This window comes from Castellaniella denitrificans, from assembly GCF_027214045.1.
In the GTDB taxonomy this organism is placed as follows: Bacteria; Pseudomonadota; Gammaproteobacteria; order Burkholderiales; family Burkholderiaceae_B; genus Castellaniella; species Castellaniella denitrificans_A.
The window spans coordinates 279,461-330,863 of sequence record NZ_JAPWHE010000001.1 but is presented as its reverse complement, the minus strand read 5'-3'; the positions used below and the strand labels follow the sequence as shown (position 1 = coordinate 330,863).

The following is a 51,403-nucleotide window of genomic DNA, read 5'->3' as shown; positions in this document are numbered from 1 at the left end:
TCCCGTGCCGCTGCCCACGCGCATCCGTCGTTACGATGTGCTGCGTTCGCCGCACGTCAACAAGACCTCGCGCGATCAGTTCGAGATGCGCACGCACCAGCGCCTGATGGACATCGTCGATCCCACCGACAAGACTGTGGACGCCCTGATGCGTCTGGATCTGCCGGCCGGCGTGGACGTCGAGATCGCCCTGCAGTAATCCCCGCCCGGGCCAACGTATGCGGCCCGTTCGGACGAAAGCGCCCTGTCATCTAGGCAGGGCGCTTTTTTCATGTTAAGATTTAGGGCTTCGTCGTCCATCTTGCTTGGTCAAGGGCGGGCGACGGGTATCACAGCCCCGGCCAATCGCAGTCGGGATCGAAAACTGTGGGGAAACACCCCCCGGAGAAAACAATGTCGAATTCGACACCTACGCCCGCCGCCTGGCGGCTCGGGCTCGTGGGGCGCAAGGTTGGCATGACCCGCATCTTCACCGAGGAAGGCGAGTCCGTCCCGGTCACGGTGCTGGACGTGTCCAACAACCGCGTCGCCCAGGTCAAGACGCCTGAAATCGACGGCTATGCGGCGGTCCAGCTTGCCTACGGCGAGCGTCGCGCCTCCCGCGTGGCCAAGGCCCAGGCCGGCCACTACGCCAAGGCCGGCATCGAAGCCGGTTCCATCCTGAAAGAATTCCGCCTGGATCCCGCCCGCGCCGCCGAATTCACGGCCGGCGCCGTGGTCGCCGTGGAATCCGTGTTCGAGGCCGGCCAGCAGGTCGACGTCACCGGCACCACCATCGGCAAGGGCTTCGCGGGCACGATCAAGCGCCACCACTTTGGTTCGCAGCGCGCTTCGCACGGCAACTCGCGTTCGCACCGCGTGCCGGGCTCCATCGGCCAGGCCCAGGATCCGGGCCGCATCTTCCCCGGCAAGAAAATGTCGGGCCACCTGGGTGATGTCACCCGCACCGTCCAGAATCTGGACATCGTGCGTGTGGACGCCGAGCGCGGCCTGCTGCTGGTGAAGGGCGCCGTCCCCGGCCACAAGAACGCCGACATCGTCGTGCGCCCCGCCGTCAAGGCGACGCCCAAGAAAGGAGCCTAATCATGGAACTCAAGCTCCTGAATGATCAGGGCCAGTCCTCGGCCACCGTGGCCGCCGCCGACGAAATCTTCGGCCGCGACTTCAACGAAGCCCTGGTGCACCAGATCGTCGTGGCCTACCAGGCCAATGCGCGCATGGGCAACCGTGCCCAGAAGAATCGCGAGACGGTCAAGCACTCCACCAAGAAGCCCTGGCGCCAGAAAGGCACCGGCCGCGCCCGTTCCGGGATGACTTCCTCGCCGATCTGGCGTGGGGGTGGCCGCGCCTTCCCGAACTCGCCGGATGAGAACTTCAGCCACAAGGTCAACAAGAAGATGTACCGCGCCGGTCTGCGCGCGATCTTCTCGCAGCTGGTCCGCGAGGACCGCCTGGCCGTGGTCGAAAGCTTCACCCTCGACGCCCCGAAGACCAAGCTGGCCGCGACCAAGCTCAAGGATCTGGGCATTGCCGAACCCGTCCTGATCATCACCGATGCCCTGGACGAAAACGTCTATCTCGCGACGCGCAACCTGCCCCACGTGGCGGTCATCGAAACGCGCTACGCCGATCCGCTGTCCCTGGTCCACTACAAGAAAGTGCTGATCACCAAGCCGGCGATCGCCCAACTCGAGGAGTTGCTGGGATGAATGCCGAACGTCTGATGCAAGTCATTCTGGCGCCCGTCGTGACCGAAAAGTCCACGATGATCGCCGAAAAGAACAACCAGGTCGCTTTCCGCGTCGTCGCCGACGCCACCAAGCCGGAAATCAAGGCCGCCATCGAACTGCTGTTCAAGGTCGAGGTCGAATCCGTGCAGGTTGCCAATCGCAAGGGCAAGGAAAAGCGCTTCGGCCGCTTCATGGGTCGTCGCCGCAACGAACGCAAGGCCTATGTCTCGCTCAAGGCCGGGCAGGAAATCGACTTTACGGAGGTGAACTAAATGCCGCTGGTAAAAGTCAAACCCACGTCCGCCGGTCGCCGTGGCATGATCAAGGTCGTGCACCCTGAACTGCACAAGGGTCCGGGCTACGCCCCCCTGCTGGAACCGCAATCGCGCAATTCCGGCCGCAACAACAATGGCCACATCACCGTGCGCCATCGTGGCGGCGGTCACAAGCAGCACTATCGCGTCGTCGATTTCCGTCGCAACAAGGACGGCATCGTCGCCCGCGTCGAGCGCCTGGAATACGACCCGAACCGCACGGCGCACATCGCCCTGCTGTGTTACGCCGACGGCGAGCGTCGCTACATCATCGCCCCGCGCGGCCTGGAAGTCGGCGCCACGGTCGTTTCCGGCCTGGAAGCGCCGATCCGCGCCGGCAACACGCTGCCCATCCGCGCCATTCCGGTGGGTTCCACCATCCACTGCATCGAAATGCAGCCGGGCAAGGGCGCGCAACTGGCCCGCTCGGCCGGCGCGTCCGCCGTGCTGATGGCCCGCGAAGGCGTCTACGCCCAGGTCCGCCTGCGTTCCGGCGAAGTCCGCCGCGTCCACATCGACTGCCGCGCCACCATCGGTGAAGTCGGCAACGGCGACCACAGCCTGCGCCAGATCGGCAAGGCCGGCGCGGTGCGCTGGCGCGGTGTGCGCCCGACGGTCCGTGGCGTCGCCATGAACCCGGTGGATCACCCGCATGGCGGCGGTGAAGGCCGCACCGGCGAAGGCCGCGAACCCGTCAGCCCGTGGGGTACTCCCGCCAAGGGCTACCGGACCCGTCGTAACAAGCGGACGGACAATATGATTGTCTCTCGCCGCAAGCGCAAATAAGGGGCGAACACTATGTCACGTTCGATCAAGAAAGGCCCGTTCGTCGATGCGCATCTGATCAAGAAGGTCGATGCCGCCGTCGGGGGCAAAGAAAAGAAGCCGATCAAGACCTGGTCGCGCCGATCCACCATTCTGCCCGAATTCATCGGGCTGACGATTGCCGTGCACAACGGCCACCAGCACGTTCCCGTCTACATCAACGAGAACATGGTCGGCCACAAGCTCGGTGAATTCGCCCTGACGCGCACCTTCAAGGGGCACGCGGCGGACAAGAAGTCCAAGAGGTAAGCCATGGAAACTACCGCAGTCATCCGCGGCGTCCATATTTCCGCGCAGAAGACCCGCCTGGTGGCGGACCTGATCCGTGGGAAGTCCGTGGCGCACGCCCTCAACATCCTGACGTTCAGCCCCAAGAAGGCCGCCGGCATCCTGAAAAAGGCGCTGGAATCGGCCATCGCCAATGCCGAACACAATGATGGCGCCGACATCGACGAACTGAAGGTCACCACGATCTTCGTCGACAAGGCCCAATCGATGAAGCGGTTCTCCGCGCGCGCCAAGGGCCGCGGCAACCGCATCGAAAAGCAGACCTGCCACATCGTGGTCAAGGTCGGGGCGTAAGGAGTCGCAATGGGACAGAAAATTCACCCGATTGGGTTCCGCCTCGCGGTCAACCACAACTGGACTTCTCGCTGGTATGCGAACGACAAGGTCTACGGCGGCATGCTCGCCGAGGACATCCGCGTGCGCGAATACCTGAAGAAGAAACTCAAATCCGCTTCCGTGGGCCGCGTCATCATCGAACGCCCCGCCAAGAACGCCCGCATCACCGTGTACTCGGCCCGTCCGGGCGTGGTGATCGGTCGTCGCGGCGAGGACATCGAAACGCTGAAGGCCGACCTGCAGCGCCTGATGGGCGTGCCCGTGCACGTCAACATCGAGGAAATCCGCAAGCCGGAAACCGACGCGCAACTGATCGCCGACTCGATCACTCAGCAGCTCGAAAAGCGCATCATGTTCCGCCGCGCCATGAAGCGCGCCATGCAGAACGCCATGCGCCTGGGCGCCCAGGGCATCAAGATCATGTCCTCGGGCCGTCTGAACGGCATCGAGATCGCCCGCACCGAATGGTACCGCGAAGGCCGTGTGCCCCTGCACACCCTGCGCGCGAACATCGACTACGGCTTCTCGGAAGCGCAGACGACCTACGGGATCATCGGCGTCAAGGTCTGGGTCTACAAGGGCGACATGCTGCCCAACGGCGAAATGCCCCCGGAAACCGCCGCCCCGCGTGACGAAGAGCGTCGTCCGCGCCGCGCGCCGCGTGGCGATCGTCCCGGCCGTCCCGGCGACAACCGCGGCCGTGGCCGTGGCCCGCGCCGCGATGCGGCTTCGGCCGCTCCGGCGTCTGAAGGAGAATAAAACATGCTGTCACCCTCTCGCAGGAAGTACCGCAAGGAACAGAAGGGCCGCAACACCGGCCTGGCCACGCGCGGCGCCCAGGTTTCCTTCGGCGAGTTCGGTCTGAAGGCCACCGGTCGTGGCCGCCTGACCGCCCGCCAGATCGAGGCCGCCCGTCGTGCCATCAACCGTCACATCAAGCGCGGCGGCCGTATCTGGATCCGGATCTTTCCGGACAAGCCCATCTCGCAGAAGCCCGCCGAAGTCCGGATGGGTAACGGCAAGGGCAACCCGGAATACTGGGTCGCGGAAATTCAACCCGGCAAGGTGCTGTACGAAATGGAAGGCGTGAGCGAAGAACTCGCCCGTGAAGCCTTCCGCCTGGCCGCCGCCAAGCTGCCCATCAGCACGACCTTCGTGTCGCGCCGCGTGGGCGCCTAGGAGAGATCAGGATATGAAAGCCAGTGAACTGCGCGCCAAGGACGCCGCCGGGCTCCAGACCGAGCTCGAGAGCCTGCTGAAGGCACACTTCAACCTGCGTATGCAGCGTGCCACCCAGCAGCTTTCCAACACCAGCCAGTTGGGCAAGGTGCGTCGCGACATCGCGCGCATCCGCACCATCATGACTGAGAACGCAGGAAAGTAACATGACCACCGAAACCCAGAAAGACACCGCCAAGCGTCAGCGTACGCTGGTCGGCAAGGTCGTCAGCAACAAGATGGACAAGTCCGTCGTCGTCAGCGTCCAGACCCGTGTCAAGCACCCCGTGCTGGGCAAATTCGTCAACCGCACCGCGAAGTACAAGGCGCATGACGAATCCAACCAGTACAACGAAGGCGACACCGTCGAAATCGCCGAAGGCCGCCCCATCTCCAAGACCAAGTCCTGGACGGTGGTGCGCCTGGTCGAGGCCGTGCGCATCATCTGATGCCGCGCCCGGCGGCGGATTCGTCCTCCGCCGGCCATCGATCCCGCATGGTTGCCGCCATGCGCCCCGGACCCCGCCTTCGCGCGGGGTCCGTTCATTTCCGCGGCGGCCGGACGACGTCCGCGCCAGGAAGACTCGCGGATTCCTGTAGCATGATGGCTTTCGCTAAGTAGGGCCTCCGTCATGGACATCACCTGTTTCGACGATCTCCTGCAGGCGGCGCGCCTGCAACCCGAACCGCAGCGCCTGCTGTTCGTCTTTGCCGCCAGCACCGTGCCCGATGACGCCACGCCTGAACAGAAGGCCAGCCATGCCCGGGGCGAAGGCGGTGAACTCACGCCGATCCTGTGCGTGGACAAGACGCCTGGCGAACTGGGGTCGTTCGATGCGCTGGCCGAGGAATCGCGCCGCACCGGCCAGGACTGGCACGTCGTGTTCGTGGCCGCCATGGCCGACCAGTCGGCCTATCTGCCGGACAACAAGGACGTCGACCAGGCTTTTCAGCGCATGACGCAGATGATCAAGTACGGCACCATCGGCGCACTGCTGGCCTTCGATCGTGCCGGCGAACCGATCGTATTCGGCGCCGCCTGATGCGTTCCGTCATGAAACCATTCCGTGTGCGCTGGTTCGGCCTGGTCCTGGCCGGCCTGCTGGCCGCCTGCTCCACCCCCCAGCGGTCCGGCCCGTCCGTGGCGCCGGCGGCGCCCGTCACCCGCGCGGCCGCCGCGGCTTACAACGCCGGCCTGGATATCTTCCATCCTGTGGCCGCACGTCACGGGATGGTGGTCTCGGAACAGGCACTGGCCTCGCGCGCCGGCCTGGAGATGCTGCGGGCCGGCGGCAACGCTGTCGACGCGGCGGTGGCGGTGGGTTTCGCCTTGGCGGTGACGTTGCCCAACGCGGGCAACCTGGGCGGTGGCGGGTTCATGATGGTGCACGAGGCGCACGGCGGCCGCGATCATGCGCTGGACTTCCGCGAGACGGCACCCATGGGGGCGGCGCGCGACATGTATCTGGACGCGCGCGGCGAGGTCGTGGACGGACGATCGCTGTACACGCACCAGGCGGTGGGCGTGCCGGGAACCGTGGCCGGCCTGACGCACGCGCTGGAGCGCTGGGGTTCGCTGCCCCTGTCCCAGGTCATGGCCCCCGCGATCCGGCTGGCTGAACAAGGCTATCCGGTCAGTCCCACCCTGGCTGGCGCCCTGGCACGGAGCGCTGGGCCCATGGGCCGCTGGCCGGCGACGCGCGCGATTTTCTGGCGCGACGGGCGTCCGCTGCGGGCGGGCGAGCACCTGGTCCAGCGCGATCTGGCGCGTTCCCTGCGCCTGATCGCACACCATGGGGCCGATGCGTTCTATCGGGGGCCGATCGGGGCTGGCCTCGCCGCCGAAATGGCGCGTCACGACGGGCTGATCACTGCGCGCGACCTGGAGGCCTACCGTGCCGTCGAACGCCCGCCCATTGTGGCTGAATATCGTGGTTACCGGATCGTGACCATGCCGCCGCCCAGCTCCGGGGGCGTGCATCTGGCGCAGATCCTGAACATGATCGAACCCTGGCCCCTCGCGCAATGGGGGGCGGGCGGCGCGCAGACGATGCACCACATGGCCGAGGCCATGAAGCTGGCCTACGCCGATCGCGCGCAATACCTGGGGGATACGGATTTCGTGGATGTGCCCGTGGCCGGCCTGGTTTCCAAGGCCTACGCACGGCACCTGGCCGCCGGTATCGCGCCGGATCGCGCACGGCCGGCCACCGACATCCGGCCAGGACGCCCGCAGCCCTATGAAAGCGATCAGACCACGCATTTTTCCGTGGCGGACGCGGCGGGCAATGCGGTGGCCGTCACCTATACGCTGAACACGAATTTCGGCAGCGGGATCGTGGCCGCCGGCACCGGGATCCTGCTGAACAACGAAATGGACGATTTCTCCGCCAAGCCGGGCGTGGCCAATGTCTACGGGCTGATCGGCGCCGAGGCCAACGCCATCCAGCCCGGCAAGCGGCCGCTGTCGTCCATGACGCCCACGATCGTGCTGCGCGATGGCCAGCCCTGGCTGGTGACTGGCAGCCCGGGCGGCGCGCGCATCATCACCACGGTGCTCGAGACCGTCGTCGACGCGATCGACTTCGGCATGAATCCGGCCGAAGCGGCCGCGCAGCCGCGTTTCCATCATCAGTGGCAACCCGATGAGCTCCGGGTGGAAAAGGGCTTCAGTCCCGACACACTGGCGCTGTTGCGCCGCTACGGACACCACGTCGTGGTCAAGCCGACGATGGGCAAGACACAGACCATCCTCATCCGTGACGGCATGCTGTACGGCGCCTCGGACCCGCGCAACCCGGACGGTGCCGCCCTGGGCTACTGAGGCAACCGCCGTCAGGCGGGTTGCTTGTCCTCTTCGCGGCGCAGTTCCTTGCGCAGGATCTTGCCTACATTGCTGCGCGGCAGGTCCTCGCGGAATTCCACGAACTTCGGCACCTTGTAGCCCGTCAGCAGCTTGCGGCAATGGGCGATCACATCGGCCTCGGTCAGGTTGGGGTCCTTGCGGATCACGTAGAGCTTGACGACCTCGCCGGAAGCGCCGCCGGGCACGCCGATGGCGGCGGCCTCCAGGATGCCGGGGTGCTCGATGGCGGCTGCCTCGACTTCGTTCGGGTAGACGTTGAAGCCCGACACCAGGATCATGTCCTTTTTGCGGTCCAGCAGGAACACGAAGCCCTTGTCGTTCATGTAGCCGATGTCGCCCGTCAGCAGCCAGCCGTCCGCGTCAAAAACCTTGGCGGTTTCCTCGGGACGGTTCCAGTAGCCGGCCGTCACCTGCGGACCCTTGACGCAGATCTCGCCCGATTCGCCGATCGCCATGGCGCGGTTGTCGTTGCGAACGGAGACGTCCGTGGACGGCACCGGCAGGCCGATCGAACCGTTGAAGTCGACCTTGTCGAGCGGATTGATGGTGACGGCGGGCGAGGTTTCCGTCAGGCCGTAGGCCTGGGCGATGGGCTTGCCCGTGGTCTTCAGCCAGCGTGCCGCGATGGCCTCCTGGACGGCCATGCCTCCACCCAGCGTGATGTTCAGCCCGCTGAAGTCCAGCTTGGCGAAATCGGGATTGTTCAGCAGGGCGTTGAAGAGCGTGTTCACCCCCGTCAGGGCGGTGAACCGGGTTTTGCCCAGTTCCTTGACAAAGCCGGGGATGTCGCGCGGATTGACGATCAGCAGGTTGCTGGCGCCCAGCCGCATGAAGGTCAGGCAGTTCGCCGTCAAGGCGAAGATATGGTAGAGGGGGAGCGCCGTCACGATGCATTCGCGGTCGCCCTGGCAGTAGGGCCGCACCCAGGCATAGGCCTGGCAGACGTTGGACACCAGGTTGCCGTGGCTCAGCATGGCGCCCTTGGCCACGCCCGTGGTGCCGCCGGTGTATTGCAGCGCCGCCAGGTCGGCATGCGTCAGCGTGGGACGGTGATAGGGCGCGCGGGCGCCTTCGGCCAGCGCGTCGCCCAGACGCACGGCGCCCGGGATGTGCCAGGCGGGCACCATTTTTTTGACGTGGCGAACCACCAGGTCGGTGATCAGACCCTTGGGAAAGCCCAGCAGTTCGCCCAGCGAGGTGACCACCACGCGTTTCACCTGAGTGTCCTGCATCGCCTCTTGCAGCGTATGGGCGAAGTTTTCCGCCACCACCACCGTGGAAGCACCGGAATCGCTCAGTTGGTGGTGCAGTTCGTGCGCCGTGTAGAGCGGGTTGGTGTTGACCACCACCGCGCCCGCCATCAGCGTGCCGAACAGGCAGATCGGGTATTGCAGCAGATTGGGCATCATCAGCGCGACGCGGTCGCCCTTGGCAACCCCCTGGGACTGCAGCCAGGCCGCGAAGGCCCGGGCCTTGTCCAGCGTCTGCGCGTAAGTCAGGGACGCACCCATGCTGATGTAGGCCGTGTTGCCGGCATACCGCTCGCAGCTCTGCTCGAACAGGTCGGCCAGCGAAGCATAGGCGGCGGCCTGATCGGTGATGTCAGCCGGCACGCCTTCGGGGTAGTGTTCCAGCCAGATGCGTTCCATGATGCGGTTCCTTTATGTCAGATCAGTTGCTTTTGGATTCCTGGCCCAGCAGGGCCGCTTTCAGGGATTCCTGGGCCGGGTGGGCGCCCAGCCAGACTTTCAGGAGCGCGGTGGCGAAACGGGGATCCTTCACTTCCCCCAGTGCCTTGCCCTTGAATGATACCGAGACGGTTCCCTGATTGAAAATCATGTCCACCCGATCGCCCGAGGCGCCCTCGCCGCCGGTCTTCATGAAGGCTTCGAAATGGTCGATGGTGGCGGCCATGTCCTTCAGTTCGGCTTCCGTGCAATTGGCCTTCAGGCCATCGTTCAGCGCGTCGGTCAGCGCCTTGCTGCTGATGTCGCGCAGCAGGGTCAGGCGCAGCATCTGCGGCTCCGGGCTGGTCAGGATTTCTTCGGCGTCCCCGGAGGCTTTCGGGCGGTACAGGGCGGCGACGTAGACATGGAAGACGAAGCGCTGGCGCAGTCCGGCACCGTTCAGGGTCAGATCACGCCCGGCGACCGACTGCTGCCCGGGCACATCCACATTGGCGATGGTCAGGGCCAGGGCGGGGGTCGCCGCGCACAGGCCGACGGTGGCCAGGGCCAGGGCGGCGGCTGTGTGCCGCAGCAGGGTTCGGACGGAGCCGAAGGCGGTGTTCGGATGGATCATGATGCGTCTCCCGCCGCGTCCGGGCGCGGCTTGCGTTGTTTGTAGTAGGCCTTGTCGGCCAGGTAGATGGTGCGCCGGACTTCCGTGTGCACCATGCCGTCGGCGTCCTTCAGGTCCACCTGGTAGATCCGTTCGGTTTCGTGATCGCGGTCCAGATCCTCGCGGATGCCCCGCAACTCGTCCTCCGACAGGACGAAATCGGCGTACAGCGTGCGGAATGCCGGCTTGCGGTAGCGGATCTCGGCGGCCTTGTCCCAGATGATGGCGTCCCGCCCCAGGCGGGCCATCAGCATGCCCACGTGCACGCCGTCGGTGACGGCGAACAGCGAGCCGCCGAAGATCGAGCCCACGATGTTGCGCGTGCGCCGTGTGAGCGCCAGGCGCACGCGCACGTGCAACAGGTCGTGGGACACATATTCCACCCGGCCTCCCGTTGCGCGGAAGGCCGGGTGCAGGTTGAAGCCCGTGCGCATGGCGCGCGCCCGCCACCGCGGCGGCAGGCGGTTCAACTGCGACAACTTCATGCCAGGCTCACGGTCACCGCGCTCAGAACTGGTGCGAGAACTGGACGCCGATGATGTCCGCGCTGCTCTTGTAATCGCCCTTCAGCACGCCCGCGCCCTTGGGGTCGGAGGTATTGTTCACCGAGGTGTTCTTCACGAACAGGTGGGCGTAGCCGACGTCGACCTTGGTGTTCTTGTTGAAGCGGTATTGCGCGCCCAGGGACACCCAGTAGCGGTCGTTGTCCGGCAGGGACGCGGGGCGGAAGGCGTCGTCGCGCACCGGCGACTGATCCCAGGCCACGCCACCCTTGAAGGTCCAGCTGTCGCTGTAGCGGTAATGAGCACCCAGGGCCACGCGCCAGGCGTCCTTGAAGCGCAGGTCGAGCTTGGCGTCCGGAATGCCGGTGTTCTGGATCTTCAGCTCCGGAATGCTGCTCCAGCCGGTCCACGACACGTCGCCCAGCAGGGTCCAGCGATCGTTCAACTGGTGGACCACGCTGAGGATGGCGGTGTCGGGCAGTTCGACCGAGGTCTCGGCGTCATGGGGGCCGATGAGTCCGCCGAGTTGAGGGGCGGCAAGGAAAGCGGGGTTGACAGAACGGTTCGAGACACGGGTCGTCCCATCCGCGTCGATCTTGACCTTGGAGCGGTAGGACAGGCCGAAGCGGGTGTCCGGTGTGGCTTGCCACAAGACACCGGCGTTCCAGCCCCAGGCATCACCCTTCGCTTTGACCCTGGCCTGGAAGTCGCCAAGATAAGCGCCCGTTCCCGGGTTATGAATGGCTTGTGCCTTGCGGTAGTCGGCGTCGAGTTGCATCCAGTTCACACCCAGGCCGAAGGACAAGGTGTCGGTGGCCTTGAAGGCGATCGACGGATTGATGTTGATGCTTTCGATGGAGAATTTTTCCGAGTGATAACGGCCGGCCCAGCCTTGCTCGTATTCGGTCATCAGGCCGAAAGGCGCGCCCACGCCCAGCCCCAGCCAGACGCGCGGATTCACTTCCCAGGTGAAATAGGCGTTGGGCACGGCGGCCCAGGAGCCCGCGTCCCCGCCGTCGCCACCGCCGGTTGGCCGGCCACCGAACGGACCAAGCGGAACGCCTCCGAATGCGGTCGGGCCGGTCGTGCCACCGTCCGAGAACTTGAAGCTCGGCTTGATCGCCACCGCGCCCGCGCTGACGTTCATGCCCGGCAGCATCGTCATGCCGGCGGGGTTGAAGTAGACGGTGCTGGCGTCCTCCGCGATGGCGGCGGAACCTGCATAGGCGCTTCCTATGCCGCTGGCGTTCTGTTCCAGCAGCTGGAAGCCGGCAGCGTGGGCGACGCCCGCGGCACCGAGGCCCAGGATCAGGGCCGACAGGGTCTTGAGCGTGTATTGCGTTTTCATCGTGTCTCCTCTGGATTGATGAATGAAAGTCGTCTTTGTGCGCAGGCGTGCCTGCGGTTGGGGTACTGCCCGATCAGCGGTATCGGGCTTGAGATCGAACGGCAGGGACGAACATTCCCAGGCTGCGCGTCGGATGCGAGCAGCCTCTCAAATCGGATCGGTAAGACCCCGTCGCGGGGTGTCGTCCATGAGGGCGACGGGGGGCCGGCATCAGGCCGGTGTCAAAGGGCGATCAACTGTCGTCGATTGGCATCGGTCCCCCCGTATAAGGTGCGTAGCCCGTTCCGAAGATCACGCCCGCATTCGCGAGTTCGGAATCGGTGACGACGCCAGCCGCCAGCTGGCGGCGGGTGGCGTCGATCAAGGGTTGCAAAAGACGGCTCGCCAGCCCGGCCGGGGCCGCGCCCGCTTCGGCGCGGACGGGCTTGCCCTCGCGCCAGCGGTAGAAGCCCTGGCCGGACTTGCGGCCCAGTTCGTTGCGATCCAGATGCCGCGCCAGGCAGGCGGGCGGCTCAGCGCCGCCGGTCAATTGCGCGCCTGCGTCGCGGGCGATGTCCAGGCCCACGGTGTCGATGAGTTCGATCGGCCCCATGGGCATGCCGAAGGCCTTCATCGCGGTATCGATGGTCTCGGGGCGCAAGCCTTCGTCCACGCAGCGCATGGCTTCCAGCATGTAAGGCGCCAGCACGGCGTTGACCAGGAAGCCGGGCACGCTCTTGACGGGCAAAGGCAGCTTGCCGATGCGGCCGACGAAGGCGCAGGCGGCGGCCTGGGCCTGCGGATCGGTGGCCTCGGCGGCGACGACTTCGACCAGGGGCATCTTCGCCACGGGGTTGAAGAAATGGATCCCCACCAGGCGTTCCGGCCGCGCCAGGTCGCGTCCCAGGTCCTGCAGCGACAGGCTGGATGTGTTGGTCGCCAGCAGCGCGCCGTCCTTCAGGCGCGGTTCCAGGGCGGCGTACAGGCCGCGCTTGGCGTCCAGGTTTTCGCTGATGGCCTCGATGACCAGGTCGGCGCGGGCGGCGCCCTGGCCGTCCGGGTCGGGAATCAGGCGGTCCGCCGTCAGCCGCGCCTCGCGGGCGGCCCGGATCTTGCGGGCGTACAGTGCCTGGGCGCGGCCGATGGCCTGGGCGATGCGCGCGCGATCCGTGTCCTGCAGGGTGACGGTCAGGCCCTTGAGCGCGCACCAGGCGGCGATGTCGCCGCCCATCACGCCCGCGCCCACCACGTGGACATGCCGCACGGGGGCCCGGTCGCCGGCCTTGCCGAAGGATTTGAGGCGTTCCTGCATGCGGAACACGCGCAGCAGGTTGCGGGCGGTGTCGGACCGGACGATGCCGTCAATCAGTCCGGGCGCGTCCAGCGCGTTGCCGCCGTGATGCGCCCAGATCTCCAGGATGGCGCGCGGGGCCGGGTAGTGGCCTTGCGGGTCGCGTTTTTCGAGGGTCTTGCGGGCCTGGCGCAGCAGCAGCGGCCGCAGGACCGGGTGGCTGAGCCAGGCGTCCTTGCCTCGAGGTCCGCGCACCGGCTGATTCGACAGGACGTGGCACGCGGCGGAGCGCTCCGCCAGCCGGGGCGGCACGCACAGATCGGCCAGACCGGCCTGCGCGGCGCGGCGCGCGTTCAGCGCGCGGCCCGTCAGCATCATGTCCAGGGCCAGGGGGGCGCCCACGCGCCGGGGCAGGCGCAGCATGCCGCCCCAGCCGGGGAAGATGCCCAGCATGACTTCGGGCAGCGACAGGCGCGTGTCGGGCTGATCCACGACGATCCGGTAGCGGCAGGCCAGGGCCAGTTCCAGGCCGCCGCCCATGCAATGGCCCTGGATCAGGGCCAGGGTCGGCCAGGATACCGCCGCGAGGCGGTTGAAGGCGGTCCAGCCGCGCTCGACGAAGCGGCTCGCCGTGGCGGCGTCGTTCAGTTGGGAAAATTCGTCGATGTCGGCGCCCGCAATGAAACCGGCGGCCTTGCCCGAGCGGATCACCATCGCGGCTGGCGGGGCGGACTGGAAATGATCCAGGACGCGGTTCAGTTCCGCCAGCGCCTCGCCCGACAGGCGGTTGACGGCGCTGTCGGCGCAGTCGAGGGTCACCCAGGCGATGCCTTGCGGGTCGGTCGCACAGTGGAAATGACGCAGGCCCAGGGATTCGAAGGTCATGTCAGGCCTCCTGGTCGCAGCGTTCGATCAGCATGGCGCCGCCCTGGCCGCCGCCGATGCAGATGGCGGCCATGCCCCGGCGCAGCCCGCGGGCCTGCAGGGCGCGCACCAGATGCAGCACGATGCGCGCGCCCGAGGCTCCCACCGGATGGCCCTGCGCGATAGCGCCGCCGTCCACGTTCAGTCGGTCCATGTCCAGGTCTCCCAGCGCGCCGCGCCCCAGGTGCTCCCGGCACCACGATTCGTCGCGCCAGGCTGCGAGACAGCCCAGCACCTGGGCGGCGAAGGCCTCGTTGATTTCCCACAAGTCCGGATCGTTCAGCTCCAGACCATGGCGCGCGAGTATAGCCGAAGCCGCGTGCACGGGCCCCAGGCCCATGACGGCGGGGTCCAGAGCGGCCCACTGGGCGTCGACGATGCGGGCGACGGGCCGCAGGCCGCGTTCGCGCACGGCGCGCTCCGAGGCCAGCAGCAGGAGTGCCGCGCCGTCGGTGACCTGGGAGCTGTTGCCCGCCGTGATGTTGCCGTAGGGCTTGTCGAAGACGGGCTTGAGCCTGGCGAGCTTTTCCGGGGTGGAATCCGCGCGTACGCCGTCGTCATCCGCGTACAGCGCGCCCTTGGCGTCGACCAGGGGCACGATTTCGTCGAAGGCGCCCCGGCCGCGCGCGGCCAGGGCGCGGGCGTGGCTTTGCGCCGAATAGGCATCGAGCTGTTCGCGCGTCAGGCCGAAGCGGTGGACCAGGTTTTCGGCGGTCTGGCCCATGGACAGGCCGATCACCGGATCGCTGAGGCCCTTCAGTAGACCGATCACCGGCTTGAAGTATGCGGGGCGGAAGCGCCGCAGCAGCGGCAGCCGTTGCGCCAGGGTGCGGGCCTGGTTCCATTGGGCCAGCCAGTGGACCATCTCGTCGGGAAACAGCAGCGGCGCGCGCGACAGCGCATCCACGCCGCCGGCCAGGACCAGGCCGTGGCGGCCGGTCTGCAGGCCCATGGCGGCGGAATCCAGGGCTTGCATGCCGGAGGCGCAGTTGCGCATCACCGTCCAGCCGGGCACGCGGTCGCCGCAGCCCAGGCGCAGGGCGATCACCCGGCCGATGTTGGTTTCGTCGGCCGAGGGCGCCGCGCAGCCGATCACGACCTCGTCCAGTTCGGTGGGCGCGAAGGACTGGCGCAGCAGCAGTTCGCGGCCCGTTTGCACGGCCAGGTCGGAAGCGGAGAAGGGGCCCGGCGCGTTGCGGGCCTTGAGAAAGGGGCTGCGCGCCCCGTCGATGATGTAGATGGGTTCGAAGTCCATCAGGATCGGACTCCCTCGGATTCGATCCGCGACGGGTTCTGGAGATCCGCGTCGAAGTCGTCGACGGCGATCACGCGGTCGCGCAGCGCGTTGCGCGCGCGGATGCGGTCCAGTTCGTCGTCGGTGATGCCGCCGGCCGCATGGATGGCCTCGGCCATGTCGCGCACGTTGGCGCGCGGATCGGCGGCGGGCACGCGGCCGGCCTTCTCGAATTCGCGCATGCGGGACTCGATGGCCTGGGTGTCCAGCGTGGCGGCGAAGGCGGCCTCGATGGCGCCGACGGGTTCGGCCGGGTCCCGAGGGATGTAGGCGCCCTGCGTCAGACGGTCGCGCGCGCCGCCGGGCTGGCTGATCGCATCGGCCACGGCCATGGCGAGCGCGTCGGAAGGCGCGGCGAATGGCCGCCCCCAGGGGAACAGCAGCGCGCGCAGGATCCAGGCCAGGGGGCGGTTGGGGAAGTTGGCCAGCACACCGGCGAAAGCGTCCTGGGCGCGGCAGAACGCATCCTGGAGCGCCCAGTGTGCCAGCGGTGCGTCTGCGGTCTGGCGGCCCTCGTCCTGGTAGCGTTTCAGCGTGGCGGAGATCAGATAGAGCTGCGACAGGATGTCGCCCAGGCGGGCCGAGATTGATTCGCGCCGCTTCAGCGCGCCGCCCAGCGTCAGCATGGAGACGTCGGCCAGGGTCGCGAAGGCCGCCGAGAAGCGCGTCAGTTGCCGATAGTAGCGCGCCATTTCAGGGGCGACGGCCGTGTCGGGGCGTGCCAGCAGTGCATTCGTGAAGCCGTGGCCGATGGCGCGCAGCGCATTGACCGTGGTGTGGCGCACGTGGCCCCAGAAGGCGCGATCGAAATCCCGCAGGCCCTGTTCCGGGTCCGCAGCCTGGGCCGCACGCATTTCGTCCAACACGTGGGGATGGCAGCGGATCGCGCCCTGGCCGAAGATGATCAGGCTGCGGGTCAGGATGTTGGCGCCCTCGACCGTGATGCCCACCGGGATCTGCTGGTAGGCGCGGCCCAGGAAGTTCTGCGGCCCCAGGCAGATGCCTTTGCCGCCGATGATGTCCATGCCGTCGTTGACCACGGTGCGGCCGCGTTCGGTGACGTGATATTTGACGATGGCCGAGACCACGGCGGGCTTTTCGCCCAGGTCCACGGCGCCGGCCGTCATGACGCGGGCCGCGTCCATCAGGTAGGTGTGACCGCCGATGCGCGCCAGGGCTTCGGCGATGCCCTCGAACTTGTGGATGCGGGTGCGGAACTGGTCGCGCACCACGGTATAGGCCCCTACGGCGCGCGCGGTGAGCTTGGCCATGCCGGTATAGGACGAGGGCAGCGAGATCGAACGCCCCGCCGCCAGGCATTCCATCAGCATGCGCCAGCCCTGGCCGGCCATGGCCGGACCGCCGATGATGAAGTCCAGCGGCATGAACACGTCCTGTCCGCGCGTGGGGCCGTTCATGAACATCGCATCCAGCGGGAAATGGCGGCGGCCGGTTTCCACGCCGGGGTGGTCGGCCGGCACCAGGGCGCAGGTGATGCCCAGGTCGGGTGTGTCGCCCAGCAGGCCGTCGGGATCGTACAGCCGGAAAGCCAGACCCAGGATGGTGCACACCGGCCCCAGGGTGATGTAGCGCTTGTCCCAGGTGACGCGCATGCCCAGGACTTCGCGACCTTGCCATTCGCCTCGGCACACGATGCCGTGGTCGGGGATCGCGGCGGCGTCCGAGCCGGCCCAGGGGCTGGTCAGTGCGAAAGCCGGGATTTCCTCGCCGCGTGCCAGGCGCGGCAGGTAGTGGTTCTTCTGTTCTTCGGTACCGTAATGCAGCAGCAGTTCGGCCGGACCCAGGGAATTGGGCACCATGACGGTGACCGACAGCGCGGAACAGCGGGTGGACAGCTTGGCGACCACGGCGGAGTGCGCCAGTGCGGAGAAACCCAGGCCGCCGTATTCCTGCGGGATGATCATGCCGAAGAAGCGGTGGGTCTTGATGTATTCCCAGGCGTCGGCGGGGATGTCCAGGTCCTGGCGGGTGACACGCCAGTCGTCGACCATCGCGCAGACGGTCTCGACTTCGTGGTCCAGGAAGGATTGCTCGGCCTCGGTCAGGCGCGGGGCGGGGATGGCATGCAGGGCGCTGGCGCTGGGGCGGCCCCGGAAAAGCTCGCCTTCCCACCAGACGGTGCCCGCTTCCAGGGCTTCGCGCTCGGTGTCCGACATGCGTGGCAGGATCCGGCGGAAGGTCCGGTACAGGGGACGGCTGAGGTGCCGGATGCGCAGGTCGTGACTGGTCAGCACGAAGGCGGCGGCGGCCAGCAGCAGGACGAAAAGAATCAGCAGGAACGTCATGTCGGGGCTCCAGGTGGTGTCGTGCCGGTCGACAGCGGGGCACGCAGGCCGCCCAGCAGGAAGGCCATCAGGCGATTGAGCAGCGCCTGGGCGTCGATGCTGGCTTCACCCGGCAGATTCATGGCCCGGCTGGAGCTCTCGGCGCCCATGATGGCGTAGGCCGTGGCGCCGAGCATGAAATGAAAGCGCCAGACGATCTCGGCTTCCGGCACGCAGGGCAGCGAGGTCAGCAGGGCGCGGGTGAACCGGTGCGCGACCACCGAGCGCTGGGCCGCGAACAGGGCGCTGATGGCGCCGTTCGGGTCGGACATGGCGATGGATTGCAGCGGCATGAAGGCGCGCCGTTCGGCGCCGGCGCTGCAGGCGTGGCGCACCAGGGGGCCGAAGTAGGCTTCGACGATCGCGGAGGGTTTGAGCGGCTGGCCACCGGCTTTGGCCTCCAGGTCGTCCAGGATACGCAGGCGTTCGTCGTTCAGGGCGTCCAGGCGGCGCTGAAACACGGCGCCGACCAGGGCGTCCTTCGAGCCGAAGTGGTAGTTCACGGCGGACAGGTTAACCTGCGCTGCCTGGGTGATCTGGCGCATGGACGTGTTGTCGTGGCCATGCTCGGCGAACAGGCGTTCGGCGGCATCGAGGATGGCATCGCGAGTATGAGTCGAGCGGGAGGTGGCCATGTGATAATTCAAACGTTTGTTTTAAAACTATACACAATCCGCCTGGATTGAGTATCCGTGTTACCCCCTAGGCATGCGGGAAAGGCAGCCGTGCGCCGATGGTCGTTCCTTGGATTGATTCTTGGGGAAATGCTGTGTCCAGGATACACTTTCAAGGATTCGTTTCTTTTGTTTCTCATGCTTCTAGAGGGTGCGCGATGGCTTCCGTGCGACAGCTGCTGGTGATTTCGTCCCTGGTCATCGCCTGCATTCTCGTGGGCATGCTGGCGATGGGCACCAGCTTGATGGAACGTCGGCTCGATGCCCAGTTGCAGACCGATGGCGAGAACGCCGCCGCCACGCTGGCGCTGCTGGTCAGTGCCCAGCCCGACGCCGCAGCCCGCGCGCGGGTGCTGGACGCGGCCTTCCAGCAGGGGCGCTTCTCCGATCTGACCTTGACGCCGGACGACGCGGCGGACTCCGTCTTCCAGTCCCGCGTTCCGGGACACTCCGCCGGGGATGCGCCGGGATGGTTCATCGCGCTGGCGGACATCCAGCCTCACCAGGCCTCCAGGCGGCTGACTGGCATCGGACTGCTGCGGCTGACTCTGGATCCGGGGCCCGCGCGCGACGCACTCTGGACGCATGTGATGCAATGGACATGGCTCGCACTGGGACTGGCTGCCTTTTGGGCGCTGTTCGTCGTCGCGCTGTCGAACCGGGTTCGAAAGGCTTTGTCCGCCGCCCCGGCCGATGCGCCCGAAATCAAGATCAAGCGCACCGAGCCGGTCGAGGACGCCGAGCTCATGGACGACGTCCGGGAACGCATCGCGCCCACGATGGACGAGCAGATGGCGCGCATCGAGCGGCTGGAAATCGAACTCAACCGCGATCCCGTCACCGGCCTGGCCAATCGCAGCTATTTCCTCAATGAGCTCAAGCGCATGCTGCGGGACGACTCGCGCCAGGGCGCGGTCAGCGGCTACGTGCTGCTGGTGCGCAGCCGGGACATGGCGCGTCTGCAGAACCAGACGGAACGCCAGGAGCTCGACGATTGGCTGCGGTTGCTGGGGCGGCGCATCATCGAATTGCTGAACGAGGCACCGCAGGCCCGGGCATTGCCCGCACGGCTGACCGGCAGCGATTTCGTGGTGCTCTTTCCCGTGGGCGGCGGACCCGAAGTCATGCGGCCGGTGCAGAAATTGCGCGAACTGCTGGAAACCCTGCGGGTCAAGCTCGACAGCCACAATCTGTCGCGCTGGGCCTATGCCTTGACGGACTACACGGTCCAATGCACGACCAAGGAAGTCCTCACGCGTCTCGATCAGGCCCTGATGTGCGCCGAGAGCGCCGGCCACGAGGAAATCGAATTCCTGTCCTATGCCGACCACGAGGACGGCGTGCTGTTGATGGGGGAGGCCTCCTGGCGAACCTTGATCTCGCAGGCGCTGGATCACGACCGCCTGTCGCTGGATGTGCGGCGCGTCCAGTACGAGGGAGACGACATCGACGACCGCCACGAGGCCGCCCTGGCGCTCCAGGAGGACGATCCGGACCAGCCGGTCATGTCGGGGTTCCTGTTCATGCCGGCCGCCGCGCGTCTGGGCTTGTCACCGGCTTGCGACATGCGTGCGCTGTGCCTGGCGCTGAATTGGCTGGGGGAGCATGACGGCATTCTGGTCATCCGCATGTCGATCGCCTCGATCCTTGATGCGCAGTACCTGGAGGAAATACGCCAGATCTGCGACAACGCCGATCCGGAACTGCTGCGGCGCCTGGTGGTGGAACTGGATGCCTACGGACTGAGCCGTCATCTCGAGGCCTTCCGGGCCTTCGGCCGGGGGGTTATCGAGGCAGGGATACATGTGGGGTTGCGCGGCCTGGACCAGCAGCCCGACGCCTTGCGCCAGATCCATGAGGTCGATTTCGCCTATGTGAAGCTGGGCGGAAACTTCGTGCGCGAACTGCTGGCCAGCCCCGGCGGTGTGCAAATGATGGTTGCCGTCACTGAAACCGCCATCGGCATGGGCATGCGTGTCTACGTGGACGATGCGGACGACGCGGCCACCCGGCGCATGGTGATCGAATACGGGGCGTTGCCGCGTGTCGCTTGACCGGCGCGCGATCTTTCGGCGATTTTTCGCACAAAGGGCTTGCAAGACCTGCGGCGTCATCTTATAATTGCTGTCTTGCCCTATGGTGCGTGGCAAAACATGCGTCTCATGATGCGTGGAACGCGCGCCGGGCAGTGGAAGTTCTCGAATTTCAACCCAGGGCGTACTTGGCTGATCAACCGGCTGCCTGCGTTGGCTACCCAAGCGACTAGCCAAGTGTGCCTGACGGGACCAAAACTGGCTGCGTAGCCGGGGATTCATGCCCTGGGCTTCGTTGTTAAGTTGGAACAGGAAAAATCATGATCCAAATGCAGACCACGCTGGACGTGGCCGACAACACGGGTGCGCGTTCTGTGATGTGCATCAAGGTGTTGGGCGGTTCCAAGCGCCGTTATGCCGCCATTGGCGACGTCATCAAGGTGTCCGTCAAGGAAGCGGCCCCCCGCGGCCGCGTCAAAAAGGGCGAAATCTACAACGCCGTGGTGGTGCGTACCGCCAAGGGCGTCCGCCGCAAGGACGGCTCGTTGATCCGCTTCGGCGGCAACGCGGCCGTGTTGCTCAACGCCAAGCTCGAGCCCATCGGCACGCGCATCTTCGGACCGGTCACGCGCGAACTGCGCACCGAAAAGTTCATGAAGATCGTGTCCCTGGCGCCTGAAGTGCTGTAAGGAGCAGATCATGCAAAACATTCGCAAAGGCGACGAAGTCATCGTGCTGTCCGGCCGCGATCGCAGCCGCCGCGGCACCGTGGTGGCCCGCGTTGATGACGACCACGTGCTGGTCGAGGGCATCAATGTCGTGAAGAAACACGCCAAGGGCAACCCCATGGCGGGCACGCCCGGCGGCATCGTCGACAAGACCCTGCCCATCCATATCTCGAACGTGGCGATCTACAACCCCGAAACCGGCAAGGGCGACCGCGTCGGCGTCAAGGTCGTGGACGGCGCCAAGGTTCGCATTTTCCGCTCCAACGGCGCCGTCGTTGGCGCGAAGGCATAAGGGGCGCGCATAAAATGGCTCGTTTACAAGATTTCTATCGCACGAAGGTCGCCGCAGACCTGCAGGCGAAATTCGGCTACCAGTCGGTGATGCAGGTTCCCCGCATCACCAAGATCACCCTGAACATGGGCGTGTCCGAAGCCGTCGCCGACAAGAAGGTCATCGAGAACGCCGTGGGCGACATGACCAAGATCGCCGGCCAGAAACCCGTGATCACCAAGACCCGCAAGGCCATCGCCGGCTTCAAGATCCGCGAGGACTATCCGATCGGGTGCATGGTCACACTGCGCGGCCAGCGCATGTACGAATTCCTGGACCGTCTGATCTCGGTCGCCCTGCCCCGCGTGCGTGACTTCCGCGGCGTGTCGGGTCGCGCCTTCGACGGCCGCGGCAATTACAACATCGGTGTGAAAGAACAGATCATCTTCCCGGAAATCGAATACGACAAGATCGATGCCGTGCGCGGGATGAACATCAGCATCACCACTACCGCAAAGACCGACGAGGAAGCCAAGGCGCTGTTGAGCGCATTCAGCTTCCCCTTCCGCAACTAAGGGGCTGACGTGGCAAAACTTTCCCTCATCAATCGCGACATCAAGCGCGCAAAGCTGGCCGAGAAATTCGCCGCCAAGCGCGCCGCGCTCAAGGCGATCATCGCCGATCAGTCGAAGTCCGACGAAGAACGTTATCAGGCTCGCCTGGCGCTGCAACAGCTGCCGCGCAATGCCAACCCCACCCGCCAGCGCAACCGTTGCGTGGTGACGGGCCGCCCCCGCGGCGTGTTCAGCAAGTTCGGGCTGACCCGTCACAAACTGCGTGAAATGGCCATGCGCGGCGAAGTGCCCGGCATGACCAAGGCCAGCTGGTAGGAGAAACACACATGAGCATGAGCGATCCCATCGCCGATATGCTGACCCGCGTGCGCAATGCGCAACAGGTCAACAAGACGTCGGTTTCCATGCCCTCCTCCAAGCTGAAGGCGGCCATTGCCGCCGTGCTGAAGGACGAAGGCTACATCGAGGATTTCCGCATCGGCGGCGAACAAGCCAAGCCGGAACTGGAAATCACCCTGAAATACTATGCCGGCCGTCCGGTGATCGAGCGCATCGACCGCGTCTCGCGTCCCGGCCTGCGTATTTACAAGAGCAGCACCGCCATTCCCCAGGTCATGAACGGCCTGGGCGTGGCGATCGTCTCGACCCCCCGTGGCGTCATGACGGACCGCAAGGCCCGTGCCAACGGCGTCGGTGGCGAAGTGCTCTGCTACGTGGCATAAGGAGCTGAACCATGTCACGTATCGCCAAATATCCCGTCGCGTTGCCGAAAGGCGTCGAAGCCACCATCAGCGCCGGGCAAATCGTCGTCAAGGGTCCGTTGGGCACCTTGACCCAGTCCCTGGACGGCAACGTCCGGATCTCCCAGGAAGACGGCCAGCTCACCTTCGCCGTCGCCAACGATTCCCGCCAGGCCAAGGCCATGTCGGGCACCGTGCGCGCGCTGGTGAACAATATGGTCACGGGTGTCAGCGCCGGTTTCGAACGGCGGCTGAACCTGGTGGGCGTGGGTTTCCGCGCCCAGCTCCAGGGCAACGCCCTGAAGCTTCAACTGGGTTTCTCGCACGACATCCTGCACGACATCCCCGACGGGATCAAGATCGAGTGCCCTTCCCAGACCGAAATCGTGGTCAAGGGTGCCAACAAGCAGGTCGTCGGCCAGGTCGCCGCTGAAATCCGCGCCTATCGCCAACCCGAACCCTACAAGGGCAAGGGCGTGCGCTACGCGGACGAGCGTGTGATCCTGAAAGAAACCAAGAAGAAATAAGCGCGCAGGCAAGGACGAATCATGGACAAGAAAACTTCCCGTTTGCGTCGTGCCGCGGCCACCCGCCGCAAGATTCACGAGTTGCGCGTGCATCGCCTGGCGGTGCATCGCACGAATCTGCACATCTACGCCAACATCATTTCGCCGGAAGGCGACCGCGTGCTGGTCAGCGCCTCGACGCTCGAGCCCGAAGTGCGCAAGGAACTCGCCAGCCAGAAGGCCTCCGGCGGCAACGCTTCCGCCGCCAGTCTGATCGGCAAGCGTGTGGCCGAGAAGGCCAAGGCTGCCGGCATCGAACTCGTCGCCTTCGACCGTTCGGGCTTCCGTTACCATGGCCGCGTCAAGGCGCTGGCCGAAGCCGCGCGTGAAGCCGGCTTGAAGTTCTAAGGGAATCACATGGCTAAAGCACAAGGCAAGCACGCCCCGGAGCAGGAACGCGACGACGGCATGCGTGAAAAGATGATCGCGGTCAACCGCGTCAGCAAGGTCGTCAAGGGCGGCCGCACGATGAGCTTCGCCGCGCTGACCGTGGTCGGCGACGGCGATGGCCGCATCGGCATGGGCAAGGGCAAGGCCCGCGAAGTGCCCGTCGCCGTTCAGAAAGCCATGGAACAGGCCCGTCGCGGTCTGCTCAAGGTGGCCCTGAAGAACGGCACGCTGCACCACACCGTGGTCGGCAAGCACGGCGCCTCGACGGTGCTGATTTCGCCCGCCGCCGAAGGGACCGGCGTGATCGCCGGTGGTCCGATGCGCGCGATCTTCGAAGTGATGGGCGTGCGCAACGTCGTGGCCAAGAGCCTCGGCTCGAGCAACCCGTACAACATGGTCCGTGCGACCCTCAACGGCCTGCGCGCCTGCTCCACGCCTGCGGAAATCGCGGCCAAGCGCGGCAAGTCGGTCGAAGAGATCCTGGGGTAAGACATGGCACAGAAGCAAATCAAAGTCACGCTCGTGCGCTCTGTCATCGGCACGCACAAGTCCCACCGCGCCACCGTGCGCGGCCTGGGTCTGGGCAAGGTCAACAGCAGCCGCGTCCTGGTCGATACCCCCGAGGTGCGTGGGATGATCCGCAAGGTGGATTACCTGGTCACCGTCTCGGAAGCCTAAAGGAATTCAGATGTCCGTCACTCAACTGAACACGCTCGCCCCCGCCGAAGGTGCCAAGCACCCCCGCCGCCGTGTAGGCCGCGGTATCGGTTCCGGCCTGGGCAAGACCGCCGGCCGTGGCCACAAGGGCCAGAAGTCCCGTGCGGGCGGCTTTCACAAAGTCGGTTTCGAAGGCGGTCAGATGCCGCTGCAGCGCCGTCTGCCCAAGCGCGGCTTCACGCCGATGGGTCGCCATCTGTTCGCCGAGATCCGCTTGTCGGACCTCCAGGCCCTGCCGGTCGACGAGATCGACCTGCAGGTTCTGAAGGCTGCCGGGCTGGTCGGCGAGCTGGTCCGCACCGTCAAGGTCATCAAGACCGGCGACCTGTCCCGCAAGGTCACCCTGCGCGGCATCAATGCGACGGCCGGCGCGCGCGCCGCGATCGAAGCCGCCGGCGGTTCGCTGGCGTAAGGGGCGGCTGTGGCCAAAGCTCAGGCAAATAAGCCCAGTGCGGGATACGGCGACCTCAAGCGCCGTATCCTGTTCCTCGTGCTCGCCCTGATCGTCTACCGCCTGGGGACTCACATCCCCGTGCCCGGCATCAATCCGGACGCGTTGGCCGACCTGTTCCAGCAGAACCAGGGCGGTATCCTGGGACTGTTCAACATGTTCTCCGGCGGCGCGCTGGAGCGTTTCTCCGTGCTGGCGCTGGGGATCATGCCGTACATCTCGGCGTCGATCATCATGCAGCTCCTGGCGGTGGTGGTGCCCTCGCTGGAAGCCATCAAAAAAGAAGGCCAGTCCGGCCAGCGCAAGATCACCCAGTACACCCGCTATGGCACGGTGTTCCTGGCGACCTTCCAGGCGATCGGCATTTCGGTGGCGCTGGAATCCCAGCCCGGTCTGGTCATCGATCCGGGGCTGCTGTTCCGCTTCACCACGATCGTGACGCTGGTCACCGGCAGCATGTTCATCATGTGGCTGGGTGAGCAGATCACCGAGCGCGGCCTGGGCAACGGCATCTCGCTGCTCATCTTCGCCGGGATCGTCGCCGGCCTGCCCGGCGCGCTGGGCGGCATGCTGGACCTGGTGCGCACGGACTCGATGTCCATCCTGTCGGTGCTGTTCATCCTGGCCCTGGTGGTGGGGGTGACCTACTTCGTGGTTTTCGTCGAACGCGGCCAGCGCCGCATCACGGTGAACTACGCCAAGCGCCAGGTGGGCAACAAGCTCTATGGCGGCCAGTCCTCGCACCTGCCGCTCAAGCTGAACATGTCCGGCGTGATTCCGCCGATCTTCGCCTCGTCCATCATCCTGCTGCCCGCGACGGTCACCAGCTGGTTCTCCAGCAACCCGAACATGCGCTGGCTGGGCGACCTGGCGGCTGCCCTGTCACCGCAGCAACCGCTGTACGTGACCCTGTATTCCGGCCTGATCATCTTCTTCTGTTTCTTCTATACCGCGCTGGTGTTCAACAGCCGCGAGACGGCGGACAATCTGAAGAAGAGCGGCGCCTTCGTGCCCGGCATCCGTCCCGGCGAGCAGACCGCGCGCTACATCGACAAGATCCTGATGCGGCTGACGCTGTCGGGCGCGATCTACGTCACGCTGGTCTGCCTGCTGCCGGAACTGATGCAAATGCGCTGGAACGTGCCTTTCTATTTCGGTGGCACGTCCCTGCTGATCATTGTCGTCGTCGCGATGGATTTCATGGCGCAGGCGCAGGCTTACATGATGTCCCAACAGTATGACTCGCTGCTCCGGAAGGCGAACTTCAAGGGCGCTGCGGGATTACCCATGCGCTGAACGAACATGTCCAAGGACGACGTCATCCAGATGCAAGGGGAGGTCATCGAAAACCTTCCCAACGCAACGTTCCGCGTCAAGCTGGAAAATGGCCACATGGTATTGGGCCACATTTCGGGCAAGATGCGTATGCACTACATCCGGATCCTTCCGGGTGACAAGGTCACAGTGGAGCTCACGCCCTATGACTTGTCGCGCGCCAGGATTGTTTTCCGCTCCAAGTAGGTAGCGGCCGGTCAAGAACCAGGAGATCACCATGAAGGTAATGGCATCGGTAAAGCGGATCTGCCGCAACTGCAAAATCATCAAACGTCACGGCGTGGTGCGCGTCATCTGCACCGACCCGCGTCACAAGCAACGCCAAGGCTAAGGCCGGGCATCACGGAATTCACGAGGAACAGTCATGGCCCGTATTGCTGGCATCAATATTCCGCCGCACCAACACGCCGAGATCGGTCTGACGGCCATCTTTGGCATCGGCCGCACCCGCGCCCGCAAGATCTGCGAAGCGACCGGCATCGAATACTCGAAGAAGATCAAGGATCTGACCGACGAGGAACTGGAAAAGATCCGTGAACAGATCAACGGCTACACGATCGAAGGCGACCTGCGCCGCGAAGTGCAGCTGTCGATCAAGCGCCTGATCGACCTGGGCACGTACCGTGGCATGCGCCACAAGCGTGGCCTGCCGGTGCGCGGCCAGCGCACCCGCACCAACGCGCGCACCCGCAAGGGTCCGCGTCGTGCCGCGGCGTCCCTGAAGAAATAACCTGAGGAAAGAACATGGCGAAAGCTCAGAGCGGTGCCTCGCGCGTCCGCAAGAAAGTCAAGAAGAACGTGTCCGACGGGATCGCCCACGTGCACGCGTCCTTCAACAACACCATCATCACGATCACCGATCGCCAGGGCAATGCGCTGTCGTGGGCGACGTCCGGCGGCGCCGGCTTCAAGGGCTCGCGCAAGTCGACGCCTTTCGCCGCCCAGGTGGCCGCCGAGTCCGCCGGCCGCGTGGCCCAGGAATATGGCATCAAGACGCTGGAAGTTCGCATCAAGGGCCCCGGCCCTGGCCGCGAATCCTCGGTGCGTGCCCTGAATGCCCTGGGGATCAAGATCTCCAGCATTTCGGACATCACGCCGGTGCCGCACAACGGCTGCCGTCCGCCCAAGCGTCGTCGTATCTAAGGGGAACATCTTGGCTCGTTACACTGGACCCAAATGCAAGCTTTCGCGTCGCGAAGGCACCGATCTGTTCCTGAAGAGCGCCCGCCGTTCGCTGGACTCCAAGTGCAAGCTCGAATCCAAGCCCGGCCAGCACGGCCGCATCTCGGGTTCGCGCACGTCGGATTTCGGCCTGCAGCTGCGTGAAAAGCAAAAGCTCAAGCGCATGTACGGCGTGCTGGAAAAGCAGTTCCGCAAGTACTTCGCCGAGGCCGAGCGCCGCCGCGGCAACACCGGCGAAACGCTGATCCAGTTGCTCGAATCGCGCCTGGACAACGTCGTCTATCGCATGGGCTTCGGCTCCACCCGCGCCGAAGCGCGCCAGCTGGTGAACCACCGCGCCATCGAGCTGAACGGCCATACCGCCGACATCGCCTCGATGCTGGTCAAGGCCGGCGACGTGGTCGCCGTGCGTGAAAAGGCGAAGAGCCAGAGCCGCATCAAGGAATCCCTGGAACTGGCGACCGGCAACGGCCTGCCCCAGTGGGTCGAAGTCGACGCCGCCAAGCTGTCGGGCGTGTTCAAGCAGGCCCCGGATCGCCAGGATGTCGCCCACGACGTTAACGAATCCATGGTCGTGGAACTGTATTCCCGCTGATCGCGCGCGATCGGCGGCATGCGCCGCCCGCCGTCCTTCGGGGCGGCGGTTGCCGGAACCGGCCTTCGGGCCGGGGCGTCCGGCGGTTTTCCTGGAAGGGACATGCGTCCCTTCCTTCTTGTTTTCCGTCAGCCTTATCGGTGTAACGAGCCGAGGGTATTGAAAAGGAACATCCATGTCCGCACAAGGTTTTCTGAAGCCCCGCACCATCTCCGTCGAAACCCTGGGCGCGCATCACGCCAAGGTCGTGATGGAGCCCTTCGAGCGCGGGTACGGCCACACGCTGGGCAACGCCCTGCGCCGCATCCTGCTGTCTTCCATGGCGGGCTACGCGCCCACCGAGGTCCAGATCAGCGGGGTCGTGCACGAATATTCCACGATCGCCGGTGTGCGCGAAGACGTGGTCGACATCCTCCTGAACCTCAAGGGTGTGGTGTTCAAGCTCCACAATCGCGATGAAGTCACGCTGCAACTGAACAAGCAAGGTCCCGGGGAAGTCCGCGCCCGCGACATCGAGTTGCCGCACGACGTCGAGATCATCAACCCGGATCACCTGATCGCCACCCTGACGGACAACGGCCGCCTGGAAATGCAGGTCAAGGTCGAGCAGGGCCGCGGCTATGTGCCGGGCAACGTGCGCGCCCTGGTGGACGACCGTTCGGCCACCATCGGCCAGATCGTGCTGGATGCTTCCTTCAGCCCCGTGCGCCGCGTCAGCTACGCCGTGGAAAACGCCCGTGTCGAGCAGCGCACCGACCTGGACAAGCTGGTGCTGGACGTGCAGACCAACGGCGTCATCAGCCCGGAAGAAGCCGTGCGCCAGTCGGCCCGCATCCTGATGGACCAGATTTCCGTGTTCGTGTCGCTGGCCGACAAGGATGCCGGCCAGTTGACCACCAGCATGCCGGTGGGCGGCCAGTCGGCCCCGATCGATCCGGTGCTGCTGCGCCCGGTCGACGACCTGGAACTGACGGTGCGTTCGGCCAACTGCCTGAAGGCCGAGAACATCTACTACATCGGCGATCTGATCCAGCGCACGGAAAACGAGCTGCTCAAGACCCCGAACCTGGGTCGCAAGTCGCTCAACGAGATCAAGGAAGTCCTGGCCGCACGCGGCCTGACCCTGGGCATGAAGCTCGAAAACTGGCCGCCCGTCGGCCTCGAGCGCCCCTGATCGCAGTACCGGCATGGGACGGGGCTTGTGTTCCGTCCCATGCTAAAATCGCGCGTTTGCTCAAATTTGGGGCGGACGCTGTCAACCCACCCGGGCCGCGCCTTGTGCGATAGAAGATCCGGGTTTCAGATTCAATAAGGAAATCATCATGCGTCATCGTAGCGGTCTTCGCAAACTGAACCGTACCAGCAGCCATCGTCTCGCCATGTTCCGCAACATGGCGGTGTCCCTGCTGACCCACGAAGCGATCAAGACCACGTTGCCCAAGGCCAAGGAACTGCGCCGCGTGGTCGAACCCCTGATCACCCTGGGCAAGAACCCCACGCTGGCCAACCGCCGCCTGGCCTTCGCCCGTCTGCGCGATCGCGACGTCGTCACCAAGCTGTTCAACGACATCGGCCCGCGCTTCGCCGCCCGTAACGGCGGTTACACCCGCGTGCTGAAGATGGGTTTCCGCCAGGGCGACAATGCGCCCATGGCCTACATGGAACTGGTGGACCGTCCGGAAGCCGAAACGCCCGCCGGCGAATAAGCGCTCCGCCCGCCGCCTTTCAGGCGGCACGCGATGCCACGAAACGGACCCCCAGGGGTCCGTTTTTTCGTCAGGCCGTACCCGGACAAGGCGGGGCCAGCCGAAAGCGCGGCGCGAGGGCGCCTTTTGTTCTGGGTCATGATGTTCCGGGGTTTGCCCGGGTACAATGCAAAAATAATCACCTTGCTCGAAAATCATGACGGATCAGACACTTGGCGGGGACGCCACGCCGGTCGTGCGCCAGGCAGGCGCGCCTACCGACACCGTCGTGGTGCTCACCACGGCGCCCGACGAACTCCTGGCCAAGCGCATCGCGCATTTGCTGGTCGAGGAATCGTTGGCGGCTTGCGCGCAGGTGGGTCCGACCATCGTGTCCATGTACCTGTGGCAAGGCGAACTCGAAGGCACGGACGAGGTCCAGCTCGCCTTCAAGACCACGGCGGACGCGCTGCCCGCCCTGCATGCGCGCTTGCGCGAACTCCATCCCTACGAGATCCCCGAATTCCTGGTGCTGGGTGTGCCGGCGGGCAGTCGCGATTATCTGGACTGGGTCGCCCAGGCCACCCGCCCAGCCGTCCAGGGCGCCACCCGTGACGCCTGACGGAAAGCATCCGTCGCTGTCCCCGAGGAATTCCTCCATGTTGCATCCGCTGGCCTTTTTCCGATGGCCGTTGTCTGGCTCGTCCACGGCCGGGCGCGCGCCTTTGCGCCGTCTGGCGGCCTTGACGGGCATTCTGCTGCTGACGCTGTGCGGTCTGCTGGCCACGGGCGCGGCCCGGGCGGCGGATGATTTCCTGGATCCGGAAGCGGCCTTCGCCGAATCGGCGGCCATGGTCGACCCCTTGACTCTGGACATGCACTGGCGGATCGCGCCGGGTTATTACATGTACCAGGACCGTTTCGAGGTGCGCATCGAGGATGCCCGAGGCGGATTGCTGCTGTTCCGGCGATCGGACCTGACACCGGCCGATGCCGAGAGCCGGACGCCGGCCTGGGCGGACGCCTTGAGGCTGCCGCGCGGGCGGATCAAGTACGACCCCACGTTCGAGAAGGACATGGAGGTCTTCCACGGCGGCGTGACGCTGAGGGCGGCGCTGCGGCCCGGCGCCGTGGGGCCTTTGCGGGTCTCCGTCACCGGCCAGGGTTGCGCCGACGAGGGCTTGTGCTACCCGCCCATGACGAAGACCTTCACCCTGCAGGCCGATGGCAATGGCTATCGGGCGGTCGGCGAGCAGGTCCGTGACCAAGTGCCGCCGCCTCGGGACGAGACGCCTGCCGCCGTTTCCGCCGGCCAGGCCCCCGCTGCCGGCCTGTCGGCAGCGCTGCGCGGCGGCGCCGGATCCGGGGTCGCACCCGCAGGCGAGTCCGCGTCTTCATCGGCGCCCGTGCCCGTCAGCGCGGACGGCGGATCCTTGCTCGATCTGGGCGATGTCGGCATGGCGGCCTGGCTGCACCAGGCGCCGCTGTGGCAGATCCTGGCGCTGAGCCTGGCGCTGGGTGCCCTGCTGTCGCTGACGCCTTGCGTGCTGCCCATGGTGCCCATCCTCCTGGCCGTGATTTCCGGCGGCGGGGGCGCGGTCGGACGGGGGCGCGGCCTGGGGCTGGCGGCCGTCTATGTACTGGGCATGTCCCTGGTGTATACCGCGCTGGGCGTGGCGGCCGGCCTGCTGGGCGCGGGCCTGGCGGCCTGGCTGCAGTCGCCCTGGGTGCTGGGCACGTTTGCCGTGCTGCTGGCGCTGTTCGCGCTGGCGATGCTGGATGTCTTCACCCTGCAGGCCCCGGTGGGCCTGCAGTCGGCGATGCAGGCGCGTCTGCAGCGCCTGCCGGGCGGCCGCGCGGGCGGCGTGTTCGTGATGGGCCTGTTGTCCGCGCTGATCGTCGGCCCGTGCGTGGCCGCGCCGTTGGCCGGCGTGCTCCTGTTCATCTCCCAGACCGGTGATGTGGTGGTGGGTGGCGCCGCCCTGTTCGCCCTGGCCTGGGGCGAGGGCCTGCTGCTGCTGGCCGTGGGCGCCGGGGCTGGCGCCCTGATGCCGCGCGCCGGCGCCTGGATGACCCCTCTGAAGACCGGCTTCGGTCTGCTGCTGCTGGCCACCGCCTGGTGGATGGCCCGGCCGCTCCTGGCCGACGGGCTTTACGTCACCGGCTGGATCGTGCTGGCATTCTGGGCCGCCCTGGTGACCTGGTCGGCCGCCGCACAGGGCAAGGGCAAGGGCGAGGCCGGGCCGCTGCGGCTGCTGACGCGCGCCCTGGCCCTGATGCTGGCGCTGTGGGGGCTGGCCCAGGGCGCCGGGCTGCTGGCGGGTGGGCACGACATGCTGCGCCCCCTGGCGCCGTTTACCGCCGGTACGGGGGGCGTCGGATCGGCTGCCGTAGCGTCCGCCGATCCCGCCGCCATTCGCGCCCGCTTCACGCGCGTGACCTCCCTGGCTGATCTGGATGCCCGGCTGGCGGCCGCCGACCGGCCCGTGATGCTGGATTTCTATGCCGACTGGTGCGTGTCCTGCCTGGAGATGGAGAAATTCACCTTCAGCGATCCCGCCGTGGCCGAACGGATGGGCCGGATGCTGCTGCTGCAGGCGGATGTGACGCGCATGACCGGCGAGGACCGCGCCCTGCTGGCGCGCTTCGGTCTGTTTGGTCCGCCGGGGATCCTGTTCTTCGAGGCCGGTGGGCGCATCATCCCCGAGGCCCGGGTGGTGGGGTTCAGCAAGGCGGATGATTTCCGCAGGGTACAGGACCGGGTGCTGCGATGAAGGGGGCATGGGACGTCCCCCCGTGGACTGTCCTATGCCTGGTGAGCCGGGCGGCATGCAAGCCGCTGCGTGGACAGCGGCATCAATCCCGTGTCAGGTCGTCGGCCGCCCGGACAGCGGCATCCGCTTCGTCCTCGGACACGGCCGGCTTGCGCTTTTCGATGGCGGCGGCGGCCAGGATGCCGATTTCGTACAGCAGGCACAGCGGCGCGGCCAGCAGGATCTGGCTGAGCACGTCGGGCGGCGTCACCACGGCGGCCAGGACGAAGGCGCCGACGACCACGTAGCCGCGCACCTCGCGCAGTTTCTTCACGGTGACGATGCCGGTCTTGACCAGCAGGATGACCGCGATCGGGACCTCGAAGGTCACGCCGAAGGCGATGAACATGGTCAGCACGAAATTGACGTAGGCCTCGATGTCCGGCGCGGGTGTGATGGATTGCGGCGCGAAGTGGGCGATGAAGCTGAAGACGGTGTGGAAGACCACGAAATAGCAGAACGCCATCCCCAGCAGGAACAGCAGGGTGCTGGAGACGATCAGAGGCAGCGCCAGGCGCTGTTCATGGCGGTACAGGCCGGGAGCGACGAAGGCCCAGGCCTGGTACAGGACCACCGGCAGGGCCAGCACGAAAGCCGCCAGCAGGGTGACCTTGATCGGCACCATGAAGGGTGTGATGACACCGGTGGCGATCATGCGTGTGCCCTGGGGCAGCGAGGCCAGCATGGGCTGGGCCAGGAAGTCGTAGATCATCGACGGACCCGGGTAGATGAACAGCACCACGAAGATCCCCAGCACGGCCAGCACGGCGCGCATCAGGCGCGTGCGCAGTTCGATCAGGTGGGAGATGAACGTGTCCTGGGACGAGTCGTCGGAAGCGTCTGTCATGCCGTGCGTCAATGGCTGGATTCGGTGGGGGCCGGCGCGGGCCGGGCAGCGGGCGCGGGATCCGGTTCAGGGACCTGGGCCGCGGCCGGTGCGCCGGCCGCATCGGTCCGGGGCGCTTCGGGCGCGGCGCCAGGCAGTGGATCCAGTGCCTGGCGGGCCTGGTCCAGGGTGTCCTTGATCGCCTGCGAGGGCTGGGTGACGGCGTTCTTCAGGTCATCCACCGACGAGGTCATGGAAGACTGTACGGAACGGGCGGCGTCTTCCATCTGGTGCTTGATGTCGCCGATTTCCTTCAGGTCCATTTCCTTCTGGATGTCGGATTTGACCTCGTTGACGTAACGCTGGGCGCGGCCGAGCAGATGCCCGACCGTGCGGGCGACCTTGGGCAGGCGTTCGGGACCGATGACGATCAGCGCAATGACGCCGATCAGCATCAGTTCGCTGAAGCTGACATCGAACATGGTGGATCCGGTGTGCGGCGGTGGGGATCAGGCGTCGGTTTTTTCGCGAGCCTGGACGTCCACGGTGTCGGGATCCTGGGTCTGCTGGGTGACCGCCGGTTTGGCCGGGGGGTCTTCCTGGGCGTCTTTCATGCCCTTTTTGAAGCCCTTGACGGCGCCGCCGAGGTCTTCGCCCATGTTGCGCAATTTTTTCGTGCCGAAAATCAGGGCCACGATGACCAGGACGATCAGCCAGTGCCAGATGCTGAAGCTACCCATGAGAACTCCTTAGGCGGCGGGAGCCGCGCGGTTTGACCAGGGGCGTGCGCCCCCCAGGATGTGGAAATGCAGGTGATCGATTTCCTGGCCGCCCTCGGTGCCGGTATTGGACACCAGGCGGAACCCGCCGGCGGGCAACGGGTTGCAGCCGTTGGCGAAGGCGATTTCCGGCGCCAGGCGCAGCATGCGGGCCAGCCAGTCTCCATCGGCGGGACCGATTTCGGCCAGAGAAGCCAGGTGATGTTTCGGAATCAGCAGCAGATGCACGGGCGCCGCCGGATTGATGTCGTGGAATGCGAGGAATTCGTCGTCTTCGTGGACAATGCGGGCGGGGATTTCGTGCCGGGCGATTTTACAGAACAGGCAATCGTGGCTCATGGGGATCTGCGAGGCAGGGCCGGACATCGACCCGATCAATCTCGTATGTTGCCACATTTTCAGGAGGGGCGGTTTGATTGGGAGCAGGCGGAGGCGCCGTCTGCGGGTATGTCCCGACCTAGTCTTTCGGGCGGGACGCCTTTTCCTCGAGTCCGGACAAGCCTTCGCGGCGGGCCAGTTCGGCCAGTACGTCTTCGGGGCGCAGGTCGAAGTGCGTCAGGGCGACCATGCAGTGGAACCACAGGTCGGCCGTCTCGGCGACAACCCGGTCGCGGGCGCCGTCCTTGGCGGCCATGACGAGTTCGGTGGCTTCCTCGCCGATTTTCTTCAGGAAGGCGTCCGGGCCGCGCGCCAGCAGCTTGGCGGTGTAGGACGTCTGCGGGTCGCCGCCGCGGTCGGGGCGGCGTGTCGCCAGGGTGTCGGCCAGACGGGCCAGGGTGTCGGCGGTGGAGGGCGTGGTCATGTGGAGGAATTCGTGATCGAGTGGGGCTGGATTCGGCCGGCCCGGCGGGTGCGCTCAGTGGCCGTGCGGGTCCGGGCGGCCATAGATGGATGCGGGATCCTTCAGCACTGGATCCTGGTCGACCCAGGCCGGCTGGGCGCCGCTCAGGTCCAGGCCGCGATAAAAGCATCGTTCGCGCCCGGTGTGGCAGGCGATGCCGCCGACCTGGGTGATCCTCAGCAGCAGCACATCCCCGTCGCAGTCCAGACGGATGTCGTGGACCTGCTGGACGTGACCGGATTCCTCGCCCTTGCGCCACAGACGGGCGCGCGAGCGCGAGAAGTACACGGCGCGCCCGGTGCGCACGGTTTCGCGAACGGCCTCGGCGTTCATCCAGGCCATCATCAGGACGGTGCCGGTCCGGGCGTCCTGGGCGATGGCGGGAATCAGGCCCTGGTCGTCGAAGCGCAGGGCCGCTATCCAGTCTTCGGAGGCGCCGGGAGCGGGTCGTGTCGGCGTGCTCATGCGGCGGCCTGAATGGGCGTGGCCTGTCGTACCGGAATGCCCCGGGCGGCCAGGTAGGCCTTGGCCTCGGCCAGAGTGTGCTGGCCGAAGTGGAAGATGCTGGCGGCCAGCACGGCGCTGGCGTGACCCAGGGTGACGCCGTCGGCCAGATGTTGCAGGGTGCCTACGCCGCCCGAGGCGATGACCGGCACCGGCACGGCGTCCGAGACCGCGCGGGTCAGGTCCAGATCGAAGCCGGATTTGGTGCCGTCGCGGTCCATGCTGGTGAGCAGCAGTTCGCCGGCGCCCAGGTCGGCCATGCGGCGCGCCCATTGCACCGCGTCGAGCCCGGTGGCGCGCCGGCCTCCGTGGGTGAAAATTTCCCAGCGCGGGGCCTCGTCCGCGCCGGATACGCGGCGGGCGTCGAGCGCCACGACGATGCATTGCGACCCGTGGTGGCGGGCGGCCTCGGCCACCAGTTCGGGGCGGGCGACGGCGGCGCTGTTGATCGAGACCTTGTCCGCCCCGGCGTCCAGCAGGCGCTGCACGTCGGACACCTGGCGCACGCCGCCGCCGACCGTCAGGGGGATGAAGACCTGGCGCGCCACCGCTTCGATGATGGGCAGGATCAGGCCGCGGTCATCGGACGTGGCCGTGATGTCCAGGAAGGTGATTTCGTCGGCGCCCTGTTCGTCGTAGCGGCGGGCGATCTCGACCGGATCGCCGGCATCGGTCAGGTTGACGAAGTTCACGCCCTTGACCACCCGGCCGGCGTTGACGTCCAGGCAGGGGATGATGCGGCGGCACAGGCCCGAGCGGGCCTGGCCGGCCGGGGTGCCGGTCGGGATCATGCGCCGGCGTCCTCGCCGTCGGCGTCCGGTGCGCCGGTCATTTCGTCGGCGAGGCGTTGGGCGGCGGCGAAATCCAGCGTGCCCTCGTACAGACTGCGACCCAGGATGGCGCCGTCGACGCCTTCGTGGGCCACGTCGCACAGGGCGCGGATGTCGTCGAGCGAGGCGACGCCGCCCGAGGCGATGACGGGGATGCGCACATGCTGCGCCAGGCGCACGGTGGCCTCGACGTTGACGCCCGAGAGCATGCCGTCGCGGCCGATATCGGTGTAGATGATCGATTCGCAGCCGTAGTCTTCGAATTTGCGGGCCAGGTCCAGCACGTCGTGGCGGGTCAGTTTCGACCAGCCGTCGGTGGCGACCTTGCCGTCGCGCGCGTCCAGGCCGACGATGATGTGGCCTGGGAAGGCCGAGCAGGCGTCGCTGAGGAAGCCGGGATCCCTGACCGCGGCCGTGCCGATGATGACGTAGGAGATGCCGTTGTCCAGGTAGTACTCGACCGTGTCCAGGTCGCGGATGCCCCCGCCGATCTGTACGGGGATGGCTTCGTCGACGGTGTCCACGATGGCCTGGATGGCGGCGCGGTTGCGCGGCTTTCCGGCCACGGCGCCGTTCAGGTCCACCAGGTGCAGGCGGCGCGCGCCCTGGGCGGCCCATTGGGCGGCCATGGCGGCGGGGTCTTCGGAAAACACGGTGGCCTTGTCCAGGTCGCCCTGGCGCAGGCGCACGCAATGCCCGTCTTTGAGGTCGATGGCGGGGATGAGCAGCATGGTCGTCGTGGTCGGTGCGGAAAGGATGCGGTGGCGGGTGCCGGGCGGTTTCAGGGCTGCCAGCGCGTGAAGTTGCGGTACATCCGCAGCCCGGGGGCTGCGCTCTTTTCTGGGTGGAACTGTACGGCAAAAATATTGCCGTCCGCAATGGCGCAGCAGAATGGCAGGCCGTGGGTGCTGACGCCGACCGTCAACGCCGGGTCGGCGGGGTCGGCGTAGTAGCTGTGGACGAAGTAGAACGGCGTGTCCTGGGCGATGCCTTCCCAGAGCGGGTGGTCGCGGGTCTGGGTGACCGCGTTCCAGCCCATGTGAGGGACTTTCAGCCGTTCGCCGCCGTCGGCGGCGTGATCGAAGGCCGGCCCCTGGAAGCGGCGCACGCGGCCGGCGAACAGGCCCAGGCCGGGGGTGTCGCCCTCGTCGCTGGCCTCGAACAGCATCTGTTCGCCCACGCACACGCCCAGCAGCGGCTTTTCGCGCGCGGCGCGCAGCACCGCGTCGCGCAGTCCGGACGTGTCCAGCGTGCGCATGCAGTCGGGCATGGCGCCCTGGCCCGGGAACACGACGCGGTCGGCGGCGAGGATTTCGTCGGCGTCCCTGGCGATGTGGATGTCGTGGTCGGGGGCGGCGGCTTGCAGGGCGCGGGCGACGGAATGAAAATTGCCCATGCCGTAGTCGACGATGGCGATGCGGGTCACGATGCGGGGATCCTGGAGCGGTCTGCGGTGTGGGTCACAGCGAGCCCTTGGTCGAGGGGATGGCCCCCCCGGCGCGCGGGTCGACCTCGGTGGCCATGCGCAGCGCGCGGCCGAAGGCCTTGAAGATGGTTTCGCATTGGTGATGGGCGTTTTCACCGCGCAGATTGTCGATGTGCACGGTCGCCTGGGCGTGGTTGACGAAGCCCTGGAAGAATTCGCGCGCCAGATCGACGTCGAAGGTGCCGATGCGCGCCCGGCTGTAGTCCACATGGTAGAACAGGCCGGGACGGCCGGACAGGTCCACCACCACGCGCGACAGGGCCTCGTCCAGCGGCACGTAGGCGTGGCCGTAGCGGCGCAGGCCGGCCTTGTCGCCCGCCGCGGCGGCGAACGCCTGGCCCAGGGTGATGCCGACGTCCTCTACGCTGTGGTGGTCGTCGATGTGGGTGTCGCCGTCGCAGCGGACATCCAGGTCGAACAGGCCGTGGCGGGCGATCTGGTCCAGCATGTGATCCAGGAAGGGCACGCCGGTGTTCAGCGTGCGCGTGCCGGTGCCGTCCAGATTGATGCTGACGCGGATGCGGGTTTCCTGGGTGTTGCGTTCGATGGTGGCGGTGCGCATGGCGATGGGCGGGTCGTTCGGGTGGGAGCCGCGCGGCCTGGCGGGGCCGCGCGGGCGGAGATCAGTGCGTGTCCAGGCGCATCGAGGCGCTGGCGGCGTGGGCATGCAGCCCTTCGCCCGTGGCCAGGGTGGCGGCGACCCGGCCCAGGGTCTGGGCGCCGGCGCGCGAGACCTGGATCAGGCTGCTGCGTTTCTGGAAATCATACACGCCCAGCGGCGAAGAGAAGCGCGCCGTGCGCGCCGTGGGCAGGACGTGGTTCGGTCCGGCGCAGTAGTCGCCCAGGGATTCGGAGCTGTAGGCCCCCAGGAAGATGGCGCCGGCGTGGCGGATCCGGGGCAGCAGTGCCCGGGGGTCTTGGACCGAGAGTTCGAGGTGTTCAGGCGCGATGTGGTTGACGATGTCGCAGGCCTGCTCCAGGCTGTCGGTACGGATCAGGGCGCCCCGGTTGGCCAGGCTGACGCGCAGGATGCCGGCGCGCGGCTGCGCCGGCAGCAGGCGCTCGATGGCGGCCTGGACCGCGTCCAGGTAGTCGCCGTCGGGGCACAGCAGGATGGCCTGGGCAAGCTCGTCGTGCTCGGCCTGGGAGAACAGGTCGATGGCCAGCCAGTCGGCTGGCGTGGAGCCGTCGGCCACGATCAGGATCTCGGACGGGCCGGCAATCATGTCGATGCCCACCGTGCCGAACACGCGGCGCTTGGCCGCTGCGACGTAGGCGTTGCCCGGGCCGACGATCTTGTCCACCGCAGGCAGCGTGCGCGTGCCGTAGGCCAGGCCGCCCACGGCCTGGGCCCCGCCAATGGCGAACACACGGTCCGCGCCGCCCAGGGCGGCGGCGGCCAGCACCATGGGGTTGCGCACGCCGCCGGGCGTGGGCGTGACCATGATCAGTTCGGGCACGCCCGCGACCTTGGCCGGGATGGCGTTCATCAGTACCGAGGACGGGTAGGCGGCTTTGCCGCCCGGCACGTACAGGCCGACGCGGTCCAGCGGGGTGACCTGCTGGCCCAGCATCGTGCCGTCGGGCTCGGTGTAGGTCCAGGTTTCGGCGCGCTGGTGCTCGTGGTAGCGACGCACGCGGTCGGCGGCGGCCTCCAGCGCCGCGCGCTGTTCGGCGGGCAGGTCGTCCAGTGCCGCCAGCCAGTCGGCGCGGGGGATTTCCAGCTCGTCCAGCCGGTCGGCCCGGACATGGTCGAAGCGCGCCGTGTAGTCCAGGATCGCCGCGTCGCCGCGCGCCCGCACATCGTGCAGGATGTCGCGCACGGCGGTTTCGATGGCCTCGTCCTGGGAGGCGTCGAAGGCCAGGAGCCGGGCCAGGGCCGCGTCGAAATCGGGGGAACGGGCGTCCAGGCGGTGGATCAGGGGCATGGCGGAAACCGGTGTGTGAAGTGGTCTATCTTACTGTGTCGCGCCCTGCCGTGTGGCGGCGCGGTCGAAAGCGGCCAGGAAGGGTCGCAGGCGTTCGCCCTTCATCTTGAGCGCGGCCTGGTTGACGATCAGGCGCGAGGAGATCTGGCGGATTTCCTCGACCTCGATCAGGCGGTTGGCGCGCAGCGTGCCGCCCGAGGACACCAGGTCGACGATGGCGTCGGCCAGGCCCACCAGCGGAGCCAGTTCCATCGAGCCGTAGAGCTTGATGATGTCCACGTGCACGCCCTTGGCGGCAAAATGTTCGCGCGCGGCGCGCACGTACTTGGTGGCGATGCGCAGGCGCGAGCCCTGGCGCACGGCCGCCTGGTAGTCGAAGTCCTCGGGGGCGGCCACGCACAGGCGGCAGCGGGCGATGTTCAGGTCGATGGGCTGGTACAGCCCGCCGGGGTGTTGCGCCATGTGCTCGTGCAGCACGTCTTTGCCGGCGATGCCGAAGTCGGCCGCGCCATACTGGACGTAGGTGGGCACGTCCGAGGCGCGCACGATGATGATGCGCAATTCGTCCGAGTCCGTGGGCAGGATCAGCTTGCGCGAGGATTCGGGATTTTCCGGCACGCCCACGCCGGCCGCGGCCAGCAGCGGCAGGGTCTCTTCGAAGATGCGTCCCTTGGACAGGGCCAGGGTCAGGGGTGATTGAGCCATGTCGCCTTTATTGGATGCGTTGGATGTCCGCGCCCAGCGCCTGGAGCTTGTGTTCCATGCGTTCGTAGCCGCGGTCCAGGTGGTAGATGCGTTCCACCGTGGTCTGGCCGCTGGCCGCCAGGCCGGCGATCACCAGGCTGGCCGAGGCGCGCAGGTCGGTGGCCATGACGGTGGCCCCCAGCAGCTGCCCGACGCCCTGGACCACGGCGGTGTGGCCGTCGATCTCGATGTCGGCGCCCATGCGGTGCAGTTCTTGCACGTGCATGTAGCGGTTCTCGAAGATGTTCTCGGTGATGACGGCGGTGCCCTCGGCCAGAGTGTTCAGGGCCATCAGCTGGGCCTGCATGTCGGTTGGAAAGCCCGGGTATTCGCTGGTGCGGAAACCCGTGGCGCGGGGCCGGCCGGCCATGCGGGCGCGGATCCAGTCCGGACCGGTGGCGATGTCCAGCCCGGCGTCGCGCAGCTTGTCCAGCACCGCGCCCATCGTCTCGGGCGCCGCGTGGCGCAGGGTGATGTCGCCGCCCGTGGCCGCCACGGCGCACAGGAAGGTCCCGGCCTCGATGCGGTCGGGCACGATGCGGTGGGTGGCGCCGTGCAGGCGCGGCACGCCCTCGATGACGATGCGGTCGGTGCCGTGGCCCTCGATGTGGGCACCCATGGCGATCAGCACTTTGGCCAGGTCGACGACTTCGGGCTCGCAGGCGGCGTTTTCCAGCACGGTGCGGCCTTCGGCCAGGGCGGCGGCCATCATCAGGTTTTCCGTGCCGGTCACGGTGACCATGTCCGTCAGGATGCTGGCGCCGCGCAGGCGGTCGGCCTCGGCCACGACGAAGCCGTGGTCGATGTGGATGCGCGCGCCCATGGCCGCCAGGCCCTTGATGTGCTGGTCCACCGGCCGCTGGCCGATGGCGCAGCCGCCCGGCAGGCTGACCCGGGCCCGGCCGAAACGCGCCACCAGCGGCCCCAGCACCAGGATGGACGCCCGCATGGTCTTGACCAGTTCGTAAGGGGCTTCCTGGCTCGACACCTGGTCCGCCTGAAGGGTGACGCGGGCCTCGTCCCCGCGTGCCGCGCGCACGCCCATGCGCTGCAGCAGGGTCAGGGTGGTGCCGATGTCGCGCAGGGCCGGGACGTTGTCCAGCTCCAGCGGGTCGGCGGTCAGCAGCGATGCGCAGAGGATCGGCAAGGCGGCGTTCTTGGCCCCCGAAATGGAGACCTCGCCGCGCAGCGGGCGGCCACCCTGGATCAGCAGTTTATCCATTGCGTTGGGCGGTCTCGTATTCGGCAGGCGTCAGGGTGCGCATCGACAGGGCGTGGATTTCCGCGCGCATGCGCTCGCCCAGGGCCTGGTAGACCGCCTGGTGGCGGGCCAGCGTGCGCTTGCCCTCGAAGAGGGTGCTGACGATCAGGGCTTCGAAGTGGGCGCCGTCTCCCTGGACTTCGAGGTGTTCGCAAGGCAGGTTGTCGGCGATGTACTGGCGGACGTGTTCGGGCGTGGGAGACATGGGTCAGCTCCGTAATTTGTAGCCGCGCGCCAGCAGGCGCAGGGCGAACAGGCTCAGGGCCACGGCGACGGCCAGCACGATGGCCAGGCCGCGCCAGGGGGAAACGTCGGACGCCGCGAAGAATCCGTAGCGGAAGCCGTCGATCATGTAGAACACCGGGTTCCAGTGAGAGACTTCCTGCCAGAAGGGCGGCAGGCTGTGAATGGAATAGAACACGCCCGACAGGAACGTGGCGGGCATGATCAGGAAGTTCTGGAAGGCAGCCAACTGGTCGAATTTTTCAGACCACAGGCCGGCGATCAGGCCCAGAACGCCCAGGATCCAGCACGAGAGCACCGCGAAGGCCAGCAGCCAAAACGGCGCCGTGACCGGCAGGCGCACGAAGAACAGCGCCACCAGCCAGACACAGGCGCCCACGGCCAGACCGCGAGCGACCGCCGCCAGGATGTAGGCGGCGAAGATCTGGCGGTGGGAAAACGGTGGCAGCAGCACGAAGATCAGGTTGCCGGTGATGCGGCTCTGGATCAATGACGAGGACGGATTCGCGAAGCTGTTCTGCAGCATGCTCATCATCATCAGTCCGGGGATCAGGAAAGCGGTGTAGGAGATCGCATCGTATACCCGCACGCGGTCCTCCAGCACGTGCGAGAAGATCAGCAGGTACAGCAGCGCCGTCACCACCGGGGCGGCGATGGTCTGCAGGCCGACCTTCCAGAAACGCATCAGTTCCTTGTGCAACAGGGTCGGAAAGCCCGAGCCCATTTCGGGGCGGGCCTGGGTGACGGGGCGGATCACAGTTCGGCCTCCAGCACGGAATCATCGTGCATGATGCGCACGAAGGCGTCTTCCAGATCGGCGCCGCCGACCCGCGCCATCAGCGCCTGGGTGGTGTCCAGCGCCACGATTTGACCGGATTTCAGCATCGCCACCCGGCCGCACAGGGCTTCGGCTTCTTCCAGGTAGTGGGTGGTCAGCAGGATCGTGTGCCCGGCCTGGTTCAGGCGCGTGATGAAGTCCCACAGCGTGCGGCGCAGGTCCACATCCACGCCGGCGGTGGGCTCGTCCAGGATGATCACGGGCGGGCGGTGCACCAGGGCCTGCGCCACCAGCACGCGGCGTTTCATGCCGCCCGACAGTTCGCGCATGTTGGACTCGGCCTTGTCGAGCAGGCCCAGGTTGTCCAGGATCTCGTCGATCCAGTCGTCATTGTGCCGCAGGCCGAAATACCCGGATTGCAGCCGCAGGGTCTCGCGCACGGTGAAGAAGGGGTCGTAGACGATTTCCTGGGGCACCACGCCCAGGGACTGGCGTGCGCGGCGGAAATCGTCCACCACGTCGTGGCCGCAGACGCGGGCGCTGCCCCGGGTGGCGCGGGACAGTCCGGCCAGGATGGAGATCAGCGAGGTCTTGCCCGCCCCGTTGGGACCCAGCAGGCCGAAGAATTCGCCATGCTCGACCGTCAGGCTGACGTCGCGCAGGGCCTGGAAGCCCGCGGACGCGGGGCGGCCGCTCAGGCGGTCGCGCCAGGACCGCTGGCGCGGGGCGTAGACTTTGGAAACGTTTTGCAGGTCGAGGGCGGGCATGGGCAGGCAATGCGCCTCTGAATGGGCGCCATCGGACATTATAAGCGGTCTGGGGATGCGGCCCGTGCGTGGGCGTGAAGGGCGGGGCAATCGCATGAGGCGCCGTCTGACTGATGGCGCGGTCCCGGGAGCGGCGTGTGAGGCAGGGCCGCCCTGTTCGGCGGTCCTCCCTGCGGTCGGACTGCCCGGCCCTTCCTCGTACAGCCGGGCGGCGGGCGAACTCGCCGCTGCGCGGCTCAGACACCCCCGCCGACTGCCCCCGGCTTCCCTTCGGAAGCCGCCGGCGCCTCACGCGGTTGCCCTGCCTCACACGCCGCTCCCGGGACCGGGTGTGCGACCACCGCGCGCGCAGCGTGAAGTTACTTCTTCGTGTTCAGCGCCGCGATCAGTCCGTCGATCCCGCTGCGGTTGATCTCGGAGGCGAACTGGTTGCGGTAATTCTGGATCAGCCAGATTCCTTCCACGTTCAGGTCGTAGACCTTCCAGCCTTCGGCCGTCTGTTCCAGCCGGTAGTCCACCCCGATCGGGGAACTGTTCGGCTGCGAGATCGTCGTGCGCACCACTGCGTCTTGCGCCTTCGGGTCGCCCCTGAACGGCAGCAGCGAAATCTGGGTGCCGGACGTCACGCGCGTGAATGCCCCGCTGTAGGTGCGGATGAGCGTGCCGGTGAATGCCTGCACCAGGGCGTCTTTCTGGGCCGCCGAGGCCTGGCGCCAGTAACGGCCCGCCGCCAGGCGCGTCGTCTTGCTCATGTCCACGTACGGCATCGCGTAGCGGCGCACCAGGTCCGCAATGTGGGCGGGATCGCCTTGCAGCGCCTTGGGGTCGGCCTTTACGGCGTCCAGCATGTTGTTGGCCACGGCTTCGAGGAAGTCGTTCGGCGCGGCCTTGGGGTCGGCCGTGCGCTCCGCCGCGCCCGCGGATGCGGACAGGAGCAGGGCCGCGCCCAGCAGGCATGGACCGATGGCTCGGCGCAGGATGCGCGGGAAAGAAGGAAAACTCATGATCATCTCCGTGTGGCGCCCGTCCGCGCGGCGGCGGGCGGGTTCAGTTCGCGGGTGCCGCCTCGGGGTCGTCGTAGACCGGCAGGCTCTGGCCGCCTGGAGCGTCCTTGCGGTTCAGGTCGTCCGCGGTGGAGGCGCGGATGCTCTTCTGGCGGCTGTCCAGCATGGCTTTGCGGCGCTGCAGGTAGGCATCGCGGATGAAGCTGTACCTGTCGAGCGCGATCTGGTCCACCAGACGGTCGGCTTCCAGCAGGTTGGCGCGGGTGTCCACGATGTACAGGCCCAGGATGGAGTTGCGCACCGGGACGTTGTCGATGGCGAAAACTGCGGCGGTCGGCGTGGCCGGCGCCGTCAGCGTGACGGCGGTGCCGACCCCGTCGCGGACCGTGCTGGGGCCCAGGAAGGGCAGGACGAAGTACGGCCCCTGGCCAAAGCCCCAGACGCCCAGCGTCATGCCGAAGTCGTTGGGAATTTTGCGCGCCCCGTGCATCGAGGCGACGTCGATGCAGCCGCCCAGGCCCGCCGTGCTGTTGAACAGCACGCGGCCGAACGTGTCCACAAAGTCGCGGCCACGGCCTTGAAGCAGGCTGTTGATGCCCGACCAGACGTCGCCCAGGTTGCTGAAGACGTTGTGGATACAGGTGCGCACCGGGCGCGGGGTGACGGTCTCGTAGCCTGTGGCGATGGGCTTGAGCACGGCGCGGTCCACCGTGTCGTTGAAACGGTACATGCCCCGGTTATAGGATTCCCAGGGGTCGTTGGGCGAGGGATGCGGCACCTGCGCGCAGCCGGCCATCAGGGCGGCGGCCGCCAGGGCCAGTCCGGTGCGGGCCGTGAGGCGACGGGAACGCGGCGCGGCCGGCGTCGGGGCGGTGGAATTCATGTGGTGTGTCTCGTGCGGTCGGTGCCGGGCGGCGTCGAAGTGTCGCATATTGTAAGGGAGGCCGGTCAATGGCCGGCGGCCTGGGCGGCGGCGCCCCCCGCGTCCGGCCCCGCTTTCGTGCCTTCTTTTTCGGCCGAACTGTAGAGGAATTTGCTGATGAGGTCTTCCAGCACGACAGCCGACTGCGTGAATTCGATCGTGCCGCCGTCGGCCAGGTTCTTGTCGTCCCCTCCCGGCGTCAGGCCGACGTATTGTTCGCCCAGCAGGCCCGAGGTCAGGATCGAGGCCGAGGTATCCTTCGGGAATGCGTAGGGCTGTTCCAGATCCAGTGCGACCGTCGCCTGGAATCGCTGGTTGTCGAAGCCGATGGCGGCGACCCGCCCGACCACCACGCCGCTGCTTTTCACCGGCGCGCGGATCTTCAGGCCGCCGACGTTGTCGAAATGCGCCTGCACCCGGTATGTGGGGGTGAAGGAAAAGGAGCTCATGTTGCCGGCGCGCAGCGCCAGGAATGCCAGGGCGACCAGGCCCAGCATGATGAACAGGCCTACCCAGAAATCGGTTTTTTCGCGTGTCATGAATTCGTTCCGCAGGTTTCGGTTGGCGAACAGGCCCTAGTGGGCGAACATCAGCGCCGTCAGCAGGAAATCCAGCCCCAGCACCGCCAGGGCGCCGCTGACCACGGTGCGGGTGGTGGCGCGCGAGACGCCTTCGGGGGTGGCGCGCGCCGTCCAGCCCTGATGCAGGGCGATCAAGGTCACGACGACGCCGAAGACCAGGCTCTTGATCACGCCGTTGAGCACGTCGTCGATCACGTCCACGCCGCCTTGCATCTGCGACCAGAACGCGCCCGGGTCGATGCCGATCAGCACCACCCCCACGAACCAGCCGCCCAGGACGCCGACCATGGAAAAGACCGCCGCCAGGACCGGCATGGCGATCACCCCGCCCCAGAAGCGCGGCGCCAGGACGCGGCGGATCGGGTCCACGGCCATGACCTCCATGGCCGCGAGTTGTTCGCCGGCCTTCATCAGGCCGATTTCCGCCGTCAGTGACGTGCCGGCGCGCCCGGCGAACAGCAGCGCCGTCACCACAGGGCCCAGTTCGCGCGTCAGCGACAGGGCCACCAGCAGGCCCAGGGCTTCTTCCGAGCCGTAGCGGTTCAGCGTGTAATAGCCTTGCAGACCCAGCACGAATCCCACGAACAGGCCCGAGACCCCGATGATCAGCAGGGAATGGTTGCCGATGAAGTGGACCTGCTGGGCCGTCAGGCGCGGGCGGCGCAGCACCACGCCGCTGCGCGCCAGGATGGCGCCGAACAGGCGGGCGAAGGCGCCCAGGCCGGTGATCATGGAGACGAAACCATGACCCAGCGCGGCGATGCGTTGCGAGAGCGCGCTCATTGGGTGATCTCGGCGTTCATGCGGCCCTCCGGGCGGCCAGCCAGCGCTCGAAGGCCGGCGTCAGGGGGTAGTGGAAGCCGATCGGACCATCGGGCCGGCCCTGCAGGAACTGCTGCAGGTACTCGTCCTGCGAGGCGGAGAGTTCTTTTGGCGTGCCATGGGCCATCAGCCGGCCTTGGCCGATCAGGTAGACCTGGTCCACGATGGAGAAGGATTCCGCCACGTCGTGCGTGATGAGGATCGATGCGCAGCCCAGCTGGTCCGTCATCGTGCGGATCAATTGGGCCGTGATGCCCAGGGAAATCGGGTCCAGTCCGGCGAAGGGTTCGTCGTACAGGATCAGTTCCGGTTCCAGCACGATCGCCCGCGCCAGCGCCACGCGCCTGGCCATCCCTCCCGAGATCTCCGAGATCCGCAGATGCGCCGCGTGCCGCAGGCCCACCGCCTGGAGCTTGTCCAGCACCCGTTCCAGGATCTGCTGTTCGGAAATGTGGGTGTGTTCGCGCAGCGGGAACGCCACGTTCTCGAAGACGTTCAAATCGGTGAACAGCGCACCGGCCTGGAACAGCACACCCATCCGCTGGCGTACAGCCCGCAGCGGTTCGCCGTCCAGGCGGGCCATGTCCTCGCCGAACACGTGGATGCTGCCTTTCTGGGCCGCCAGTTGGCCGGTCACGGCCCTGAGCAGCGTCGTCTTGCCCGAGCCCGAGCCGCCCATCATGGCCACGACCTGGCCCGGCATGACCTGCAGGTCGATGCCGCGCAGCACGGTGAATTCACCGTAGCCGAGCGAAACGCCATCGAAGGTGACAAGGGGATCTGGGTCGGAATTCATTGGGATCGGATAACCGCATCGGACTAACATGGATTGTACCTGCACCCGCCGGGCCGGCTGAACGAATCCCGCCGCCCGGTCCCGCTGTGTCCCCGGCAGGGAACTTTTTGCGACATTTTTCGTTGGAATGGGTGTGGATGCCGAAGCCGAACTCGAAGACGAACGCCATGCGGTGCGCGCCAGCGCCGGGGACGCGCATGCCTATGCCTGGCTGGTGGCGCGCCACCAGGGCGCCGTCTACCGTTATCTCGCGCGGCTGACCCGCGCCCCGGAAACGGCCCGGGACCTGACCCAGGACACTTTTCTGCGCGCCTATCAGGCAATCCGGGCCTGGCGCCCCGAGGCCAGGTTCCGGACCTGGCTGTTTCGCATCGCGCACAATCTGGCGCTGGATCATCTGCGGCGGACCGGCCGGGCGCGGCTGGAGCCCCTGGAGGCGGGGCAGGACATTCCGGATCCCGCGCCCGGCCCGGATGGCCGGCTTGAAACCGTGCAACGCGCGCGCCGGCTGGAGCGGGCGCTGGGCGCCATCGCGCCGGCGCATCGCGAGATCCTGCTGCTGCGCGAGATCGAGGGCATGTCCTACGAGGACATCGCCCATGCCTTGAACCTGAACCCGGGTACGGTGCGCTCCCGGATCGCCCGTGCCCGGGCGGCCCTGCTGGCCGTCCTGAAAGACTGAGAAAGGAGACGCTCATGCCTTGCCCCCGAACCGTATTGCTCTCCGCCTGCCTGGATCCGGAATGGACCGGGCGCGGGCGCGCCCTGATCCAGGCGCATGTCGCGGTCTGCCCGGTCTGCGCGGCCGAGCTGGAAACCCTCAGGGCCATGACCGGCGCGTTGCGGACGCTGCCGGATCCCGCCGGGGCGCCGGACCTTTCCCATTTCCGGCATCCGGCGACCGCGGGGCGGCGTGTCATGGTCCGGCCATTCAGAGAGGCCATGCGGGCCTGGCTGGGCTGGTTGCCGGCCGGGGTGGCCGTCACGGCGTCGCTGGCGGCCGGCATCGGGCTGGCGAGCTGGTCTTGGCCCGCGGCGAATCCCGCGCCCCCTCAGGCGTCGCTGGCGCGGTTCGATGCGTTCGGCCCGGTGCCGCCGGGTGGCTTGTGCGCCGCCCGTTTGTGCGAAACCCTCAAGGAAAAAACATGAGCCCGAGATTCCGGAATATCCTGCTGGCCGTTTCCCTGGCCCTGAATGTCGGTTTCGTCGCCACTGCCGTCCAGCGGCATTGGCTGGCCGGTGGACAAGAGGCGCCCGCAGCGTCCCTGGCGCAGCGCCTCGGCCTGTCGGCCGGGCAGCGGGCCGTCTGGATGCGGCTCGAAGGTCCGTTCCTGGCGGATCTGGAGGGGAACTGGGCGGCCATTCGCGCACAGCGCCAGGCCTTGCTCGATGAATTGTTCGCCGCGCATCCGGATGCGGCGCGGCTGGATGGCATCCAGGCAAAGATCGCCGCTTTGCAGGATGAGCAGCAGAAGCGCGTGATCCGCCAGTTGCTGGCGGAGCGGGAGGTGCTCGACGCGCGCCAGCGGGATGTGCTCAAGGCGCTTCTGATGCGCGAGTTCGCCGTGCAGGAATCCCGCGCGGAACAACTGCATCGGCACGCGCCGGCGATCCGCTGAGTGCGCGCCGTTTGCGGCGGGCGCGGAACTTTTCCATGGTCGGATCGTTAGAGGAAGTGTCGGAATGACATAGCCCTTTTTTCGGAGCCGCATCATGAAAACCCATTCCCTTCGATTCCTGTTCGCCCTCGGTCTGGCCGTGCCCCTGGCGCTGGCCGCCGGTCCGCTGCAGGCTGCGGAAACGCACGGACACGGCCATGAGCCCCCTGTCGCGCTGACCCTGGATCATGGCCAGAAATGGACCACCGACGGTCCGTTGCGCCAGGCCATGGGCAATTTGCGCCAGGCCGTGGCGCAGGCCTTGCCCCAGGCCCATGCGGGCTCGATGACGCAAGCGGCCTACGATGCGCTTGGTCGGCAGGCCGGTCGGGAACTGACCTATATCGTTGAAAACTGCAAGCTCGAACCGAAGGCCGATGCCGCGCTGCATGTGATTCTTGCCGATGTGGTCGAGGGCGCGGACATCGTGGGCGGCCAGGGCGCCGGCCAGCCCCGCGCGGCCGGCGTCGTTCGGCTGGCCGAGGCGCTGAACCGCTACGGGGCCTATTTCGATCACCCGGGTTGGCAGGACATCCCGGTGCCGTCGGCGTCCTGATGGCGCGAAGGCGTGCCCCCGCCGCCGCGGCGGCGGGGGATGGCCCGACGGTTCAACGCGGCAGGACGGAGGCCCCCATCAGGTACTCGTCGACGGACCGCGCGCACTGTCTGCCCTCGCGGATCGCCCACACCACCAGCGATTGCCCGCGCCGCATGTCCCCCGCCGCGAACACCTTCGCCCGGGAACTGCAGTAATCGTCCGTGTTCGCCCGCGCGTTGCCGCGGCCGTCCACTTCCACGCCGAACGCGTCCAGCACCGAGCGCACCGGCGATACGAAGCCCATGGCCAGCAGCACCAGATCCGCCTGGATGTCGAACTGCGAGTCCTTCACCTCGCGCATCTTCATCTGGCCCGTGGCCTTGTCCTTCAGCCATTCCAGGCGCGTCGCGACCAGTTTTTCGACCTTGCCGCCCTTGCCCTCGAAGGCCTGCGTGCCCACCGCCCAATCGCGCTGGCAGCCTTCTTCGTGGGAAGACGAGGTCCGCAGCCGGATCGGCCAATAGGGCCAGGTCAGCAGCTTGTCCTCTTCTTCGGGCGGGCGGAACATCAGTTCGAACTGGGTTACCGACGCCGCGCCCTGGCGGTTGCTCGTCCCCACGCAGTCCGACCCCGTGTCGCCGCCGCCGATCACCACCACGTGCTTGCCTTTCGCGTTGATCGGCTTGGCGATGCGGTCGCCGTGGTTCACCTTGTTCTGCTGCCGCAGGAAATCCATGGCGAAATGCACCCCGCGCAACTCGCGGCCCGGCACTGGCAGGTCGCGCGGCTGCTCGGACCCGCCCGCCAGCACCACCGCGTCGTACTGCGCCAGCAGTTCATCGGGCGTCACCACGGTCAGTCCGTCTTCCGCGTGTTCGGCGTTGCCTACATAGGTCGAGGGGAAAAACTCCACCCCTTCGGCCTCCATTTGCGCCAGGCGCCGGTCGATATGCGATTTCTCCAGCTTGAAGTCCGGGATCCCGTAACGCAGCAGACCGCCGATCCGGTTGCTTTTCTCATAGACCGACACGCTGTGCCCGGCGCGCGCCAATTGCTGCGCGCAGGCCAGGCCGGCCGGCCCGGATCCGATCACCGCGACCCGCTTGCCCGTCTTGCGCGCGGGCGGTTGCGGCACGACCCAGCCTTCCTGCCAGCCGCGCTCGATGATCGTGTGCTCGATCGACTTGATGCCGACGGCCGTGTCGTTCAGGTTCAGCGTACAGGCCGCCTCGCAGGGGGCGGGGCAGATGCGGCCGGTGAACTCCGGAAAATTGTTGGTCGACAGCAGCACGTCCAGCGCGCGTTTCCAGTCCTGGCGGTAGACCAGATCGTTCCAGTCCGGAATGATGTTGTTGACCGGGCAGCCGTGCGTGCAGAACGGCACCCCGCAGTCCATGCACCGGGCGCCCTGGACGCGGGCCTGCTCGTCGGTCAGCGGCGAGACGAACTCCTTCCAGTGGCGCAGGCGGGATTCGGGCGCCTCGTAGGCCGGCTTGACCCGCGCGAATTCCATGAAACCAGTGATTTTTCCCATGATGCGATGTTCCTTCAGGCGGCCTGGGCCTGGGTCTGGGCCGCTTGCCACAGTTCACCCAGGGCGCGGTGATATTCGATCGGTGTGACCTTGACGAAGGCGTGGCGCGCCTGGCCCCAATCCTCCAGGATTTCCCGGGCGCGGAAGCTGCCGGTGAGGCGGAAATGGTTTTCCACCAGGCGGCGCACGATCGTCTCGTCGGTCT

At 66.8% G+C, this 51,403-nt stretch carries 69 protein-coding genes (2 of these 69 cut by a window edge); 38 read left to right on the top strand and 31 right to left on the bottom strand.

Annotation, left to right across the window (positions count from 1 at the left end):
* From rpsJ to ggt, 13 genes are all read left to right on the top strand, one after another.
* Nucleotides 1-199 carry the 3' portion of a 30S ribosomal protein S10 gene (rpsJ, locus tag O4H32_RS01700; protein WP_043679008.1) on the top strand. 113 nt of this gene lie to the left of the window's left edge, so the window shows 199 of its 312 coding nt (coding positions 114-312); its start codon lies beyond the left edge, outside the window; it ends in the stop codon at nucleotides 197-199.
* Between the two features lie 194 nt (nucleotides 200-393).
* On the top strand, nucleotides 394-1,083 hold the full coding sequence (gene rplC, locus O4H32_RS01695; RefSeq protein ID WP_269356100.1) for a 50S ribosomal protein L3: 690 nt from the start codon (nucleotides 394-396) through the stop codon (nucleotides 1,081-1,083).
* A gap of 2 nt (nucleotides 1,084-1,085) precedes the next feature.
* The gene (gene rplD / locus O4H32_RS01690; RefSeq protein ID WP_269356098.1) at nucleotides 1,086-1,709 is read left to right on the top strand and encodes a 50S ribosomal protein L4; all 624 of its coding nucleotides are present in this window, start codon (nucleotides 1,086-1,088) and stop codon (nucleotides 1,707-1,709) included.
* On the top strand, nucleotides 1,706-2,002 hold the full coding sequence (gene rplW / locus O4H32_RS01685; protein ID WP_269356096.1) for a 50S ribosomal protein L23: 297 nt from the start codon (nucleotides 1,706-1,708) through the stop codon (nucleotides 2,000-2,002). The genes rplD and rplW overlap by 4 nt, the downstream gene beginning before the upstream one ends.
* Nucleotides 2,003-2,830: a 50S ribosomal protein L2 gene (gene rplB, locus O4H32_RS01680; RefSeq protein ID WP_269356094.1), complete on the top strand. Its 828-nt coding sequence runs from the start codon at nucleotides 2,003-2,005 to the stop codon at nucleotides 2,828-2,830.
* Nucleotides 2,831-2,842: 12 nt separating this feature from the next.
* Nucleotides 2,843-3,118 carry a 30S ribosomal protein S19 gene (rpsS, locus tag O4H32_RS01675; protein ID WP_269356093.1) on the top strand — a complete coding sequence of 92 codons (276 nt, stop codon included), beginning with the start codon at nucleotides 2,843-2,845 and terminating at the stop codon, nucleotides 3,116-3,118.
* Nucleotides 3,119-3,121: 3 nt separating this feature from the next.
* Complete coding sequence (gene rplV, locus O4H32_RS01670) at nucleotides 3,122-3,451, top strand: 50S ribosomal protein L22 (protein ID WP_269356091.1); 330 nt, start codon at nucleotides 3,122-3,124, stop codon at nucleotides 3,449-3,451.
* Nucleotides 3,452-3,460: 9 nt separating this feature from the next.
* Nucleotides 3,461-4,252, top strand: coding sequence for a 30S ribosomal protein S3 (gene rpsC, locus O4H32_RS01665; RefSeq protein WP_269356090.1), 792 nt, complete (start codon nucleotides 3,461-3,463; stop codon nucleotides 4,250-4,252).
* A gap of 3 nt (nucleotides 4,253-4,255) precedes the next feature.
* Nucleotides 4,256-4,672, top strand: coding sequence for a 50S ribosomal protein L16 (rplP, locus tag O4H32_RS01660; RefSeq protein WP_269356089.1), 417 nt, complete (start codon nucleotides 4,256-4,258; stop codon nucleotides 4,670-4,672).
* A 13-nt stretch (nucleotides 4,673-4,685) separates the two neighbouring features.
* Nucleotides 4,686-4,877 carry a 50S ribosomal protein L29 gene (rpmC, locus tag O4H32_RS01655; protein ID WP_269356087.1) on the top strand — a complete coding sequence of 64 codons (192 nt, stop codon included), beginning with the start codon at nucleotides 4,686-4,688 and terminating at the stop codon, nucleotides 4,875-4,877.
* 1 nt (nucleotide 4,878) lies between these two features.
* Nucleotides 4,879-5,160, top strand: coding sequence for a 30S ribosomal protein S17 (gene rpsQ, locus O4H32_RS01650; protein ID WP_269356086.1), 282 nt, complete (start codon nucleotides 4,879-4,881; stop codon nucleotides 5,158-5,160).
* A gap of 183 nt (nucleotides 5,161-5,343) precedes the next feature.
* A complete protein-coding gene (locus O4H32_RS01645; protein WP_269356084.1) occupies nucleotides 5,344-5,754 on the top strand; it encodes a ribonucleotide reductase subunit alpha in 411 nt (136 codons plus the stop codon).
* An 11-nt stretch (nucleotides 5,755-5,765) separates the two neighbouring features.
* On the top strand, nucleotides 5,766-7,535 hold the full coding sequence (gene ggt / locus O4H32_RS01640) for a gamma-glutamyltransferase (protein WP_269356083.1): 1,770 nt from the start codon (nucleotides 5,766-5,768) through the stop codon (nucleotides 7,533-7,535).
* Nucleotides 7,536-7,546: 11 nt separating this feature from the next.
* Here ggt and O4H32_RS01635 read toward each other — a convergent pair whose 3' ends face one another.
* The 8 genes from O4H32_RS01635 to O4H32_RS01600 form a co-directional block, all read right to left on the bottom strand.
* Nucleotides 7,547-9,226, bottom strand: coding sequence for an AMP-binding protein (locus O4H32_RS01635; protein ID WP_269356082.1), 1,680 nt, complete (start codon nucleotides 9,224-9,226; stop codon nucleotides 7,547-7,549).
* 22 nt (nucleotides 9,227-9,248) lie between these two features.
* Nucleotides 9,249-9,878: a chalcone isomerase family protein gene (locus O4H32_RS01630; RefSeq protein ID WP_269356080.1), complete on the bottom strand. Its 630-nt coding sequence runs from the start codon at nucleotides 9,876-9,878 to the stop codon at nucleotides 9,249-9,251.
* Nucleotides 9,875-10,402, bottom strand: coding sequence for a DUF4442 domain-containing protein (locus O4H32_RS01625; protein ID WP_269356078.1), 528 nt, complete (start codon nucleotides 10,400-10,402; stop codon nucleotides 9,875-9,877). Before O4H32_RS01625 ends, O4H32_RS01630 begins: the two co-directional genes overlap by 4 nt.
* A gap of 22 nt (nucleotides 10,403-10,424) precedes the next feature.
* Nucleotides 10,425-11,768 (bottom strand): OmpP1/FadL family transporter, encoded by a 1,344-nt coding sequence (locus O4H32_RS01620; RefSeq protein ID WP_269356076.1) that lies wholly within the window; start codon nucleotides 11,766-11,768, stop codon nucleotides 10,425-10,427.
* Nucleotides 11,769-12,000: 232 nt separating this feature from the next.
* Nucleotides 12,001-13,923, bottom strand: coding sequence for a 3-hydroxyacyl-CoA dehydrogenase NAD-binding domain-containing protein (locus tag O4H32_RS01615; protein WP_269356074.1), 1,923 nt, complete (start codon nucleotides 13,921-13,923; stop codon nucleotides 12,001-12,003).
* Between the two features lies 1 nt (nucleotide 13,924).
* Nucleotides 13,925-15,217, bottom strand: coding sequence for an acetyl-CoA C-acetyltransferase (locus tag O4H32_RS01610; RefSeq protein WP_269356072.1), 1,293 nt, complete (start codon nucleotides 15,215-15,217; stop codon nucleotides 13,925-13,927).
* Complete coding sequence (locus O4H32_RS01605; protein WP_269356070.1) at nucleotides 15,217-17,562, bottom strand: acyl-CoA dehydrogenase; 2,346 nt, start codon at nucleotides 17,560-17,562, stop codon at nucleotides 15,217-15,219. Before O4H32_RS01605 ends, O4H32_RS01610 begins: the two co-directional genes overlap by 1 nt.
* Nucleotides 17,559-18,236 carry a TetR/AcrR family transcriptional regulator gene (locus O4H32_RS01600; RefSeq protein ID WP_269356069.1) on the bottom strand — a complete coding sequence of 226 codons (678 nt, stop codon included), beginning with the start codon at nucleotides 18,234-18,236 and terminating at the stop codon, nucleotides 17,559-17,561. Before O4H32_RS01600 ends, O4H32_RS01605 begins: the two co-directional genes overlap by 4 nt.
* Before the next feature lie 197 nt (nucleotides 18,237-18,433).
* Between O4H32_RS01600 and O4H32_RS01595 the strand changes: the two genes are divergently transcribed.
* The 21 genes from O4H32_RS01595 (at nucleotide 18,434) to dsbD (ending at nucleotide 32,317) form a co-directional block, all read left to right on the top strand.
* Entirely contained in the window at nucleotides 18,434-20,329 is a 1,896-nt protein-coding gene (locus O4H32_RS01595; RefSeq protein ID WP_269356068.1) for an EAL domain-containing protein, read from the top strand.
* 299 nt (nucleotides 20,330-20,628) lie between these two features.
* Nucleotides 20,629-20,997 (top strand): 50S ribosomal protein L14, encoded by a 369-nt coding sequence (gene rplN / locus O4H32_RS01590; RefSeq protein ID WP_043678954.1) that lies wholly within the window; start codon nucleotides 20,629-20,631, stop codon nucleotides 20,995-20,997.
* A gap of 10 nt (nucleotides 20,998-21,007) precedes the next feature.
* Nucleotides 21,008-21,328 (top strand): 50S ribosomal protein L24, encoded by a 321-nt coding sequence (rplX, locus tag O4H32_RS01585; RefSeq protein WP_269356065.1) that lies wholly within the window; start codon nucleotides 21,008-21,010, stop codon nucleotides 21,326-21,328.
* 14 nt (nucleotides 21,329-21,342) lie between these two features.
* Nucleotides 21,343-21,882 (top strand): 50S ribosomal protein L5, encoded by a 540-nt coding sequence (rplE, locus tag O4H32_RS01580; RefSeq protein WP_269356063.1) that lies wholly within the window; start codon nucleotides 21,343-21,345, stop codon nucleotides 21,880-21,882.
* A gap of 9 nt (nucleotides 21,883-21,891) precedes the next feature.
* Nucleotides 21,892-22,197 carry a 30S ribosomal protein S14 gene (gene rpsN / locus O4H32_RS01575; protein WP_269356061.1) on the top strand — a complete coding sequence of 102 codons (306 nt, stop codon included), beginning with the start codon at nucleotides 21,892-21,894 and terminating at the stop codon, nucleotides 22,195-22,197.
* Between the two features lie 11 nt (nucleotides 22,198-22,208).
* The gene (gene rpsH / locus O4H32_RS01570) at nucleotides 22,209-22,604 is read left to right on the top strand and encodes a 30S ribosomal protein S8 (RefSeq protein WP_269356059.1); all 396 of its coding nucleotides are present in this window, start codon (nucleotides 22,209-22,211) and stop codon (nucleotides 22,602-22,604) included.
* A gap of 11 nt (nucleotides 22,605-22,615) precedes the next feature.
* The gene (rplF, locus tag O4H32_RS01565; protein ID WP_269356058.1) at nucleotides 22,616-23,149 is read left to right on the top strand and encodes a 50S ribosomal protein L6; all 534 of its coding nucleotides are present in this window, start codon (nucleotides 22,616-22,618) and stop codon (nucleotides 23,147-23,149) included.
* 21 nt (nucleotides 23,150-23,170) lie between these two features.
* On the top strand, nucleotides 23,171-23,536 hold the full coding sequence (rplR, locus tag O4H32_RS01560) for a 50S ribosomal protein L18 (RefSeq protein ID WP_269356057.1): 366 nt from the start codon (nucleotides 23,171-23,173) through the stop codon (nucleotides 23,534-23,536).
* Nucleotides 23,537-23,545: 9 nt separating this feature from the next.
* Complete coding sequence (gene rpsE / locus O4H32_RS01555) at nucleotides 23,546-24,067, top strand: 30S ribosomal protein S5 (protein WP_269356055.1); 522 nt, start codon at nucleotides 23,546-23,548, stop codon at nucleotides 24,065-24,067.
* A gap of 3 nt (nucleotides 24,068-24,070) precedes the next feature.
* Nucleotides 24,071-24,256, top strand: a complete 186-nt coding sequence (gene rpmD / locus O4H32_RS01550; RefSeq protein ID WP_043678932.1) for a 50S ribosomal protein L30 — start codon at nucleotides 24,071-24,073, stop codon at nucleotides 24,254-24,256.
* 10 nt (nucleotides 24,257-24,266) lie between these two features.
* Nucleotides 24,267-24,707 (top strand): 50S ribosomal protein L15, encoded by a 441-nt coding sequence (gene rplO / locus O4H32_RS01545; protein ID WP_269356053.1) that lies wholly within the window; start codon nucleotides 24,267-24,269, stop codon nucleotides 24,705-24,707.
* A 9-nt stretch (nucleotides 24,708-24,716) separates the two neighbouring features.
* Nucleotides 24,717-26,042 carry a preprotein translocase subunit SecY gene (gene secY / locus O4H32_RS01540; protein ID WP_269356051.1) on the top strand — a complete coding sequence of 442 codons (1,326 nt, stop codon included), beginning with the start codon at nucleotides 24,717-24,719 and terminating at the stop codon, nucleotides 26,040-26,042.
* A gap of 6 nt (nucleotides 26,043-26,048) precedes the next feature.
* Entirely contained in the window at nucleotides 26,049-26,267 is a 219-nt protein-coding gene (gene infA, locus O4H32_RS01535; protein ID WP_043678924.1) for a translation initiation factor IF-1, read from the top strand.
* A 31-nt stretch (nucleotides 26,268-26,298) separates the two neighbouring features.
* On the top strand, nucleotides 26,299-26,412 hold the full coding sequence (gene rpmJ / locus O4H32_RS01530; RefSeq protein ID WP_003805360.1) for a 50S ribosomal protein L36: 114 nt from the start codon (nucleotides 26,299-26,301) through the stop codon (nucleotides 26,410-26,412).
* Nucleotides 26,413-26,445: 33 nt separating this feature from the next.
* Complete coding sequence (gene rpsM / locus O4H32_RS01525; protein ID WP_043678921.1) at nucleotides 26,446-26,811, top strand: 30S ribosomal protein S13; 366 nt, start codon at nucleotides 26,446-26,448, stop codon at nucleotides 26,809-26,811.
* A gap of 14 nt (nucleotides 26,812-26,825) precedes the next feature.
* The gene (gene rpsK / locus O4H32_RS01520) at nucleotides 26,826-27,224 is read left to right on the top strand and encodes a 30S ribosomal protein S11 (RefSeq protein WP_269356042.1); all 399 of its coding nucleotides are present in this window, start codon (nucleotides 26,826-26,828) and stop codon (nucleotides 27,222-27,224) included.
* 10 nt (nucleotides 27,225-27,234) lie between these two features.
* The gene (gene rpsD / locus O4H32_RS01515; RefSeq protein ID WP_269356040.1) at nucleotides 27,235-27,858 is read left to right on the top strand and encodes a 30S ribosomal protein S4; all 624 of its coding nucleotides are present in this window, start codon (nucleotides 27,235-27,237) and stop codon (nucleotides 27,856-27,858) included.
* Nucleotides 27,859-28,033: 175 nt separating this feature from the next.
* Nucleotides 28,034-29,032, top strand: coding sequence for a DNA-directed RNA polymerase subunit alpha (locus O4H32_RS01510; RefSeq protein ID WP_269356038.1), 999 nt, complete (start codon nucleotides 28,034-28,036; stop codon nucleotides 29,030-29,032).
* 148 nt (nucleotides 29,033-29,180) lie between these two features.
* The gene (rplQ, locus tag O4H32_RS01505) at nucleotides 29,181-29,564 is read left to right on the top strand and encodes a 50S ribosomal protein L17 (protein WP_269356036.1); all 384 of its coding nucleotides are present in this window, start codon (nucleotides 29,181-29,183) and stop codon (nucleotides 29,562-29,564) included.
* A 196-nt stretch (nucleotides 29,565-29,760) separates the two neighbouring features.
* On the top strand, nucleotides 29,761-30,165 hold the full coding sequence (gene cutA, locus O4H32_RS01500) for a divalent-cation tolerance protein CutA (protein WP_269356034.1): 405 nt from the start codon (nucleotides 29,761-29,763) through the stop codon (nucleotides 30,163-30,165).
* Nucleotides 30,166-30,202: 37 nt separating this feature from the next.
* Nucleotides 30,203-32,317, top strand: a complete 2,115-nt coding sequence (gene dsbD / locus O4H32_RS01495; RefSeq protein WP_269356032.1) for a protein-disulfide reductase DsbD — start codon at nucleotides 30,203-30,205, stop codon at nucleotides 32,315-32,317.
* An 82-nt stretch (nucleotides 32,318-32,399) separates the two neighbouring features.
* Here the strand turns inward: dsbD and tatC are convergent, their stop codons facing one another.
* The 21 genes from tatC to O4H32_RS01390 form a co-directional block, all read right to left on the bottom strand.
* The gene (gene tatC / locus O4H32_RS01490) at nucleotides 32,400-33,203 is read right to left on the bottom strand and encodes a twin-arginine translocase subunit TatC (protein ID WP_269356030.1); all 804 of its coding nucleotides are present in this window, start codon (nucleotides 33,201-33,203) and stop codon (nucleotides 32,400-32,402) included.
* A gap of 8 nt (nucleotides 33,204-33,211) precedes the next feature.
* Complete coding sequence (tatB, locus tag O4H32_RS01485; protein ID WP_269356028.1) at nucleotides 33,212-33,664, bottom strand: Sec-independent protein translocase protein TatB; 453 nt, start codon at nucleotides 33,662-33,664, stop codon at nucleotides 33,212-33,214.
* A gap of 27 nt (nucleotides 33,665-33,691) precedes the next feature.
* Complete coding sequence (gene tatA, locus O4H32_RS01480; protein ID WP_269356026.1) at nucleotides 33,692-33,922, bottom strand: Sec-independent protein translocase subunit TatA; 231 nt, start codon at nucleotides 33,920-33,922, stop codon at nucleotides 33,692-33,694.
* Nucleotides 33,923-33,931: 9 nt separating this feature from the next.
* On the bottom strand, nucleotides 33,932-34,300 hold the full coding sequence (locus tag O4H32_RS01475; RefSeq protein ID WP_269356025.1) for a histidine triad nucleotide-binding protein: 369 nt from the start codon (nucleotides 34,298-34,300) through the stop codon (nucleotides 33,932-33,934).
* Nucleotides 34,301-34,418: 118 nt separating this feature from the next.
* Nucleotides 34,419-34,763, bottom strand: a complete 345-nt coding sequence (locus tag O4H32_RS01470; RefSeq protein ID WP_269356024.1) for a phosphoribosyl-ATP diphosphatase — start codon at nucleotides 34,761-34,763, stop codon at nucleotides 34,419-34,421.
* A gap of 54 nt (nucleotides 34,764-34,817) precedes the next feature.
* Nucleotides 34,818-35,267 (bottom strand): phosphoribosyl-AMP cyclohydrolase, encoded by a 450-nt coding sequence (gene hisI, locus O4H32_RS01465; protein WP_269356023.1) that lies wholly within the window; start codon nucleotides 35,265-35,267, stop codon nucleotides 34,818-34,820.
* On the bottom strand, nucleotides 35,264-36,097 hold the full coding sequence (hisF, locus tag O4H32_RS01460; protein WP_269356021.1) for an imidazole glycerol phosphate synthase subunit HisF: 834 nt from the start codon (nucleotides 36,095-36,097) through the stop codon (nucleotides 35,264-35,266). The genes hisI and hisF overlap by 4 nt, the downstream gene beginning before the upstream one ends.
* The gene (hisA, locus tag O4H32_RS01455) at nucleotides 36,094-36,867 is read right to left on the bottom strand and encodes a 1-(5-phosphoribosyl)-5-[(5-phosphoribosylamino)methylideneamino]imidazole-4-carboxamide isomerase (RefSeq protein WP_269356019.1); all 774 of its coding nucleotides are present in this window, start codon (nucleotides 36,865-36,867) and stop codon (nucleotides 36,094-36,096) included. The genes hisF and hisA overlap by 4 nt, the downstream gene beginning before the upstream one ends.
* 50 nt (nucleotides 36,868-36,917) lie before the next feature.
* Complete coding sequence (hisH, locus tag O4H32_RS01450; RefSeq protein WP_269356017.1) at nucleotides 36,918-37,562, bottom strand: imidazole glycerol phosphate synthase subunit HisH; 645 nt, start codon at nucleotides 37,560-37,562, stop codon at nucleotides 36,918-36,920.
* 34 nt (nucleotides 37,563-37,596) lie between these two features.
* Entirely contained in the window at nucleotides 37,597-38,184 is a 588-nt protein-coding gene (gene hisB / locus O4H32_RS01445) for an imidazoleglycerol-phosphate dehydratase HisB (RefSeq protein ID WP_269356015.1), read from the bottom strand.
* Between the two features lie 61 nt (nucleotides 38,185-38,245).
* Nucleotides 38,246-39,550 (bottom strand): histidinol dehydrogenase, encoded by a 1,305-nt coding sequence (gene hisD, locus O4H32_RS01440; RefSeq protein ID WP_269356013.1) that lies wholly within the window; start codon nucleotides 39,548-39,550, stop codon nucleotides 38,246-38,248.
* Nucleotides 39,551-39,580: 30 nt separating this feature from the next.
* Complete coding sequence (gene hisG / locus O4H32_RS01435) at nucleotides 39,581-40,255, bottom strand: ATP phosphoribosyltransferase (protein WP_269356011.1); 675 nt, start codon at nucleotides 40,253-40,255, stop codon at nucleotides 39,581-39,583.
* A 7-nt stretch (nucleotides 40,256-40,262) separates the two neighbouring features.
* On the bottom strand, nucleotides 40,263-41,516 hold the full coding sequence (murA, locus tag O4H32_RS01430) for a UDP-N-acetylglucosamine 1-carboxyvinyltransferase (protein ID WP_269356009.1): 1,254 nt from the start codon (nucleotides 41,514-41,516) through the stop codon (nucleotides 40,263-40,265).
* Nucleotides 41,509-41,760 (bottom strand): BolA family protein, encoded by a 252-nt coding sequence (locus O4H32_RS01425; RefSeq protein WP_269356008.1) that lies wholly within the window; start codon nucleotides 41,758-41,760, stop codon nucleotides 41,509-41,511. The genes murA and O4H32_RS01425 overlap by 8 nt, the downstream gene beginning before the upstream one ends.
* A gap of 3 nt (nucleotides 41,761-41,763) precedes the next feature.
* A complete protein-coding gene (locus O4H32_RS01420; RefSeq protein ID WP_269356941.1) occupies nucleotides 41,764-42,522 on the bottom strand; it encodes an ABC transporter permease in 759 nt (252 codons plus the stop codon).
* Nucleotides 42,523-42,551: 29 nt separating this feature from the next.
* A complete protein-coding gene (locus tag O4H32_RS01415; RefSeq protein WP_269356006.1) occupies nucleotides 42,552-43,343 on the bottom strand; it encodes an ABC transporter ATP-binding protein in 792 nt (263 codons plus the stop codon).
* Between the two features lie 359 nt (nucleotides 43,344-43,702).
* Entirely contained in the window at nucleotides 43,703-44,347 is a 645-nt protein-coding gene (locus tag O4H32_RS01410; RefSeq protein ID WP_269356004.1) for an MlaC/ttg2D family ABC transporter substrate-binding protein, read from the bottom strand.
* Nucleotides 44,348-44,390: 43 nt separating this feature from the next.
* On the bottom strand, nucleotides 44,391-45,230 hold the full coding sequence (locus O4H32_RS01405; protein WP_407932591.1) for an MlaA family lipoprotein: 840 nt from the start codon (nucleotides 45,228-45,230) through the stop codon (nucleotides 44,391-44,393).
* 65 nt (nucleotides 45,231-45,295) lie between these two features.
* Nucleotides 45,296-45,808: an outer membrane lipid asymmetry maintenance protein MlaD gene (mlaD, locus tag O4H32_RS01400; protein ID WP_269356002.1), complete on the bottom strand. Its 513-nt coding sequence runs from the start codon at nucleotides 45,806-45,808 to the stop codon at nucleotides 45,296-45,298.
* 36 nt (nucleotides 45,809-45,844) lie between these two features.
* Nucleotides 45,845-46,633, bottom strand: coding sequence for a lipid asymmetry maintenance ABC transporter permease subunit MlaE (gene mlaE / locus O4H32_RS01395; protein WP_269356000.1), 789 nt, complete (start codon nucleotides 46,631-46,633; stop codon nucleotides 45,845-45,847).
* Between the two features lie 16 nt (nucleotides 46,634-46,649).
* Complete coding sequence (locus O4H32_RS01390; protein WP_269355998.1) at nucleotides 46,650-47,468, bottom strand: ABC transporter ATP-binding protein; 819 nt, start codon at nucleotides 47,466-47,468, stop codon at nucleotides 46,650-46,652.
* 127 nt (nucleotides 47,469-47,595) lie between these two features.
* On the opposite strand from O4H32_RS01390, the gene O4H32_RS01385 reads away from it, so the two are divergent.
* The 4 genes from O4H32_RS01385 to O4H32_RS01370 all read left to right on the top strand — a co-directional run bounded on the left by O4H32_RS01385 (nucleotide 47,596) and on the right by O4H32_RS01370 (nucleotide 49,682).
* Nucleotides 47,596-48,150, top strand: a complete 555-nt coding sequence (locus O4H32_RS01385; protein ID WP_407932590.1) for an RNA polymerase sigma factor — start codon at nucleotides 47,596-47,598, stop codon at nucleotides 48,148-48,150.
* Between the two features lie 14 nt (nucleotides 48,151-48,164).
* Nucleotides 48,165-48,617 (top strand): anti-sigma factor family protein, encoded by a 453-nt coding sequence (locus tag O4H32_RS01380; protein ID WP_269355995.1) that lies wholly within the window; start codon nucleotides 48,165-48,167, stop codon nucleotides 48,615-48,617.
* Nucleotides 48,614-49,087 (top strand): Spy/CpxP family protein refolding chaperone, encoded by a 474-nt coding sequence (locus O4H32_RS01375; RefSeq protein ID WP_269355993.1) that lies wholly within the window; start codon nucleotides 48,614-48,616, stop codon nucleotides 49,085-49,087. The genes O4H32_RS01380 and O4H32_RS01375 overlap by 4 nt, the downstream gene beginning before the upstream one ends.
* A 94-nt stretch (nucleotides 49,088-49,181) precedes the next feature.
* Nucleotides 49,182-49,682 (top strand): hypothetical protein, encoded by a 501-nt coding sequence (locus O4H32_RS01370; RefSeq protein WP_269355991.1) that lies wholly within the window; start codon nucleotides 49,182-49,184, stop codon nucleotides 49,680-49,682.
* Nucleotides 49,683-49,734: 52 nt separating this feature from the next.
* Here the strand turns inward: O4H32_RS01370 and O4H32_RS01365 are convergent, their stop codons facing one another.
* Together O4H32_RS01365 and O4H32_RS01360 are read right to left on the bottom strand one after the other, a co-directional pair.
* Complete coding sequence (locus O4H32_RS01365; RefSeq protein ID WP_269355989.1) at nucleotides 49,735-51,198, bottom strand: glutamate synthase subunit beta; 1,464 nt, start codon at nucleotides 51,196-51,198, stop codon at nucleotides 49,735-49,737.
* Between the two features lie 14 nt (nucleotides 51,199-51,212).
* Nucleotides 51,213-51,403, bottom strand: partial view of a glutamate synthase-related protein gene (locus O4H32_RS01360; RefSeq protein WP_269355987.1) — the 3' portion only. The gene runs 4,543 nt beyond the window's last position; only the last 191 of its 4,734 coding nucleotides appear in the window; its start codon lies beyond the right edge, outside the window; its stop codon occupies nucleotides 51,213-51,215.

What these genes read in the sequence shown, in the direction of transcription:
- tatC (WP_269356030.1), bottom strand. Translation starts at nt 33,203, where the DNA reads ATGACAGACGCTTCCGACGACTCGTCCCAGGACACGTTCATCTCCCAC.
- hisG (WP_269356011.1), bottom strand. Translation starts at nt 40,255, where the DNA reads ATGGCTCAATCACCCCTGACCCTGGCCCTGTCCAAGGGACGCATCTTC.
- hisD (WP_269356013.1), bottom strand. Translation starts at nt 39,550, where the DNA reads ATGCCCCTGATCCACCGCCTGGACGCCCGTTCCCCCGATTTCGACGCG.
- hisI (WP_269356023.1), bottom strand. Translation starts at nt 35,267, where the DNA reads ATGAGCACGCCGACACGACCCGCTCCCGGCGCCTCCGAAGACTGGATA.
- cutA (WP_269356034.1), top strand. Translation starts at nt 29,761, where the DNA reads ATGACGGATCAGACACTTGGCGGGGACGCCACGCCGGTCGTGCGCCAG.
- murA (WP_269356009.1), bottom strand. Translation starts at nt 41,516, where the DNA reads ATGGATAAACTGCTGATCCAGGGTGGCCGCCCGCTGCGCGGCGAGGTC.
- hisA (WP_269356019.1), bottom strand. Translation starts at nt 36,867, where the DNA reads ATGCTGCTCATCCCCGCCATCGACCTCAAAGACGGGCATTGCGTGCGC.
- O4H32_RS01595 (WP_269356068.1), top strand. Translation starts at nt 18,434, where the DNA reads ATGGCTTCCGTGCGACAGCTGCTGGTGATTTCGTCCCTGGTCATCGCC.
- mlaD (WP_269356002.1), bottom strand. Translation starts at nt 45,808, where the DNA reads ATGACACGCGAAAAAACCGATTTCTGGGTAGGCCTGTTCATCATGCTG.
- rpsS (WP_269356093.1), top strand. Translation starts at nt 2,843, where the DNA reads ATGTCACGTTCGATCAAGAAAGGCCCGTTCGTCGATGCGCATCTGATC.
- O4H32_RS01610 (WP_269356072.1), bottom strand. Translation starts at nt 15,217, where the DNA reads ATGGACTTCGAACCCATCTACATCATCGACGGGGCGCGCAGCCCCTTT.
- O4H32_RS01365 (WP_269355989.1), bottom strand. Translation starts at nt 51,198, where the DNA reads ATGGGAAAAATCACTGGTTTCATGGAATTCGCGCGGGTCAAGCCGGCC.
- rpsC (WP_269356090.1), top strand. Translation starts at nt 3,461, where the DNA reads ATGGGACAGAAAATTCACCCGATTGGGTTCCGCCTCGCGGTCAACCAC.
- rplN (WP_043678954.1), top strand. Translation starts at nt 20,629, where the DNA reads ATGATCCAAATGCAGACCACGCTGGACGTGGCCGACAACACGGGTGCG.
- O4H32_RS01645 (WP_269356084.1), top strand. Translation starts at nt 5,344, where the DNA reads ATGGACATCACCTGTTTCGACGATCTCCTGCAGGCGGCGCGCCTGCAA.
- O4H32_RS01370 (WP_269355991.1), top strand. Translation starts at nt 49,182, where the DNA reads ATGAAAACCCATTCCCTTCGATTCCTGTTCGCCCTCGGTCTGGCCGTG.
- rplE (WP_269356063.1), top strand. Translation starts at nt 21,343, where the DNA reads ATGGCTCGTTTACAAGATTTCTATCGCACGAAGGTCGCCGCAGACCTG.
- rplV (WP_269356091.1), top strand. Translation starts at nt 3,122, where the DNA reads ATGGAAACTACCGCAGTCATCCGCGGCGTCCATATTTCCGCGCAGAAG.
- O4H32_RS01635 (WP_269356082.1), bottom strand. Translation starts at nt 9,226, where the DNA reads ATGGAACGCATCTGGCTGGAACACTACCCCGAAGGCGTGCCGGCTGAC.
- rpmD (WP_043678932.1), top strand. Translation starts at nt 24,071, where the DNA reads ATGGCACAGAAGCAAATCAAAGTCACGCTCGTGCGCTCTGTCATCGGC.
- O4H32_RS01470 (WP_269356024.1), bottom strand. Translation starts at nt 34,763, where the DNA reads ATGACCACGCCCTCCACCGCCGACACCCTGGCCCGTCTGGCCGACACC.
- O4H32_RS01605 (WP_269356070.1), bottom strand. Translation starts at nt 17,562, where the DNA reads ATGACGTTCCTGCTGATTCTTTTCGTCCTGCTGCTGGCCGCCGCCGCC.
- O4H32_RS01425 (WP_269356008.1), bottom strand. Translation starts at nt 41,760, where the DNA reads ATGTCTCCCACGCCCGAACACGTCCGCCAGTACATCGCCGACAACCTG.
- rplX (WP_269356065.1), top strand. Translation starts at nt 21,008, where the DNA reads ATGCAAAACATTCGCAAAGGCGACGAAGTCATCGTGCTGTCCGGCCGC.
- rplF (WP_269356058.1), top strand. Translation starts at nt 22,616, where the DNA reads ATGTCACGTATCGCCAAATATCCCGTCGCGTTGCCGAAAGGCGTCGAA.
- rpmC (WP_269356087.1), top strand. Translation starts at nt 4,686, where the DNA reads ATGAAAGCCAGTGAACTGCGCGCCAAGGACGCCGCCGGGCTCCAGACC.
- rpsH (WP_269356059.1), top strand. Translation starts at nt 22,209, where the DNA reads ATGAGCATGAGCGATCCCATCGCCGATATGCTGACCCGCGTGCGCAAT.
- O4H32_RS01380 (WP_269355995.1), top strand. Translation starts at nt 48,165, where the DNA reads ATGCCTTGCCCCCGAACCGTATTGCTCTCCGCCTGCCTGGATCCGGAA.
- rpsM (WP_043678921.1), top strand. Translation starts at nt 26,446, where the DNA reads ATGGCCCGTATTGCTGGCATCAATATTCCGCCGCACCAACACGCCGAG.
- rpsK (WP_269356042.1), top strand. Translation starts at nt 26,826, where the DNA reads ATGGCGAAAGCTCAGAGCGGTGCCTCGCGCGTCCGCAAGAAAGTCAAG.
- rplQ (WP_269356036.1), top strand. Translation starts at nt 29,181, where the DNA reads ATGCGTCATCGTAGCGGTCTTCGCAAACTGAACCGTACCAGCAGCCAT.
- rplW (WP_269356096.1), top strand. Translation starts at nt 1,706, where the DNA reads ATGAATGCCGAACGTCTGATGCAAGTCATTCTGGCGCCCGTCGTGACC.
- O4H32_RS01625 (WP_269356078.1), bottom strand. Translation starts at nt 10,402, where the DNA reads ATGAAGTTGTCGCAGTTGAACCGCCTGCCGCCGCGGTGGCGGGCGCGC.
- O4H32_RS01630 (WP_269356080.1), bottom strand. Translation starts at nt 9,878, where the DNA reads ATGATCCATCCGAACACCGCCTTCGGCTCCGTCCGAACCCTGCTGCGG.
- hisF (WP_269356021.1), bottom strand. Translation starts at nt 36,097, where the DNA reads ATGATCCCGACCGGCACCCCGGCCGGCCAGGCCCGCTCGGGCCTGTGC.
- mlaE (WP_269356000.1), bottom strand. Translation starts at nt 46,633, where the DNA reads ATGAGCGCGCTCTCGCAACGCATCGCCGCGCTGGGTCATGGTTTCGTC.
- rplD (WP_269356098.1), top strand. Translation starts at nt 1,086, where the DNA reads ATGGAACTCAAGCTCCTGAATGATCAGGGCCAGTCCTCGGCCACCGTG.
- O4H32_RS01410 (WP_269356004.1), bottom strand. Translation starts at nt 44,347, where the DNA reads ATGAGTTTTCCTTCTTTCCCGCGCATCCTGCGCCGAGCCATCGGTCCA.
- infA (WP_043678924.1), top strand. Translation starts at nt 26,049, where the DNA reads ATGTCCAAGGACGACGTCATCCAGATGCAAGGGGAGGTCATCGAAAAC.
- rplO (WP_269356053.1), top strand. Translation starts at nt 24,267, where the DNA reads ATGTCCGTCACTCAACTGAACACGCTCGCCCCCGCCGAAGGTGCCAAG.
- rpsQ (WP_269356086.1), top strand. Translation starts at nt 4,879, where the DNA reads ATGACCACCGAAACCCAGAAAGACACCGCCAAGCGTCAGCGTACGCTG.
- O4H32_RS01620 (WP_269356076.1), bottom strand. Translation starts at nt 11,768, where the DNA reads ATGAAAACGCAATACACGCTCAAGACCCTGTCGGCCCTGATCCTGGGC.
- rpmJ (WP_003805360.1), top strand. Translation starts at nt 26,299, where the DNA reads ATGAAGGTAATGGCATCGGTAAAGCGGATCTGCCGCAACTGCAAAATC.
- O4H32_RS01390 (WP_269355998.1), bottom strand. Translation starts at nt 47,468, where the DNA reads ATGAATTCCGACCCAGATCCCCTTGTCACCTTCGATGGCGTTTCGCTC.
- rpsE (WP_269356055.1), top strand. Translation starts at nt 23,546, where the DNA reads ATGGCTAAAGCACAAGGCAAGCACGCCCCGGAGCAGGAACGCGACGAC.
- hisB (WP_269356015.1), bottom strand. Translation starts at nt 38,184, where the DNA reads ATGCGCACCGCCACCATCGAACGCAACACCCAGGAAACCCGCATCCGC.
- O4H32_RS01405 (WP_407932591.1), bottom strand. Translation starts at nt 45,230, where the DNA reads ATGAATTCCACCGCCCCGACGCCGGCCGCGCCGCGTTCCCGTCGCCTC.
- ggt (WP_269356083.1), top strand. Translation starts at nt 5,766, where the DNA reads ATGAAACCATTCCGTGTGCGCTGGTTCGGCCTGGTCCTGGCCGGCCTG.
- rplR (WP_269356057.1), top strand. Translation starts at nt 23,171, where the DNA reads ATGGACAAGAAAACTTCCCGTTTGCGTCGTGCCGCGGCCACCCGCCGC.
- dsbD (WP_269356032.1), top strand. Translation starts at nt 30,203, where the DNA reads ATGTTGCATCCGCTGGCCTTTTTCCGATGGCCGTTGTCTGGCTCGTCC.
- O4H32_RS01615 (WP_269356074.1), bottom strand. Translation starts at nt 13,923, where the DNA reads ATGACCTTCGAATCCCTGGGCCTGCGTCATTTCCACTGTGCGACCGAC.
- O4H32_RS01475 (WP_269356025.1), bottom strand. Translation starts at nt 34,300, where the DNA reads ATGAGCCACGATTGCCTGTTCTGTAAAATCGCCCGGCACGAAATCCCC.
- O4H32_RS01415 (WP_269356006.1), bottom strand. Translation starts at nt 43,343, where the DNA reads ATGCCCGCCCTCGACCTGCAAAACGTTTCCAAAGTCTACGCCCCGCGC.
- rplP (WP_269356089.1), top strand. Translation starts at nt 4,256, where the DNA reads ATGCTGTCACCCTCTCGCAGGAAGTACCGCAAGGAACAGAAGGGCCGC.
- O4H32_RS01375 (WP_269355993.1), top strand. Translation starts at nt 48,614, where the DNA reads ATGAGCCCGAGATTCCGGAATATCCTGCTGGCCGTTTCCCTGGCCCTG.
- O4H32_RS01600 (WP_269356069.1), bottom strand. Translation starts at nt 18,236, where the DNA reads ATGGCCACCTCCCGCTCGACTCATACTCGCGATGCCATCCTCGATGCC.
- O4H32_RS01420 (WP_269356941.1), bottom strand. Translation starts at nt 42,522, where the DNA reads ATGGGCTCGGGCTTTCCGACCCTGTTGCACAAGGAACTGATGCGTTTC.
- tatB (WP_269356028.1), bottom strand. Translation starts at nt 33,664, where the DNA reads ATGTTCGATGTCAGCTTCAGCGAACTGATGCTGATCGGCGTCATTGCG.
- rplC (WP_269356100.1), top strand. Translation starts at nt 394, where the DNA reads ATGTCGAATTCGACACCTACGCCCGCCGCCTGGCGGCTCGGGCTCGTG.
- rplB (WP_269356094.1), top strand. Translation starts at nt 2,003, where the DNA reads ATGCCGCTGGTAAAAGTCAAACCCACGTCCGCCGGTCGCCGTGGCATG.
- O4H32_RS01385 (WP_407932590.1), top strand. Translation starts at nt 47,596, where the DNA reads ATGGGTGTGGATGCCGAAGCCGAACTCGAAGACGAACGCCATGCGGTG.
- O4H32_RS01510 (WP_269356038.1), top strand. Translation starts at nt 28,034, where the DNA reads ATGTCCGCACAAGGTTTTCTGAAGCCCCGCACCATCTCCGTCGAAACC.
- tatA (WP_269356026.1), bottom strand. Translation starts at nt 33,922, where the DNA reads ATGGGTAGCTTCAGCATCTGGCACTGGCTGATCGTCCTGGTCATCGTG.